The following is a 57,671-nucleotide window of genomic DNA, read 5'->3' on the forward strand; positions in this document are numbered from 1 at the left end:
TGCTCAGCGACAATGCCATCACGTTGCGGGTGCTCTCGGCCGAGGCCGTCGACCGCGGCCCGGTCCCGCTGGCGCCCGACGACACCCGAGTGCTCGGACCCGACATCGAGGTCGTCGACGCCGACCAGTGCGCCGCGGCCGGGTGCGAGCTGGTGCTGGTGCTGGGTGGGGACGGCACCTTTCTGCGGGCTGCTGAGCTCGCCCGCAACGCCGAGATCCCGGTGCTGGGAGTCAACCTCGGCCGCATCGGCTTCCTCGCCGAGGCTGAAGCCGATTCGATCGACACCGTGCTCGAGGCCATCGTCGGACGCGACTACGTCGTCGAAGAGCGGATGACCCTCGACGTCGCGGTACGCGCGCAAGGCCGGCTGCTCGCCCGCGGCTGGGCGCTCAACGAGGCCAGCCTGGAGAAGGCGCCCCGCCTCGGTGTCATGGGCGTGGTCTTGGAGGTCGACGGCCGGCCGGTCTCGTCGTTCGGCTGTGACGGGGTTCTGGTCTCCACACCGACGGGCTCCACGGCCTACGCTTTCTCGGCCGGCGGCCCAGTGCTCTGGCCTGATCTGGAGGCCATCATCGTGGTCCCCAACAACGCCCACGCGTTGTTCGCCCGCCCGATGGTCACCAGCCCCAATGCGCTGATCGCGATCGAGGTCGAAGCCGACGGCCACGACGCCGTGGTGTTCTGCGACGGTCGTCGCGAGATGGTGGTGCCTGCGGGCGGCCGTCTTGAGGTGACACGTTGCGCGACACCGCTGAAGTGGGTGCGTCTGGACAGCGCCCCGTTCACCGATCGTCTGGTGCGCAAGTTCCGCTTGCCGGTCAAAGGGTGGCGCGGACAGTAGTGCTATCCGAGATTCGTATCGAGTCGCTGGGCGCTCTCAGCGCCGCGACCGCGGAGTTCGACCGCGGTTTCACCGTGCTCACCGGGGAAACCGGTGCCGGCAAGACGATGGTCGTCACCGGACTGCATCTGCTCGGCGGTGCGCGCGCCGACGCCACCAAGGTCCGCTCCGGCGCGCCGAGGGCGGTGGTCGAAGGCCGATTCTCCACCACCGACCTCGGCGATGTCGTCGCTCGGGTCGATGAGATCCTGGATGCCTCGGGAGCGGAACGCGACGACGACGGCAGCATTATCGCGGCCCGCTCTGTGAGCCGCGAGGGCCCGTCGCGGGCCTACCTCGGTGGCCGCAGCGTCCCGGCGAAATCATTGAGCGAGTTCACCGGTGAGCTGTTGACCCTGCACGGCCAGAATGACCAGCTGCGGTTGATGCGCCCGGATCACCAACGCGCGGCGCTGGACCGTTACGCCGCGGTGGACTCTCCGCTGGCCCGTTACCGCGCAGCACGGGATGAATGGTTGCAGGCCAAACGTGACCTCGAGGACCGCCGGCGGCGCACTCGGGAGCTGGCCCAGGAAGCCGACCGGCTCCAGTTCGGGCTCAACGAGATCGACGTGCTGGACCCACAACCCGGTGAGGATGTCGACCTGGTCGACGATATCCGTCGACTCTCCGAGCTGGATGCGCTGCGCGACGCAGTACAAACCGCCCGGTCCGCGCTGTCCGGTGACGGTGAGCTCACGGACAGCGTCGATGCACAGTCGGCGGCCAGTGCCGTCGGGCAGGCTCGCACGGCACTGGAGAGCACCGACGACTCGCTGCTCAAAGCGTTGGCCGAGCAGCTCGACGCGGCGCTGGCGGTGCTTGCCGACGTGTCCGGCGAGCTCGGCCATTTCATCTCGGAGTTACCCAGCGATGCCAGTGCATTGGAGACGAAGCTGGCCCGCCAGGCCGAATTGCGGACGCTGACGCGCAAGTACGCCGCCGACATCGACGGTGTGCTGCAGTGGGCCGGCCAAGCTCGCGAGCGGCTCGGCCAGCTCGACGTCTCCGAGGAGACGTTGAGCAGCCTGGAACGCCGCGTCGAGGAGTTGCAGGCCACGGTCGTGACCGCGGCTGTGGAGGTCAGCAAGGCGCGGACAAAAGCGGCGCGCGGACTGTCCAAATCTGTCACCGCAGAGCTGTCGGGGTTGGCGATGTCGGGTGCAAACTTCACCATCACGGTGTCCCCGCTGATCGCACGCGCCGAGGACAGCGCACCGCTGCCGCTGCCCTCAGGAGAAACCGTGCACGCCGGTCGCGACGGTGTCGACATCGTCGAGTTCGGATTCGCCGCGCACCATGGCTCGGACATCCTGCCGCTACACAAGAGTGCCTCCGGCGGTGAACTGTCACGCGTGATGCTGGCCCTGGAGGTGGTGCTGGCTGCGTCGACCGAAGGCACCACGATGGTGTTCGACGAAGTCGACGCCGGGGTGGGCGGGCGTGCCGCGGTGCAGATCGGGCGTCGACTGGCCCGCCTGGCCCGTACCCACCAGGTCATCGTCGTCACGCACCTGCCGCAGGTCGCGGCCTACGCCGATGTGCATCTGGTGATCGAGGGCGTCGAGGCGGCGACCGCCAAGCGCGCCAAGTCCAGCGGCGTGCGTCGGCTCGAGGACAGCGAACGGGTGGCCGAACTGGCACGCATGCTGGCCGGACTGGGGGAGTCCGACAGCGGCCGCGCGCACGCCCGGGAGTTGCTCGACGCCGCGCGATCGGACCGGGACCAGACAACCTGACGCTTGTGACTGGTGTGAAAAGAATGAACTAATGAGGCTGCTGTTACGGCGCGCCTCCGCCAAAATCAGGTGGAACTGATCAGAATCGCGGCATGAAGATGTCAGCGCTGCTCTCCCGTAACGCCAGCACACGGCCGGGCATCACCGGCACTGCCCGAGTGGATCGCGACATCGATCGGCTGCTGCGCCGCATCACCCCCGGCGACATCGTCGTGATCGACGCGATGGATCTGGACCGGATCACCGCCGACGCCCTTGTCGAGGCCAACGTCGCCGGGGTCGTCAACGCCTCGTCGTCGATTTCCGGCCGCTACCCGAATCTGGGTCCTGAGGTACTGGTCGCCAACGGCATCATGCTGGTCGACGAGACCGGTCCGGAAGTCTTCAAGAAGGTCAAGGACGGCGCCCGGATCCGACTCAACGAAGGCGGTGTCTACTCTGGGGACCGCCGACTGGTGCTCGGCACCGAACGCACCGACGCCGACGTGCACGAGTTGATGCAGGAGGCCAAGAGCGGTCTGGTCGCCCATCTGGAGGCGTTCACCGGCAACACCATCGAGTTCATCCGCAGCGAGAGCCCGCTGCTCATCGACGGCATCGGCATCCCCGACGTCGACATCGACCTGAACCGCCGCCATGTGGTGATCGTGGCCGAAGAGTCCAGTGCCGCAGCCGATCTGAAAGCGCTCAAGCCGTTCATCAAGGAGTACCAACCGGTCCTGGTCGGGGTGGGCACCGGTGCCGACGTGCTGCGCAAGGCCGGCTACCGCCCTGCGCTGATCGTCGGTGACCCCGACAAGATCAGCACCGAGGTGCTGCAGTGCGGCGCCCAGGTGGTCCTGCCGGCCGACTCTGACGGACATGCCGCGGGCCTGGAGCGCATCCAGGACCTCGGTGTCGGGGCGATGACCTTCCCCGCTGCCGGGTCGGCGGCGGATCTGGCGCTGCTGTTGTGCGACCACCACGGTGCATCGCTGATCGTCACCGTCGGGCACAGCGCCAGCATCGAAGAGTTCTTCGACCGCACTCGCCAGCGCAGCAACCCGTCGACCTTCCTGACCCGACTGAAGGTCGGGGAGAAGCTCGTCGACTCGAAAGCTGTTGCGACGCTGTACCGCAGCCGTGTCTCCGGTGGGGCGATCGCGCTGCTGGTGCTGGCGATGCTGATCGCGGTGATCGCCGCATTGTGGGTCTCGCGTGCCGATGCCGCCGTCCTGGAATGGATCAGCGGGTACTGGAGCCAGTTCCTGCTGTGGGCGCAAGGCCTGGTCTCGTAGGAGTTCTCCGGTGATCTCGTTGCGCACGCACGCCATCTCGCTGGCCGCGGTCTTCTTGGCTCTGGCCATCGGCGTGGCGCTGGGTTCGGGTCTGCTGTCGAACACTGTGCTCTCGGGTCTGCGTGACGACAAACGCGAGCTGCAGCAGCAGATCGAAACGCTGACCGACGAGCGCAACGCACTCAACGAGAGGCTCAGCGCTGCCGCTGATTTCGATGCGCAGATGGCACCGCGGCTCTTGGCCGGCACCCTACGGGACACATCGGTCGTGCTGTTCCGCACCCCCGACGCCGCTGACGACGACGTCGACGCGATGATGCGCCTGGTCGGACAGGCGGGTGGGACTGTCAGCGGCACCATCGGGTTGACGGCGCAGTTCGTCGAGGCCAATGCCGCCGAGAAGCTGCTGTCGGTGGTGAACTCGCCCATCGTGCCCGCCGGTGCTCAACTGAACACTGCCACCGTCGACCAGGGGTCACAGGCCGGCGATTTGCTCGGGATCACGCTGCTCACCGACCCCGGCCCCGAGGCGCGCCCGGTCGACGAGGCATCCCGGGAGACCGTGCTGACCGCCTTGCGCGACACCGGCTTCATCACCTACCGAGCCGACCGCATCGGCGCCGCCGACACCGCCCTGGTGGTGACCGGCGGGGCGTTGGGCGCCGACGCCGGAAATCAGGGCGCCACCGTGGCCCGGTTCACCGCCGGATTGGCCCAGCACGGCGCCGGCACGGTGTTGGCCGGCCGCGACGGCTCGGCTTCGGGCACCGCCGCGGTCGCCGTGACGCGCTCGGACGCGGCCCTGAACACCGCGTTCAGCACAGTCGACGACATCGACCGCGAATCCGGCCGGATCACCGCTGCGCTGGCGTTGGGTGACCTCGTCGCCGGGGGCAAGCCGGGTCAGTTCGGCGTCGGGCAGGGGGCCTCCGCGGTCACCGTGCCGCAGTAACCACGACGGTCCCGCGCTGCCCTCCGCGTGTCAGCGACGCCCTGTCGAAGTCGGTGTTAGGGTGGGGTTCCGTGGGTCGGCAGGCCCCGACAAGGACGCGGACCAGCGCCGTGCCCAGCAGATAGAAGCCCTGCCCGTCGTCACGGAGGTCGTCTTTGCCCGCGCTACGCAAGCACCCGCAGACCGCCACGAAGCACCTCTTCGTCACCGGTGGCGTGGTGTCATCGCTGGGCAAGGGACTCACGGCGTCGAGCCTCGGTCAGCTGTTGACCGCGCGCGGACTGCAGGTCACCATGCAGAAGCTCGATCCCTATCTCAACGTCGACCCGGGAACGATGAACCCGTTCCAGCATGGCGAGGTCTTCGTCACCGAGGACGGCGCCGAGACCGACCTCGACGTCGGACACTACGAGCGTTTCCTGGACCGCGACCTGTCCGGCTCGGCCAATGTGACGACCGGTCAGGTCTATTCGACGGTCATCGCCAAGGAGCGCCGCGGCGAATACCTCGGCGACACGGTTCAGGTGATCCCGCACATCACCGACGAGATCAAGCGGCGCATCCTGGACATGACCGAACCTGACAGCGAGGGCAACCGGCCCGATGTGGTGATCACCGAGGTGGGTGGCACCGTCGGCGACATCGAGTCGCTGCCCTTCCTGGAGGCCGCCCGACAGGTGCGACACGAGGTCGGCCGGGAGAACTGCTTCTTCCTGCACTGCTCGCTGGTGCCGTTCATGGCCCCGTCCGGCGAGTTGAAGACCAAGCCGACCCAGCATTCGGTGGCGGCGCTGCGCAGCATCGGCATCACCCCCGATGCGCTGATCCTGCGGTGCGACCGCGACGTGCCCGAGCCGTTGAAGAACAAGATCGCGTTGATGTGCGACGTTGACGTCGACGGGGTGATCTCGACCCCCGACGCGCCGTCGATCTACGACATCCCCAGGGTGCTGCACCGCGAAGAACTCGACGCCTACGTGGTGCGCCGCCTGAACCTGCCGTTCCGCGATGTCGACTGGACACAGTGGAACGACTTGCTGCACCGTGTCCACGAGCCGCGCGATACGGTACGAATCGCGTTGGTGGGCAAGTACATCGATCTTTCCGACGCCTACCTCTCGGTCGCCGAGGCGCTGCGTGCCGGCGGGTTCGCCCACCACGCCAGAGTGGAGATGCGCTGGGTGGCCTCCGACGACTGCGAAACCGATGCCGGCGCATCGGCAGCGCTGGCCGACATCGACGGGGTGCTGATCCCCGGCGGGTTCGGCATCCGCGGCATCGAGGGCAAGATCGGCGCCATCCGGTACGCACGGCGCCGAGGGCTCCCACTGCTGGGACTGTGCCTGGGCCTGCAGTGCATCGTGATCGAGGCAGCCCGCTCGGTCGGCCTGGCCGAGGCGAACTCCGCCGAGTTCGACCCGGCCACCCCTGACCCGGTGATCTCGACCATGGCCGACCAGCGCGACGCGGTCGCCGGTGACGCCGACCTCGGGGGCACCATGCGCCTCGGGGCCTATCCCGCTGTCCTGGAACCGGATTCGATCGTGGCCAAAGCCTACGAATCCACCCAGGTGTCCGAGCGGCATCGGCACCGCTACGAGGTCAACAACGCCTATCGTGACCGAATCTCCGAGAGTGGGCTCCGGTTCTCGGGCACCTCACCGGACGGCCACCTCGTCGAGTTCGTCGAGTATCCCGCCGACGTGCATCCCTTCATCGTCGGCACCCAGGCCCATCCCGAGCTCAAGAGCCGGCCCACCCGGCCGCACCCGCTGTTCGTCGCGTTCATCGGTGCTTCGCTGGACTACAAGAACGCCGAGCGATTGCCGGTGGAGATTCCTGAACACACCGATGTTTCCGCCAACGGCGCCGAGCACGCTCTCGAAGAGCTGCCGGCCCGTGGCTGAGGCGCGTCCGGGCAGTCACGACTTCTCCGTCGCCGAAACCGACACGCTCTACGTCGGAAAGATCTTCGCGCTGCGGGCCGACGAGGTGCAGATGCCCGGCGGCGGCACGGCCCGACGGGAGATCGTCGAACACTTCGGGGCGGTGGCCGTCGTCGCGATCGACGACGATGCCAACATCGTGCTGGTATACCAGTACCGTCACGCCTTCGGGCGCCGGCTCTGGGAGCTGCCCGCCGGTCTGCTCGACGTCGGAGGGGAAGCACCGCATCTGACTGCGGCCCGTGAGCTGGCCGAAGAGGCCGGACTGGCCGCCGGGACCTGGCACACCCTGGTCGACCTGGACACGGCCCCGGGCTTCAGCGACGAAAGCGTGCGAGTGTTTCTGGCCACCGATCTCACCGAGGTCGAGCGACCCGGCGCCGATCACGAGGAAGCCGACCTCGAGGTGCGGCGCATCCCGTTGGCCGAGGCCCTCACCATGGTCTTTGCCGGTGAGATCGTCAATTCGATCGCGGTCGCCGGCGTACTGGCCGCCCACGCGATGTCCGGGCCGGACACGCTGCGTCGCGTCGACGCACCCTGGACCGACCGTCCCACGGCCTTCGCCCGGCGGCAGGGACACCGATGACGTCGACGTCGGTACCGCTGGTGCTCGATGCGCAGCTGCAGGGTTACCTCGACCACCTGGCGATCGAGCGCGGGGTGGCAGCCAACACCCTGAGCTCCTATCGCCGTGACCTGCGCCGCTACGCCGAACATCTGAGATCGCGTGGCATCGACGACCTGGCGGTGGTGACCGAGACCGATGTCAGCGACTTCCTGGTGGCGCTGCGCCAGGGCGACCCCGACCACGGGGTGGTGCCGTTGTCGGCGGTCTCGGCGGCGCGGGCGCTGATCGCGGTCCGGGGCCTGCACCGATTCGCCACCGCCGAAGGCATCGCGGCTCTGGACGTGGCGCGCGAGGTCAAACCCCCGACGCCGAGCCGGCGACTCCCGAAGAGCCTGAGCATCGACGAGGTGCTCGCATTGCTCGAGGCCGCCGGCGGGGACAGCGACGCCGACGGGCCGCTGACCCTGCGCAACCGGGCGCTGCTTGAGCTGCTGTACTCGACGGGCGCGCGGATCTCCGAGGCTGTCGGTCTTGATGTCGACGACGTCGACACCCACGCCCGCTCGGTGCTGCTGCGCGGCAAAGGTGGCAAGCAGCGGCTGATCCCGATCGGTCGGCCCGCGGTGGCCGCGCTGGACGCCTACTTGGTGCGCGGCCGCCCCGACCTGGCCCGGCGGGGACGGGGGACGCCGGGAATCTTCCTCAATGCACGCGGCGGCCGGTTGTCTCGGCAGAGTGCGTGGCAGGTCCTCCAGGATGCAGCCCAACGGGCCGGAATCACCGCCACGGTGTCTCCGCACGTGCTGCGCCACTCGTTTGCGACCCATCTGCTCGACGGCGGCGCCGACGTGCGCGTGGTGCAGGAACTGCTTGGTCACGCTTCGGTGACCACGACCCAGATCTACACGATGGTCACGGTCAGCGCGCTGCGCGAGGTGTGGGCCGGCGCACATCCGCGCGCTCGCTAAGACTTGAGGTACTCCGACTCCAGCACCAGATCGGGCAGCACCGACTGGTACTCGACGTGGGTCTTGTGTTCGACGGTGTCAAAGAGCACACCCTGCTGCTCACGCATGAACGCGCGGTAGTCGGGAGCACCGGGGAAACGCACGTTATCGGCGACCACGATCGACCCGCGGTGCAGCCAACCCCGGTCGAGGATGCTGCGCAGATCCGACAGGTAAGCCTTCTTGTCGTGATCGATGAACACCAGGTCGACCCCACCGGGCTCGACGCCGTGGTCCCGCGCCAGGGTGTCGAGGGTGGTGCCGCCGTCGCCGATCGTGCCGACCACGCAGCTGACCCGGTCCTCGACGCCGGCATGGGTCCAGATGCGCCGGGCGACCTCGGCGTTGGCCGGGGAGAACTCCACCGAACAGACCCGGGCACCCGGCGCTGCCCGGGCGATGCGCAGCGCGCTGTACCCGCAGTAGGTGCCCAGCTCCAGCGCCAGCGTCGGCGCAGCGCGCCGGACCGCGGCGTCGAGCAGGGCGCCCTTCTCGTCACCGATGTTGATCAGTACCGCCTGTTGGTAGGCGAACCGGTCGATGGTGGCCAGCACGTCGTCGAGGTCTCCGCGGCCGGCGTGGGTCTCGACGTAGGCCGCACACGCGGCCTCCCGCCCGTCGCCGATCTGACCGGTGCGGATCAGCGAGGGCATGCCCGCTGCCAGACGCAACCACCGCCAGAACGGCACCCTCATGACCTCCAGCGTAGGGGTGTGGGGCCGAGCGAGCACAGCCGTTGAGCACGCGGTGACCGGGATTGGTGGCCTCATTGCGCCGATTGCCTGCGGGTCTGCCTGACCGGCGCGACATCGGCCGTTAAACTTGCGCGGATGTCCGTGACGCGCGAGGGATGCCTGACCAGCGCAGGTCGAGCATGACCGACGACACCGACAGCGTCGAGACACCCGCGGTGCCCGGGTTGACCGGTCGGCTTCCCCGCGAGACTCCCGAACCGCCGGCCCGCACCACACACGGACCGGCCAAGGTCATCGCGATGTGCAACCAGAAGGGCGGGGTCGGCAAGACCACGTCGACGATCAACCTGGGCGCGAGCCTGGCCGAGTACGGCCGCCGGGTGCTGCTCGTCGACCTGGACCCCCAAGGGGCGTTGTCGGCCGGCCTCGGGGTGCCGCACTACGAACTCGACAACACCGTCTACAACCTGCTCGTCGAGCCCCGGGTGTCGATCGACCAGGTGCTGTTGACCACCCGGGTGCCGGGGCTGGATCTGGTGCCCAGCAACATCGACCTGTCGGCCGCCGAGATCCAGTTGGTCAACGAGGTCGGCCGGGAGCAGTCGCTGGCCCGGGCGTTGTACCCGGTGCTCGACCGCTACGACTACGTACTCATCGACTGCCAGCCCTCGCTGGGCCTGCTCACCGTCAACGGTCTGGCGTGCAGCGACGGCGTGATCATCCCCACCGAATGCGAGTACTTCTCTCTGCGCGGGTTGGCGCTGCTGACCGACACCGTCGACAAAGTGCACGACCGGCTGAATCCGAAGCTGGAGATCAGCGGCATTCTGATCACCCGCTACGATCCGCGTACCGTGAACTCCCGCGAAGTGATGGCCCGGGTGGTCGAGCGCTTCGGTGACCTGGTGTTCGACACCGTCGTCACCCGCACGGTGCGTTTTCCCGAGACCAGCGTGGCCGGCGAACCCATCACCACATGGGCGCCGAAATCCGCTGGCGCCCAGGCCTATCGAGCACTGGCGCGCGAGGTCATCCACCGGTTCGGCGCGTGAGCGCAACCGCCACTCCGGAGCAGCCCACCGACGCGACGCCGCAGACCGGCTTTCAGGTCCGGCTGAGCAACTTCGAGGGCCCGTTCGACCTGCTGCTGCAGCTGATCTTCGCCCACCGCATGGACGTGACCGAGGTGGCGCTGCATCAGGTCACCGACGAGTTCATCGCCTACACCAAGCAGATCGGCTCGCAGCTCGGTCTCGACGAGACCACCTCTTTCCTGGTGGTGGCCGCCACGTTGCTGGATCTCAAGGCCGCCCGCCTGCTGCCGGCTGGAGAGGTGCACGACGAGGACGACCTGGCCTTGCTCGAGGTTCGAGACCTGTTGTTCGCGCGGTTGCTGCAATACCGCGCGTTCAAGCATGTCGCGGTGATGTTCGGTGAGCTCGAGGCCGCGGCGTTGCGCAGTTATCCCCGTGCGGTGTCGCTGGAAGACCGCTACTCCGAGCTGCTGCCCGAGGTGATGCTCGGTGTGGATGCCCAGCGGTTCGCCCAGATCGCGGCCGCGGCGTTCACCCCGCGTCCGGTGCCGACGGTGGGCACTGATCATCTGCACCAGGTCGCGGTTTCGGTACCCGAACAGGCCGAGAAGCTGATTGGGTTGCTAGAGCGGCGCGGTATCGGCCAGTGGGCGTCGTTCTCCGAGCTGGTGGCCGACTGCGAGGTGCCGATGGAGATCGTCGGCAGGTTCTTGGCGCTGCTCGAACTGTTCCGGGCGCGGGCGGTAGCATTCGAGCAACCAGAAGCACTTGGTGTGCTCCAGATTTCGTGGACCGGTGAGCGGCCCACCGGCCAACAGTTGGCGACCGCGGACGCGGAATAGAAAAGACCGATGACCGACGAACCCTCAGAACCCGACGACGACGGCGTGTTCGGCGACCTCGGCTCCACGCCAGAACTCGACGATCTCGAGCTGGACAGTGTGCTCGAAGCGTTGTTACTCGTCGTGGACACGCCCGCCTCCGTCGACGCGTTGGCCAGCGCCACCGGCCAGGCTCCCGCGCGCATCGAGGCCCGTATCCAGGCGATGGCTACGGCGTTGGCCGATCGCGACAGCGGGATCGAGCTTCGCGAGGCCGGTGGCGGATGGCGAATGTACACCCGGGCGAAGTACGCACCCTACGTGGAGAAGTTGCTGCTCGACGGTGCGCGTTCGAAGCTGACCCGAGCGGCCCTGGAGACTCTGGCGGTGGTGGCCTACCGGCAACCGGTCACCCGGGCCCGGGTCAGCGCGGTGCGCGGTGTGAATGTCGACGCGGTGATGCGTACTCTGGTCGCGCGCGGCCTGATCACCGAAGCCGGCACCGACACCGACACGGGTGCGGTCACCTTCGCCACTACCGAGTTGTTCCTGGAGCGTCTCGGGTTGACGGCATTGACTGACCTGCCCGATATCGCGCCGTTGCTGCCCGACGTGGACGTGATCGACGATCTCAGCCAAAGTCTGGACGAGGAGCCACGCTTCATGAAGCTCAACGGCGCAGCCGCGGCCGACGCGCCCGCCTCGATCGATGTGGACCAGGACTGACGATGACCGACGGTGAAGGTATACGCCTGCAGAAAGTGTTGTCGCAGGCCGGGATTGCGTCTCGGCGAGTCGCGGAGAAGATGATTCGCGACGGCCGGGTGGAAGTCGACGGCGAGCTGGTCACCGAGTTGGGAACCCGGGTGGATCCGCAGACGTCGGTGATCCGCGTGGACGGGGCGCGGATAGCACTCGACGATTCGCTGGTGTATCTGGCCATCAACAAACCTCGTGGCATGCACTCGACGATGTCGGACGACCGGGGCCGGCCGTGTGTCGGTGACCTGGTCGAACAACGAGTCCGCGGGAACAAGAATCTCTTTCACGTCGGCAGGCTGGATGCCGACACCGAGGGCTTGCTGCTACTGACCAACGACGGTGAGCTCGCGCACCGGTTGATGCACCCCTCGTTCGAGGTACCCAAGACATATCTGGCCACCGTGGCCGGGACGGTGCCGCGCGGACTCGGGCGCACATTGCGCGCGGGGGTCGAGCTGGAGGACGGTCCGGTCACGGTCGACGATTTTGCTGTCGTCGACACGGTGCCCGGTAAGTCGTTGGTGAAAGTGACGTTGCACGAAGGCCGTAAGCACATCGTGCGCCGGTTGCTCGCTGAGGTCGGATATCCGGTGCAGGAGCTGGTCCGCACCGATATCGGTGCGCTCACACTCGGTGACCAGCGCCCGGGCAGCATCCGGGTGTTGACACAGAAGGAAATCGGCGACCTGTACAAGGCGGTAGGACTGTGAACCGAAACCTGGTGGTCGCCATCGACGGACCTGCCGGCACTGGAAAATCAACGGTGGCAAAGGGTTTGGCGAATTCACTGGGGGCGAGTTACCTGGATACCGGTGCGATGTACCGAATCGTGACCCTCGGCGTGCTCCGCGGCGGTGTCGACCTGTCCGACCCTCGAGCGGTGGCCGAGGCAGCTGCGGGTGTCGAGCTGGCGGTCGGACATGATCCGACCCAGGACCGCTGCTATCTGGCCGGGGAGGATGTCTCAGCCGAGATCCGCGGTGATGCCGTCACCACGGCGGTCTCGGCCGTATCGGCGGTTCCGGAGGTGCGCGACCGCCTGGTCGCACTGCAGCGGGAGTTGGCCGGGGCGCAGAACTGTGTGGTGGTCGAGGGCCGCGACATCGGCAGCGTGGTGCTTCCGGATGCTGACGTCAAGATCTTCCTGACCGCCTCGCCGGAGGAACGGGCCCGTCGGCGTAATGCCCAGAACATCAGCAGCGGCCTGCCCGACGACTACGAGACGGTGCTGGCCGACGTCAAGCGCCGCGACCACCTGGATTCGACTCGTCCGGTGTCGCCGCTGCGGGCGGCCGACGACGCGGTGGTCGTCGATACCAGCGAAATGAGCCAATCCGAGGTGATCGCCGCGCTGACCGGGCTGGTGGAACAGAAGGCGGGTGCATCGCGATGAGCAACGACGAGGCCGACGGCACCTGGGTCGATGAACGCGACTGGGAGCTGGGCGCCGAGCAGATCGCCGACGCGGTCGAGGAGGTGTCGGCGCCGCCGCCGGTGGTGGCGGTGGTGGGCCGGCCCAATGTCGGTAAGTCCACACTGGTCAACCGAATCCTGGGGCGGCGCGAAGCCGTCGTGCAGGACGTGCCCGGGGTCACCCGCGACCGGGTGTCCTACGACGCGTCCTGGTCCGGTCAGCGTTTCGTGGTGCAGGACACCGGCGGCTGGGAGCCCGATGCGAAGGGTTTGCAGCAGCTGGTCGCCGAGCAGGCATCGGTGGCGATGCGCACCGCCGACGCGGTCATCTTCGTCGTCGACAACGTCACCGGCGCCACCACCGCCGACGAGGCTGCCGCCAAGATCCTGCAGCGCTCCGGCAAGCCGGTGTTCCTGGCCGCCAACAAGGTCGATAACGAGCGCGGCGAGGCCGATGCCGCCGCGCTGTGGTCGCTGGGGCTGGGGGAGCCCCACCCGATCAGTGCCATGCACGGCCGCGGGGTGGCCGACTTGCTCGACCATGTCGTCGAGGCGCTGCCCACGGTGTCCGAGGTGGGCGCAGGGTCGGGCGGTCCACGCCGGGTCGCGCTGATCGGCAAGCCGAACGTCGGCAAGTCCTCGCTGCTCAACAGGCTGTCCGGGGACCAACGGTCGGTGGTGCACGACGTCGCCGGGACCACGGTGGATCCGGTCGACTCGCTGATCGAGATGGACGGCAAGCTGTGGCGCTTCGTCGACACCGCCGGGCTGCGCCGCAAGGTCGGGCAGGCCAGCGGCCACGAGTTCTACGCCTCAGTGCGCACCCACGGAGCGATCGATTCGGCTGAGGTCGCCATCGTGCTCGTCGATGCGTCGCAGCCGCTGACCGAGCAGGACCAGCGGGTGTTGGGCATGGTGATCGAGGCCGGCCGCGCGCTGGTGCTGGCGTTCAACAAATGGGACCTGGTCGACGAGGACCGTCGCTACCTGCTCGACCGCGAGATCGACCTGCAATTGGCCCAGGTGCAGTGGGCGCCCCGGGTCAACATCTCGGCCAAAACCGGTCGCGCCGTGCAGAAACTGGTCCCGGCACTGGAGACAGCCCTGCAGTCGTGGGACACCCGCATCTCGACCGGCCGACTCAACACGTTCCTCAAGGAGATCGTGGCTGCCACGCCGCCGCCGGTGCGCGGCGGCAAGCAACCGCGCATTCTGTTCGCCACTCAGGCCACCACGCGTCCCCCGACGTTCGTGCTGTTCACCACCGGTTTCCTGGAGGCGGGGTATCGCCGCTTCCTGGAGCGTCGGCTGCGGGAGACATTCGGCTTCGAGGGCAGCCCCATCAAGATCAATGTCCGGGTCCGCGAGAAGCGCGGGTCGCGTTCCCGGTGATTTCGGCGCGCTTTTCGACCGTGACGGTGCATCAGCGCGCCGAAATCGCCCGGGGGCGCCGCCGAAGAACGAGTGCGGCCACGGCGACCACGCCCAGGACAGTGACAAGCCGGTTCACATCCAGCGCAGGTCGCCAGCGAACCTGACCGGAGCTGATGACGTAGGCGCCGACGGGCCGGCCATTGACGGCAAAACCGCCGCCGGATCCCTCGCGGCCGTCCGCCTCGGTACCGGCACCGCCCCCTCCACCGCCGGACACTGCCGCGGCCGGGATGACCGTTGCGCCGTCGCGCTCGACGGCCTCTCCGAACACCCGGCGCGCGGTCATCGAGTCCTTCGCGGTGGTCAGCACTTCGATCGGCTTCATGAGTTACTCCTCGTTGGATGGCAGGTGGACCTCTACCAGCGTGGGACCGGCGCTCCGTGCTGGCTGCGGCCAGAAGCCGTCGATGGCGAGGACTTAGGTCAACGGCGGTGTCGGCGCGCTTTTGCACCCTGAGCGGCGCTGAGCGCGCCGAAATCGCTCGGATAGGGTGCGCGAGTGCCCGTCATCGACATGCTGCTCATCGCGGTCGCGGGCGTAGGGGCCGGCGCCATCAACGCCCTGGTCGGCTCCGGCACCCTGATCACCTTTCCCACCTTGGTCACGCTGGGAATTCCGCCGGTCACCGCGACGATGTCCAACGCCGTCGGACTGGTCGCCGGCGGGGTGTCAGGGACCTGGGGATATCGCCGCGAACTGCGCGGCCAGTGGGACCGCCTGCGCTGGCAGCTGCCGGCATCGATCGTCGGCGCAGGTTTCGGTGCCTGGCTGCTGCTGCATCTGCCGGAGAAGGTGTTCATCCAGGTCGTTCCGGGGCTGCTGGTGGCCGCGCTGATCCTGGTGGTGATCGGGCCCCGCATCCAGAGTTGGGCGCGGCGCCGGGCCGAGGCTGCAGGCCGCAGTCTCGACCATGTGTCGGCGGCGCGGATGACCGCGTTGATCGCCGCGACGTTCGCGGTGGGGGTCTACGGCGGCTACTTCACCGCGGCGCAGGGGATTCTGCTCATCGCCGTGATGGGCGCACTGCTGCCCGAGGACATCCAGCGGATGAACGCCGCGAAGAACCTGCTGTCGCTGGTGGTCAACGTGGTGGCCGCAGTGGCCTACACCGTGGTGGCGTTCGATCGGATCAGCTGGGCGGCTGCCGGGCTGATCGCCATCGGCTCGCTGATCGGCGGATTCCTCGGCGCGCACTACGGTCGGCGGCTGTCACCGACCGTGCTGCGCGCTGTGATCGTCGTGGTGGGACTGATTGGGCTCTTCCGGTTGTTGACCGTGTAGTCTTACCGAGGTTTGAGCATGCAGGAGATGGGACTGTCGATGGTTGATCGCGTGGTGGAGACACCGGCGCCGTCCGACGTGTCCGCGCTGCAGCCGTTCTGGCCCTCCCGGCGTCTGATGGCCTTCGACGAATGGTGTTGTCCGCGTCCCTGACGCGCACCCATCCGTCCACTTGGTCGCCGCGCGGCGACCTGCCTTCCGAGAGGGCCTCCGAAAGCAGCCATGCGTTCGCTTCTCATCTTCGCGCTCGTCGGCGCCGGCGCTCAGCTCGTCGACGGGGCGCTGGGCATGGCCTTCGGCGTCACCGCGACGACGCTGCTGGTGCTCTCCGGCGTCGGCGCCGCTCAAGCCAGCGCCGCGGTGCATCTCGCCGAAGTCGGCACGACGTTCGCCTCGGGGCTGTCGCACTGGAAGTTCAAGAACATCGACTGGACGTTGGTCCTCAAGCTCGGTGCACCCGGTGCAGTCGGAGCGTTCCTCGGCGCCACCGTGCTTTCGGCATTGTCCACCGAGCACGCCGCGCCGCTGATGGCCGCGATCCTGCTGTGCATCGGTACCTATGTGCTGCTGCGCTTTTCGCTACGAACACCGCTGACCTTCGGCACTCGCGGCACCAGCCACAGCGCGAAGTTCCTTGCTCCGCTGGGTCTTTTCGGCGGGTTCATCGACGCATCCGGCGGCGGCGGCTGGGGGCCGGTGACCACGAGCACCTTGCTCTCGCAGGGCAAGACGGCGCCGCGCACGGTCATCGGTTCGGTCAGCGCCTCGGAGTTCCTGGTCGCGGTGTCGGCATCGGTGGGTTTCGCGATCGGGCTGCGCCACGAGTTCCTGGAGAACTGGCCTGTGGTGGTAGGCCTGATGGTCGGCGGGGTCATCGCTGCGCCATTCGCCGCGTGGCTGGTGAGCCGGATCAGCCCGGCCCTGCTGGGCACCGCGGTGGGCGGTCTGATCGTGTTGACCAACAGCCAGAGACTGATGCACTTCTTCGACATCCACTGGCCGTGGTCCACGGCGATCTTCACGCTGATCGTGATCGCCTGGATATCGCTGCTGGTGTACGCGTGGCGGGCCACCCGGGCCCCGAGGTTCGCGCCGGCGGTAGGGGCAGTCACCGAGCCGGAGTCAAAATCGGTCCCGCGCTGATTCCTGTTCCAGGACTGCGTCGAGATCGCTGAGACGGTCCATCGACGACACAGCGCGGCGGGTGCGCATGTTCTTGGCCAGCAGGTCGCGATGGCGGTGGGTGAAGGCCCAGTAGCCGGCGGTGAACGGGCAGGCGTCCTCTCCGAGGCGCTTCTTGGGGTCGAAGGCGCAACCACCGCAGTGGTCGCTCATCTTGTTGATGTAGGCCCCGCCGGAGGTATAGGGCTTGGTGGCCAGCAGCCCGCCGTCGGCGTGCTGACTCATCCCGACGACGTTGGTCGGCATGACCCAGCGGAACCCGTCGACGTAGGCGGTGGCGAACCATTCGGTGAGTTGGTCGGGCCGGTAACCGCGCTGCAGCGCATGGCTGCCCAGGATCATCAGACGTTGGATGTGGTGGGTCCAGCCGCGGTCACGAACGCCCTGAAGCGCGTGGCGCAGGCACGCGGCGGTGACCGCGTCGGCGTCGAGGTCGGCCCACCACGTCGGCAGCGGGGCACGAGCGTTGAGCTCGTTGTGCTCCTGGTAGTCCGGGCCGAAATGCCAGTACAAGTGCCACATGTATTCGCGCCAGCCCAGGATCTGACGGATGAAGCCCTCCACGGCCGCCAACGGCGCCGAGCCCTCGCGGTAGGCCCGCTCGGCGGCGTCGACCGCATCGAGGGGATGCAGCACCCCGAAGTTGAGCGGCACCGACAACAGTGAGTGCGCCATGGCCCAGTCCTGGCCCATCATCGCGTCCTCGTAGCGGCCGAAGGCGGGCAGCCGGTGCTCGATGAAGCGCTTCAGCGCCCGCTTGGCCTCGGCCGGAGTGATGGCGAACAGCCGCGGACCATCGGCACCCACGCTGTCGAGGTTCATCCGATCCAGATCGCGCCGGACCCGGGCGTCGATGTCGTCTTCACGGGGTCGGTAGGGATCGGCGACCTCGAGGGTGGACTGCCTCTTCGGTGGTGGTTCGCGGTTGTCCTCGTCGAAGTTCCACCGGTTGCCGACGGGTTCGGCGCCGTCCATCAGCACACCGAAGCGGCGGCGCTGCTCGCGGTAGAAATCCTCCATCCGGAACCGGGTGCGGTTGCCTGCCCATTCGGCGAATTCGGCGCGCGGCAGCGCGAATGTGGGGGTGGGCAGAACCTCGGCGACCAGGCCCTGCTTCTTGAGCCGGTGGACGAATCTCTCCGCAGCGTGTGAGGTGGGCTCGTGTACCAGCACTGGACGGCCGAACCGTTGCAGCGCCTCGGAGTAGGTGTCGGCGGCGATCCGGGTGGCGCGCTCACCCAGGTCGTGCTCGGCGTGGCGCAGCGCCGAGAGCACGAGATGCAGCTTCTGGCGGTGGTAACGACGCTTCTTCAGCGCTGAGGTCGATTCGATGAGCAGCACCTCGCGGTGGGCGTGCTCACCGCCGTACACGGCCGGGCCGAGTTGATCAGCGAACAGCCACAGCGGGGTGTCGTCGCCTGCCACCACCCCGAGAGTAGGCGCGGCCACAGACACGCGATGGCGGTTGGGATCTGCGACGGGGGCTGGGGTAGGCTTTCGACCGCCTACCGGCGATCCCGGAGGCACCGCGGGCTGTGGCGCAGCTTGGTAGCGCACTTGACTGGGGGTCAAGTGGTCGCAGGTTCAAATCCTGTCAGCCCGACTTAGAGAACCCGCTCTGACCAGCGTCAGAGCGGGTTTTGCGTTGCTGCGGGCTCGCCGTGCGTTTCCGTCATTCGGCCAAGAGTGGTCAACGTCGGAGGGCTCGTCGGCAGACCGGTTGACCGCTTGACCGAAAACAGTCAAATGGTCAACGATGGAACCATGGCCACCTGCACTCCGCTCGTTGTCCACCGCGGTGGATGCGCCGTCCACGGCTGGGTCCACGGCGATCAGTCCGCACCGCTGGTGGTCATGGCACACGGGGCCGGCATGGATCACCGGATGTTCGATCCCCAACTCACGCCGCTGCTCGATGCCGGCTACCGCGTGCTCACGATGGATCTCCGGGGCCACGGCAGCTCGCAGCCCATCGGGCAGCTACCGCTGACCATCGACGACCTCGCCGATGACGTTCTCGGGCTGGCCGACCAGGCGGCGGCCCCGCGCTTTGCGATCGTGGGCCAGTCAATGGGCGGATTCGTCGCCCAGCGGCTCGCGGCGCAGCACCCAGAGCGGGTCGCCGCCGTGATCATCATCGGAACGAACTGCGCAACCGAAACCCTGTCCCGATGGGAGGACTGGGGGTTACGCAGTTCTGTGGGTTTGATTCGGTTCTGGCCGTGGGGCGACCTGCGTCGGCGTTCCGCACGAGTTACGGCAATCACACCGCAAATCCGCGCATACGCCTATGAGGCCATGAGCGCCCTCACCAAGGCCGACTTCGTGGAGGTGTGGAAGGCCGTCGCGGGAGCGATCCAGCCCGAGCCAGGGCATCAATCGAAGCACCCGTTGCTGCTGACCCACGGAGACCAGGACCGCACCGGGACCGTGGCGAAGTCGGTGGCGAACTGGGCCAGTCGCGAACCGTCCGCTCGATATGACGTCATTCCCGACGCCGGCCACAATGCCAATCAGGACAACCCGGTCTACTTCAACGATCTACTGATGACTTTTCTGGAGGAGCACTATCCCGTTGGGGCTCCGGAATGACGCGACGGAGCACTCGCCGGCGTACCGCGGTAATGGATGCGACGGTGTCCGTCATCCTGCACTCGGGGATTCGGCGGACATCGATCGAGCAGATCGCGCACACCGCACGGATATCCAAGGGTGCGGTGTACTTGGAGTTCCCCACCAAGGAGGCGCTTCTTGAAGCCGTGGTGCGCCGGGAGTACCGCGACTACCTCGACGACGCCCTCGCTCTCGTGACCGCCGATCCAGACGGCGGGCGGCTGTCGAACATCTATCGCCACTCCATTGCGGCCCTGGTGAACCGCCCGTTCATGGTGGCGCTCTACACCGACGAGGGGCAGATACTCGCCGGGCTTCTTAAGGGGCCCGATCACTACCGTCCCCGAATGTTGTTGGGAGCCGACTTCTTAGCCGAACTTGCCGACGCCAAGCTGCTTCGCGCGGACCTCGATCCTGCCATGGTCAGCCATCTCTTGGGCATGCTGTCGCTCGGTCCGCTCCTGACCGAGCCGCTGCTGCGAGACAGCTCCACCCCACCTATCGACGTGACATTCCGGCTGCTTGCTGATCTTGTGATCCCCGGTCTCGAACCGCCGACCGGTGGCGATCCGCAGCGTGGGGCAGACGCCTTCCGACGACTCGTGGCGGGAATGCATCGAGTCCTCGAATCGGATTCCGCGGTACCGGGATCACCGGTCTAGCCTGGCTCGATCGTCAGCCACCGTGCCAGACCCTCCTCGAGGGTCGCCGACATGCCCGACCGCACTGCCGCGGCATGCACGGCCGCCGACACCGGCGATTCGGGCGCCCGCGCCAGGGTGATCACTCCGACCGTAGGACCGTCCCGGTTGTCGGACATCGGACGCACGGCCATGCCGTCGGGCACGCCGAATGCATGTAACCAGGCATGTGACGCGATGGTCGCGAACTCGGAATTGAGCAGATGGGCGAAGATGGCGCCGACTGTATCGGCCTCGACCACCGGCGCGAAGTCGACCCCGGCGGCAGCCATGTGAGCATTGATGATTCGTCGATTGCGCATCTCCGGAGTCAGCGCACACAGCGGCAGGGTGGCTGCTGCTGCCCACGAGATGCTGACGTCTGACATCACCGGACTACTCTGCGGAGCCAGCAGCACATAATGCTCCCGATACAGCGCGGTTTGCCGGCATCCCGGTGGTGACTCATCGTCGAGATAGGTCAGACCGGCATCTATCTCGAAATCAGCGAGCCGCCGGGCGATCTCTCGAGACGACAGCGCTTCCACCCGGATCGATGCGGACGGGTGCTGGCGCAGCAATTCGGCGCTGAGCAAGGGACTGGCCGGGATGGAGGTGGGGATCGCGGCGATCCGCGCGGTCATCGTCAGGCCGCCGCGCATGCGCTCCACGTCGGCCAGCAACTCGTCGCGCTCGGCCAGGATGCGGTGCGCCCAGGTCAGGATGCGCGCGCCCTCGTCGGTGAAACCTTCAAAGCGACGGCCGCGCAACACCACCGGGACGCCGAGATCGTGCTCCAGCTTGCGGATGGCCACCGACAGGGTGGGCTGGCTGACATGACAGGCCGCCGCCGCGCGACCGAAGTGGCGTTCCCGGGCCAGCGCGACGAGGTACTCCAGTGCGACGAGGTGCACTTCAGCGGACATCGGTCACCGTCTTGATAGCCACAGGCTATCGAAGCATGGAGATTCGTCATCATCAAAACGGTTGTCGGCACCCTTAGGACGGACCTACGGTCGACGTACACCGACCTGTAGGAAGTCCGCCGTGCCTCGCCGAAACAACGACACCACGTTCGAGTTCGACGAGGACGACGTTGTCGTCACCCCCCAGAAAGATCGTGCCGCCGGGGTGCCCGCGGTCTTGGTCTCGCTGCAGCGCAGTTGGGAGCAGATGGGTGCCCTGCGGACAGCCCAGACGCTGCTGCGGCTCAACCAACGCGATGGCTTCGACTGTCCCGGATGCGCCTGGCCCGAAACTCCCGGACACCGCAAGCACGCCGAGTTCTGTGAGAACGGTGCCAAAGCGGTCGCCGAGGAGGCCACCCGCCGGCGGGTCGGCCCTGACTTCTTCGAGAAGCACTCTGTGGCTGACTTGTCGGGCCGCACGGAGTACTGGCTGGGTCAGCAAGGTCGCCTCACTCACCCGATGGTGTTGCGACCCGGTGCGACCCACTACGAGCCGATCAGCTGGGAATCGGCCTTCGACCTGATCGTCACCCACCTGCGCACCCTGGACACCCCCGACGCCGCTGCGTTCTACACCTCGGGCCGCACCTCCAACGAAGCAGCCTTCCTCTATCAACTGCTGATCCGCAGTTTCGGCACCAACAACATGCCCGACTGCTCGAACATGTGCCACGAGTCCTCAGGCACCGCGTTGACCGAGAGCATCGGCATCGGCAAAGGCTCGGTCTCGGTGCCCGACCTCGAGCACGCCGATCTGATCCTCATCGCGGGTCAGAATCCCGGGACCAACCATCCACGAATGCTGTCGGTGCTGGAGAAGGCAAAAGCCAACGGCGCCAAGATCATAGCGATCAACCCACTGCCCGAGGCCGGTCTGCTGCGCTTCAAGGACCCCCAGAAGGTGCACGGTATCGTCGGTTCCGGGGTCGCCATCGCCGACGAATTCCTGCAGATTCGCATCGGGGGAGACCAGGCGCTGTTCCAGGGGCTGGCCAAGCTGCTGATCGAGGCCGACGATCGCCAACCGGGCACCGTGCTCGACCACGGCTTTATCGAGGAACATTGTGCCGGCTTCGACGACTATGCCGCCCACATCCGCACTGTGGACCTGGAAACCGTCGAGGCCGCAACCGGATTGCCGCGCCGGCAGATCGAGGACACGGCGGCGGCGTTGATCTCCTCGAACAGGACGATCGTCTGCTGGGCCATGGGCCTGACGCAACACACCCACGGGGTGGCCACCATCCAGGACGCCACCAGCCTGTTGCTGCTGCGCGGCATGATGGGAAAGCCCGGCGCTGGGGTGTGTCCGGTGCGTGGACACTCCAACGTGCAGGGCGATCGGACGATGGGCATCTGGGAACAACCACCGGAATCCTTCCTGGCCGCGTTGGACACCGAGTTCGGCATCCGCAGCCCGCGAAACCACGGTTATGACTCGGTGCAGACCATCCGGGCGATGCGCGACGGACGGGTGCGGGTCTTCATGGCCATGGGTGGCAACTTCGTCTCCGCGACACCGGATACCGAGGTCACAGAGGCCGCGCTGCGCCGATGCGCACTGACAGTCCAGGTGTCGACGAAGCTCAACCGTTCGCATCTGGTGACCGGCAGTACCGCACTGATCCTGCCGTCACTGGGACGCACCGATCGCGACGTCGTGAATGGGCGTAAACAGGTTGTCACCGTAGAGGATTCGATGTCGGTATTGCATCTGTCCCGGGGATCTCTCAAGCCGCCGGGCCCGCAGGTGTGTAGCGAGGTCGCCATTGTGTGCGGATTGGCCCGCGCGCTGTTCGGTCCGGAGCATCCGGTGCCGTGGTCGGAGTTCGCCACCGATTACGATCGGATCCGGGACGCGATCGCGCGAGTGGTGCCCGGTTTCGCGGACTTCAACACCCGGGTCCGCCAACCCGACGGATTTGTGCTGCCGCATCCTCCGCGCGACGAACGGCGTTTCGCCACCCGGACCGGCAAGGCCAACTTCGTGGTCAACGAGCTGCATTGGCTGCCGGTGCCGGACGGCCGACTGATCCTGCAAACCATGCGCAGTCACGACCAGTACAACACCACGATCTACGGCCTCGACGACCGCTACCGAGGCGTCAAGGGAGGTCGGCGGGTCGTCTTCTGCCATCCCGACGACATCACCGCGGCCGGCTTCGTCGCCGGGGACCGGGTCGACCTGGTCTCGGTGTGGCCCCGCCCGGACGGGACGGTCGAAGAGCGCACCGCCGAGGACTTCCGGCTGGTTGCCTACCCGACACCCCGCGGCAACGCGGCTGCCTACTATCCCGAAACCAATCCCTTGATCCCGCTGGACCATGTGGCGCGAGGATCCAACACCCCGGTGTCCAAAGCCGTCACCATCCGGCTGCAGCAACGGCCCTGATCGGCAGCCTCGGCTGTCGGGTCACCAAAAACGCGATTTTTACGGAATCCTTGATTTCCGGAACTAGCTAGTTCAGCATTTAGCCATGGGATCGATTCCGCTGGCCGCGGACTCACCGACGCAATCCAACGAGCGCCGGCGGGGCCGGCCGCGCGACGATCGACTCGACGCAGCCATCGTGTCCGCGGCAATCAAGGAAGTCGCCGCCAAGGGTTGGTCCGGCGCGACGATCGAGGGCATCGCGCTACGCGCCGGCGTCGGCCGCGGTTCGATCTACCGGCGCTGGCCCAGCAAGACCGAGTTGTTTCAATACGCGGCCACGTCGATCACCCGTCCGGCCGCCGAGGTGGACAGCGGCTCATTCGTCGACGATCTCTTCGCTGCGGTCCTGCCCGTCGCAGAGATGCTCACCGACCCCGAACTCGCCGCGCTGCTGCCGGCGCTGCTCGCCGAAGCGGCCACAGACACAGCAATCCGTCAGACACTGCACACCTTTGCCGCACAGTCTCGCCAGCACGCAGTCGACGCGGTCGAGCGTGCTCGTACCCGCGGCGACATCCCGCAGGCCACCGATGCACACGCACTTGTCGACATGCTCGTCGGAGGGTTGGTCTACCGGCGGCTGCTGCGCGGTGAGCCCACCGACGCGTCGGCGGTGCGGGCTCTGATCCACCAGGCCCTGGAGAGCGTCTCACCGCCAGCACACACGCAGGAGGAACTGTGACCGGACTTGTCGACGTCGATCTCACCGACCCCGAGCTCTATATCCACGGCTTTCCCCACGACCTGTTCACCGAACTGCGTCGACGCGGCGCAGTACACCGGCACGCCGCCGTCGAGGGCCGCCCGGCCATCCCGGCGATCCCGTTCTGGTCGATCGTCACCCATCCCGAGGTTCAGCAGGCCAACCGGGACTGGCAGACCTTCGCCGCCGCGGGCGGGCCGATGATGGGAGCAGACCCGCTCCTCAACGCCGGGCGGGTGCTGGTGTCGCTGGATCCACCCGAGCAGGCCGAACTGCGCCGCACCATCACCTCCGAGTTCACCCCCCGCATGATCGGCAAGCTGGAGGAGCTGATCGCGACGCGAACTCGCCATATCCTCGCCCAGGCCGCCGATGGCACCTGTGACTTCGTCGCAGACGTCGCCTATCAGGTGCCGATGCATCTGATCGCCGACATCGTGGGCATTCCCGAGTCCGACCGCAGCTGGGTGTTCGAGCGAACGGACCTGCTGCTGCGGACCGGCAACCCGTACAACGGCTACAGCCCCGAAGAGCAACTCGCCGTGCAGGCCGAACTGTTCGAGTACGCACAACGTCTGACCGCCGAGAAACGCGCGAACCCGACCGACGACGTATGGACGAAGCTCGCCGCGCAACTCGACGGCTTCGAACTCGAGATGTTCTTCCTCATCCTGGCGATCGCGGGCAGCGAAACCACCCGAAACGCGCTGACACAGGGCCTGGTCGCGCTGCTGGACAATCCTGACCAACTCGACGAGCTGAGATCGAACCCGGGACTGATCTCCAGTACCGCCGACGAGGCCCTCCGATGGTCGACCCCGGTGCTGTTCTTCGGCCGTTCGGCCACCCGTGATGTGACCGTGGGCGGCCAGGACATCAAGGCCGGCGATCGGGTCCTGTTCTGGTATCCGTCAGCGAATCGGGACGAGAACGTCTTCGACGATCCGTTTCGGTTCGATATCCGTCGATCACCCAACCCACACGTGTCTTTCGGCGGGGGTGGCGTGCACTACTGTCTCGGCGCCAACCTCGCCCGCAAGGAGATCGAGGTCGTGTTCGGGGCCATTGCGGCCGGCTACGACATCGAACTTGCCGGGCCCCCGGTATGGGCGGGCGGCGGGCCGGTGCACAACGTCGGCATCGGAATCGACTCCTTGCCGGTGCGAATCACCGCGCGCGGCTGAGGGCGCTCACCCGCACTGTTCGGAGTCGTCACAGCCACAGGCCGTGTCCACGGTCGAGACCAGCGCCGACGTCGGCGCGCAACAGCTCTGGCCGCGCCAGGCCTGCCGCCCCTCCCGAACAGCCGCCCCGGCGATCACCAACGCCGCGACCGGATCGGCCCACGACCACCCCAGCAGGCTGTTCAGCAGCAGCCCGACCAGAAGCACTGCCGACAGATAGGCGCACAGCAGGGTCTGCTTGGAATCAGCCACCGCCGAAAGGGATCCCAGTTCACGGCCCGTGCGCCGCTGTGCCAGCGACAGCGCCGGCATCACGACGAGGCTCACCGCCGCCAGGCCGATCCCGAGAGCGGAGTGCTGCGCTTCGCCGAAGCCGAACAGCGACCGCACCGAGTCCACGGTGACATAGGCGGCCAACGCGAAGAACGCGACCGCGATGACGCGCAGGGTTGCGCGCTCCCGGCGCTCCGGGTCGGCAGCCGAGAACTGCCACGCCACCGCGACCGCCGAGGACACCTCGACCAGTGAATCCAGACCGAACCCGATCAGCGCCGACGACGACACCCTGGCGCCCTCGGTCAGCGCCACGACAGCCTCGATGACGTTGTAGGTGATCGTTGCCGCGACGAACCACCGGATCCGTCTCATCAGCACCGCACGGCGGGCCGGCGACTGTGCCGTCATCAACAGCAACCAGCCTCCGCGCAGCATGCCGGGTCGACGTCGAGCACCAGTCCGACGAGATCGTCCAGAGCCCGACGGATGCGGTCATCGGCCAGTTCGTAGCGTGCCCTCCGTCCTTCGGGAACCGCGACCACCAACCCGCAACCACGTAGGCAGGCAAGATGATTCGACACCAGTTGGCGGGAGATGCCGATCTGCTCGGCCAACTCGGCCGGGTAGGCCGGGCCGGTACGCAGTGTCAGCATGATCCGCGTGCGGGTGGAGTCGGACAACGCGTGGCCGAACCGGGCCAGAGCGCCTTGTTCGACGAGTGTGCTCATGGCATGACGGTACATCAATCCCTGTATTCAGAAAATCGTGTACTGACTGCTCGCTAGTGCGCAGATGTCTACGCACTTCGGCGAATCGGCCTGTTGCCTCGCCGGACGGCGTAATTTACGCCCTAGCAGGTACCTGTCACCAGCGTCAGGTCGCGCCCCGCGCACCGACCGATCAGCGAAGGGGATCGAGATGGGTCAGGCAAAATTCATCGGTCGCATCGGAGTGCTGGCGGTGACATTGGGCGTCGGCGCTGCGCTGGGCAGCATGCCTGCTGTCGCCTACGCCGACCCGGGCACCTCGTCCTCGACGTCTTCATCGTCACCCCGGTCGTCTTCGGAGCCGTCGCAGCAACGCGCACGTGTATCGACTGGTCAGCGTGCCGAAAACGAGCATGCCGAGCGGCGGCGCGACCGTCGAGACAGCGACACCGAGGCACCGGCATCGCCACGCCGCGCCGCCCAAGCGCGCGTCCACGAGACGTCAGACGACGCCGCCGAGGCCAGCAATGTCGATGCGCGGGCGCGCAAGCAGGGACGAGACAAGGTTGCGGCGGACGCGCCTGCTGTCCCATCCGTCGGGCAATCCTTGGTGACCAACAACGCGACAGCGCCGGAATCCGCCGCTGAGCCGACGGCGATGGCAGATTCGACCACCCAAACCGTCGCGGCAGTGACGACCTCAACCACCGCGCGGCCCGTGCAGCGGCGCGCTCCGAGGTCGGCGCCGACCCGTGAACGAACAACCCTGGCCGGCGCCCTGTCAGGTCTGGTGTCCGCACTACTGAGCCCCGCCGCTGCCCCCGGCAAGGGCGTACCGATGCACGCGCCGGTGATGCTGGCCGCGATGGGCGCCGTGCGCGACGAGCTGGAGCGCAACGCGCAGCGCAGGCTGGGCAGTGTCGTTCCGCAGCAAGCCAATGTGCTGGCCATCGACGACTCGCCGAATGTCTTGCTGATCGGCGTCGACGGAGCGAACCTGAGCCGGATCCTGACCAACCCGGCGATGGTCAACTTCTTCGACCTGATGGCCGGCAGCACCACCGCGGCGTCCAGCATCGTCGGACACACGACCATCTCCAACCCGTCGTGGACCTCAGTTCTGACCGGAGTGTGGGGTGAGCGCACCGGCGTCATCAACAATGTCTTCACTCCCTGGACCTACAACAAGTGGCCGAGGGTCTTCACGCTGATCGAGAGCCAGAACCCGGCGGTGCAGACGACCTCCATCGCCAACTGGAACGTCATCTCCGCCATCGCCGATGCCGGCACCGTGGGTGCCGACCTGGTCATCAACATCAATCAGGTGCCCGGAGACACCAATTGGCTACTGACCGACGACGCGGTCGGACAGGCCACCGCAGCCGCGATCCTCGGTGCTGACCCGGATGTCCCGAACTTCGTCTTCAGCTACTTCGTCGGCGTCGACGAGAACGGACACCTGTACGGCGGCGCTTCGGAGCAGTACCGGCTGGCGCTGGAGAACTTCGACCGCAACCTCGGCGACATCCTCGACGCCATCGCCACGTCGGGCCAGGACTGGACGATCCTGATGGTCACCGACCACGGCCATCAACCCCAGGTCGGGTTCGGCCATGGCTTCCAGTCACCCGATGAGACCTCGACATTCGTCCTGGCCTACAACCCGCTGCTCTTCACCTCCGGTGCGATGAACCTGCAGTACCAGATCGCCGACGTCACCCCGACCGTCCTGGCGTTGTTGAATCTCGGCACCGCCGGCGATTTCGACGGCCAATCGCTGCTCGACCGCGGTGGCACCGTTGTTCCGGTGGGTGCTGACCCCGACGCCGCGCTGCGTCAGGCACTGCTCGATGCCATCGACAATTACGGCTATCCCGACATCGGCACCCAGATCGCGCTGGGCGCACGGACCATCTTCGGCGCGATCCCGTACTACGTCCAGCAACTGACCAGCACCGCCACCTCAGGTCTGCAGGCGATCGCCGACATGGAGATCTTCCTGGTCAGCCTGCTGGCCAAGGTCGCGATCACCCCGGTCCAGCTGCTCGGCGACGTGCTCTACATCGCCACCAACATCGTCGCGCAGATCGTCGCCCGGTTGACCGGGGTGACCGGCGCGAGCATCTTCCCGCTGTGGCCGCCGGCCCCACCACCGACCGAGTTCACCTCGCCGTCCGACATGCGAGTGGCAGCAATCTGCGCGTCCCGGTCCACGGCCGTGCTGCTGTGCGGGCCCGCCGGCGTGGCCGCGTAACCGGCTAACGCTGCATCGAGGAGATGTAATAGGTCTCTTTGCCGGTCGGGTAGCCACCGCCGTCGGTGCTGATATGCACGTGGTCGAAGTGATTCAGCGTCTCCGAGCCGTAGTCCGCGGTCCAGCTCGGAGCACCGATGCCCGGGTAGTAGCCCTGTCGCCAGATCACATGCAGCACGCCCCACCGCTTCGCATTGGCCAGCGCGAAGCCCGCGATCTGGTTACCCAGCTCAATGCCCTCATCGCTGTGATGGTTGGGGATCATCACGTCGATGGCCAGCCCATTGGGATGCCATGGCAACGGATCCTGCCGGTATCCGCCGATCGTCGTGATCTCGGGAAACATCATGCTGATCGCCCGCGCCGCCCAGATGGTCTTGACCTGCAACCCGCCCTCATGGCCCACGCCCTGAGGCAGCGCGAACTCGAACACCCGGGCGTCGACCGGCGCGCTGGCGGCCAATAATTCGGCTTCGGTCGGCACCGGTACGGTGGGGGGCCGCGGCGCCGGATCGAACGCTTTCGACGGGACTGCCGACGGCTCCGGGGCAGGCGGAGGCGCCGCGGTCTGGGCGAAGATCATGCCTGCCGAGGCCACCAGGGACACGGCAATGGCCAACCACCGGCCACGGCCGTTAGCTAACACATTCCTGCCCACCACAGCACCATAAACGGCGCCTGCAGGGCATTGGCGGCTTTTGCCACACCACCGTGTGGCGCGTCCGGACCCGAGGGGTCTCACCAGGGTCCACACCGTGCGCGCCTACGATGACGAGGTGCGTCTGGGACTGTCCACACCGGTCGTGGTGCAGGTTCCCGGCGTCGCCTCGCCCTGGGAAGCCGACGCGGGTCCCGAGGAACTGCGTCGGGTCGCCACCACCGCCGATGAGCTCGGCTACGAGTTCCTGACCTGCTCCGAACATGTCGCGATCCCCGTCGACGAGGCCCCGGCGCGAGGCGACGTGTACTGGGATCCGTTGTCCACCCTGGGGTTTCTTGCCGCGCACACCCGGCGGATCAAGCTCACCACCGCAGTGGTGGTGCTGGGCTACCACCACCCGCTTGAGATCGTCAAACGCTACGGCACGCTGGACCGACTCAGTGCCGGGCGACTGATCCTGGGCGTCGGAATCGGTTCCCTCGCAGCTGAATTCGACCTCATCGGAGCGCAGTGGGACCAGCGAGCCGCGCGTGCCGACGACGCACTTCGCGCATTGCGTGCGTCGCTGTCGAGCCCGAAGCCCGAGTATCACGGGCCGCATTACTCCTTCGGCGGGATGTCTGTGCGGCCGTTCGCGAGCGCTGCGCGGGTGCCGATCTGGGTGGGCGGCAGAACCACCCAGTCTCTGCGCCGGGCGATAGCGCTTGCCGACGGTTGGCTGCCGTTCGCGCTGCCGGTCCGGCAAGTGCGGGAGATGCTGGCCGCCGCGGATCCGCCGGCAGGGTTCGACGTCGTCCTGCCCACCGGCGCGCTCGACCCGGCGGCACGTGGCCCGGACGTCCGGAATCGACTCGAGACGCTGCGCGAGGCGGGCGCCACCGCGGTGTCGTGCACCCTGACTGCACGCTCGCTGGAGCATTACCTCGAGCAGCTCGGGTTGCTGCGCGACATCGCCGACACCCTCTGACCGTCACACAGAAGGGTTGTGCCCGCGCGACCGCGCCGTGACGGCCGCGAAGCCCGAGCTGACCCACCGGGGGTCCGGGCATGTTCGGTAGTCTGCGCCAGAAGGGTCACAGCTCTTCGAACTGACGCCAGACCTACGCCGGGAGACAGCACATGAGCGCTGAGCAGCCGACCATCATCTACACGCTGACCGACGAGGCGCCACTGCTGGCGACGTTTGCGTTCTTGCCGGTGGTCCGCACCTTCGCCTCCGCGGCCGGCATCGACGTCAAGTCCACCGACATCTCGGTGGCAGCGCGCATCCTCGCCGAGTTCAGCGATCGGCTGACCGAAGAGCAGAAGGTGCCCGACAACCTCGCCGAGCTCGGCGAGCTGACCCAGCTGCCCGAGACCAACATCATCAAACTTCCCAACATCAGCGCCTCGGTTCCGCAGCTTCTGGCCGCGATCAAGGAGCTCAAGGCCAAGGGCTACGACCTGCCCGACTACCCCGGCGAACCACAGAACGACGACGAGAAGCAGATCAAGGAGCGCTACGCGAAAGTGCTCGGCAGTGCGGTCAATCCCGTTCTCCGCCAGGGCAATTCAGATCGCCGTGCACCCAAGGCGGTCAAGGAGTACGCCCGCAAGCACCCGCACAGCATGGGGGAGTGGTCGCAGGCGTCGCGTACCCATGTGGCGACCATGAAGCACGGCGACTTCTACCATGGCGAGAAATCGATGACCATCGACAAAGACCGCAAGGTCAAGATGGTCTTGACCACCAAGAGCGGCCAGACCCAGGTACTCAAGCCCGAGGTGGCTCTCGAAGACGGCGACGTCATCGACAGCATGTTCATGAGCAAGAAGGCGTTGTGCGACTTCTACGAGGAGGAGATGCAGGACGCCTACAAGACCGGGGTCATGTTCTCACTGCACGTCAAGGCGACGATGATGAAGGTCAGCCACCCCATCGTGTTCGGCCATGCGGTCAAGGTGTTCTACAAGGACGCGTTCGCCAAGCACCAGAAGCTGTTCGACGATCTCGGCGTCAACGTCAACAACGGCATGAGCGATCTGTACGACAAGATCGCCTCGCTACCGGCGTCGCAGCGTGACGAGATCATCGAGGACCTCCACCGTTGCCACGAGACCCGGCCCGAATTGGCGATGGTCGATTCAGCGCGCGGTATCACCAACTTCCACTCGCCCAGCGACGTGATCGTCGACGCGTCGATGCCGGCGATGATCCGGCTCGGCGGCAAGATGTACGGCGCCGACGGCCGCACCAAGGACACCAAGGCGGTCAATCCGGAATCCACGTTCTCCCGGATCTACCAGGAGATCATCAACTTCTGTAAGACCCACGGCCAGTTCGATCCGACGACGATGGGCACCGTTCCCAACGTCGGGCTGATGGCGATGAAGGCCGAAGAGTACGGCTCCCACGACAAGACGTTCGAGATCCCCGAGGACGGCGTGGCCGACATCGTCGACATCGACACCGGCGAGGTGCTGCTGAGCCAGAACGTCGAGACCGGCGACATCTGGCGTATGCCCATCGTCAAGGACGCCGCGATCCGGGACTGGGTCAAGCTGGCCGTGACGCGGGCCCGCGCCTCGGGTATGCCGGCCGTGTTCTGGCTCGACACCGAGCGTCCCCACGAAGTCGAGCTGCGCAAGAAGGTCAAGGCCTACCTGTCCGACCATGACACCGAAGGTCTGCAGATCCAGATCATGCCGCAGGTCTGGGCGATGCGATACACAATCGAGCGGGTCATCCGCGGGCAGGACACCATCGCGGTGACCGGCAACATCCTGCGTGACTACCTGACCGACCTGTTCCCGATCCTCGAGCTCGGCACCAGCGCCAAGATGCTGTCCATCGTGCCTCTGATGGCCGGCGGCGGCATGTACGAGACCGGCGCGGGCGGGTCCGCCCCCAAACACGTAAGCCAGCTGCTCGAAGAGAACCACCTGCGGTGGGATTCGCTGGGCGAGTTCCTCGCGCTGGGCGCGAGCTTCGAGGACATGGGCCGCAAGTCGGGTAACAAGAAGGCCGAGCTGCTGGGCAAGACCCTCGACGCCGCAATCGGCAAGTTGCTCGACAACAACAAGAGCCCGTCGCGTAAGGCCGGCGAGCTGGACAACCGCGGCAGCCAGTTCTACCTGAGTTTGTACTGGGCGCAGGAGCTGGCCCAGCAGAGTGAGGACGGCGAACTCGCCGAGTACTTCACCCCGTTGGCGAAGGCGCTGGCCGACAACGAAGAGACAATCATCGCCGAGCTCAACGAGGTGCAGGGGGAGTCCGTCGACATCGGCGGCTACTACTACCCGGACCGGGAGAAGACGACCGCGGTGATGCGTCCCAGCAAGACCTTCAACGAGACGCTGGAGCGGGCCGGCGGTTAGCGCGGGTCAGCTATCGGTTGCACTTCGCGGTGCCGAGCATCGTGATTTCGCTATCGGCCCGGTGCGGGGAGGTGACATGAGTAACATCCGCCCCACACGTACCGATAAACAGCCATCACTGGTAGTCGACTAGGGGTAGCTATGCGGGTAATGGGCTTGTCACTGACCGCCACGAGCGCGGTCTGGGTGCTTCTCGACACCAGTACCGGCACCGTCCTGGCCGAGGAAGTCGTCGCTGTCACCTCGCTCGACGAGGTAGCCAAAGCGGCTGCGCAAAGTGTTCAGGCCTTCGCCGCGCAAACCGACCATCGCATCGACAGCGTGCACCTGGCCTGGACGCCTGACGGCCGCCAGCACGGCATCCGGCTGCGGACCAAGTTGCGCCTCTACGGGTTCGACGCGATCGAGACGATCACTCCGGAGCAGGCCCGCGAAGCGCGCAATCGCACCGCCCGCCACATCGCCCCGCATCTGGCCATGGCCTACGGCGCAGCCCGAGCTGCGCGCGCCGACGACACCGGCTCTGCGCTGCATCGGCTCGCGGCATTGGTGCCGCACCGCACCGCGCCATCCGGTTCGGCACGCGAGAGCACACGCGCCCGGCTGGACACCGCCCGCACTGCGATGTCCGGCCTGGTCGACGCCACGCGCGTCTCCCTGCAGTCGGCGGCCACCCGCGTTCCGCTGCGAATCGCGGCTGCGATCGGCGTCACCGCTGTCGTCGGTGTCGCCCTCTATGCACTCGTCGGCCCCACATCTGGACCCGCACCCGGGCCTGCTCCGGCCAGCGCGGTCGCCGAGCCGAGCACCTCGGCTCCCGAACCGTCGCGTGACAAGGGCCCGGTTGCGCCCGCACCGCAGCCGGTCCCGGCGGTGGCCGCCCAGCCCGAGGTGGCGACTCCGCGCGAGTCCGTCACGGCGGCCGAGGTGGTGCGATCCCCGACTGCTCAGACCGTGCCCGACGCCCCCGCTGCACGCCAACCGGCCTCGGTGCCGGTCACCTCGACGGTCGAGGAGGCCACTGCCACCGAGTCGGCGCCGCAGATATCCCCGGCATCGGAGATGGTGACCGCTCCAGCGGCGGTCACCACGCCCGCTCCGGCCGAGGCGGCCACGATCGGTGCTGAGCAACCACATCTGAACCACCCCGCACCGGTGGCCGGGCCTGTGGCGGTACCGGAGCCGGTCCCGCCTGCCGCGCCGGTCCCGCCTGCAGCACCCGAACCACCGCCGGGACCGCTGAACATGTTCCTGGGCGCGCTGCCCTGAGGCCGAGTCGCGGCCTCAGCGTCCCAGCGGCACCGAGATCAACCGGCTTCGCGCAGCCTTGAGCGAGTCGGGCAGTACCCACGCCACGGTGCCCATCAGCTTCGAGCTCAGTGAGCCGGGGTGTACCGAACCGCCGACGCGGGCCAGCTCCTCGGGAAGATCGTTGATCGCATCGTCTTTAGGCGGCGACGACGTCGTAGCCGTTCGAGGCGAGGATGCGCGCCAACTCCCGACCGATCCCGCTCGACGCGCAGGTGACAAGGGCCAACTGTGCAGCTGTCATGGCCGCCGCATACCCGGCCGGATTGCGCGAAAACTTTGACGCGGCGGCGGGCCCGGATGGTGGTAACGGGCGTCGCAACAGCAGTCGAAACACGGGTCGACGAATTTCGGGAAAAACTTGATTCCGTCCAGAAAACCGGACAAGATCGAGAAGATGGCCGAAGATTCCGACTATGCGGACGCACTGCGGTCGGCCGCCCTGCGCGTCACCCGCCCGCGAATGGCGGTGCTGCAGGCAGTCGAACAGCACCCGCATGCTGACACTGAGCTCATCATCCGGGCCGCACGCGGTGTGCTGCCCGACATCTCCCGTCAAACGGTCTACGACGCGCTCAACGCGTTGGCAGCGACCGGATTGGTGCGACGGATACAGCCGGCAGGATCAGTGGCCCGGTATGAAACCCGGGTCGCCGACAATCACCACCACGTGGTGTGTCGGTCCTGCGGGGTGATCGCCGACGTAGATTGCGCAGTCGGCGACACCCCGTGCCTGACGGCCTCAGACGAACTCGGCTTCGACATCGACGAGGCAGAGGTCATCTACTGGGGGCTCTGCCCCCGATGCACGGCATCTCAGAAGTCCCGATCACATCCGTGATCAACAGCCCCATCATTTACCGAATGAATGGATCAGGAAGGGAACACAGTGTCATCTGATACCTCCGATGCTCGGCCCCCGCACGCTGACAGCAAGACTGCCAGCAGCAGCGAGAGCGAGAACCCGGCGATCGACTCGCCGAAGCCGAAGTCGCACGCTCCGCTGACCAACCGGGATTGGTGGCCCGAACAGGTCGATGTGTCGGTGCTGCACAAGCAGAACGAGAAGGGCAACCCGCTCGGTGTCGACTTCGACTACGCCGCGGAGTTCGCCAAGCTCGATGTCGAGGCGTTCAAACGCGATGTCTTCGAGGTCGTCACGACCTCCCAGGACTGGTGGCCGGCCGACTACGGCAGCTACGCGGGCCTGTTCATCCGGATGAGCTGGCACGCCGCCGGCACCTACCGCATCTTCGACGGTCGCGGCGGCGCAGGGCAGGGCGCGCAGCGCTTCGCCCCGCTCAACAGCTGGCCCGACAACGCGAACCTGGACAAGGCGCGCCGGCTGTTGTGGCCGGTCAAGCAGAAGTACGGCAACAAGATCTCCTGGGCCGACCTGATTGCCTACGCGGGCAACGCCGCGCTCGAAGCGTCCGGCTTCAAGACCGCCGGTTTCGCCTTCGGTCGCGAGGACATCTGGGAGCCCGAAGAGATGCTGTGGGGTCAGGAGGACACCTGGCTGGGCACCGACAAGCGCTACGACGGCACCAACGATTCCGACCGCAAGTTGGCCGAGCCGTTCGGCGCCACCACCATGGGGCTGATCTACGTCAACCCCGAAGGCCCGGAAGGGAAGCCGGACCCACTGGCCGCCGCCCACGATATCCGCGAGACCTTCGGCCGGATGGCGATGAACGACGAGGAGACCGCGGCTCTGATCGTCGGCGGCCACACTCTGGGCAAGACCCACGGTGCCGGTCCCGACGAGGGGATGGGTCCCGAGCCCGAGGGTGCGCCGATCGAGGACCAGGGACTGGGCTGGAAGTGCCCCTTCGGTTCCGGCAAGGCCGGTGACACCATCACCAGCGGTCTGGAGGTCGTCTGGACCGACAAGCCCACCCAGTGGAGCAACCGCTACCTGGAGATCCTGTACGGCAACGAGTGGGAGCTGACCAAGAGCCCCACCGGCGCGTGGCAGTTCGAGGCCAAGAACGCCGAGGCGACCATCCCGGACCCGTTCGGCGGCCCGCCGCGCAAACCCACGATGCTGGTCACCGATGTCTCGATGCGCGAGGACCCGATCTACGGCAAGATCACCCGGCGCTGGCTCGACCATCCCGAAGAGATGGACGCGGCCTTCGCCAGCGCCTGGTTCAAGCTGATGCACCGCGACATGGGGCCGATCAGCCGCTACCTCGGGCCCTGGATTCCCGAGCCGAAGCTGTGGCAAGACCCGGTACCGGCGGTCGATCACGAGCTGATCGACGAGTCCGACATCGCGGCACTGAAGACCAAGCTGCTCGACTCCGGCCTGACGGTGCAACAGCTGATCAAGACGGCGTGGGCGTCGGCCGGCAGTTTCCGCGGCACGGACAAGCGCGGCGGTGCCAACGGCGCTCGGATCCGGCTGCAACCGCAGAAGGACTGGGAGGCCAACGAGCCGACCGAGCTGGCCAAGGTGCTTCCGGTGCTCGAGCGGGTGCAACAGGAGTTCAACGCGTCGGCCTCCGGCGGCAAGAAGGTGTCGCTGGCCGACATCATCGTGCTGGGCGGTTCCGCGGCCGTGGAGAAGGCTGCCCGCGACGCCGGCTACGCGATCGACGTGCACTTCGCACCGGGACGAACCGACGCCACCCAGGACAACACCGATGTGGAGTCGTTTGCGGTGCTCGAACCGCGTGCCGACGGTTTCCGTAACTTCGTCCGGCCGGGGGAGAAGGCCCCGCTGGAGCAGTTGCTGGTCGAGCGGGCCTACATGCTCGACCTGACCGCGCCGGAGCTCGCCGCGCTGCTCGGTGGTCTGCGAGTGCTCAACGTCAACCACGGTGGCACCAAGCACGGTGTCTTCACCGAGACTCCGGGGGCGTTGAGCAACGACTTCTTCGTCAACCTGCTCGACATGCGCACGGAGTGGAAGCCGTCGGAAGCCACCGAGAACGTCTACGAGGGTCGCGACCGGGTCACCGGTGAGACCCGGTGGACGGCAACGGCCAACGACCTGGTGTTCGGCTCGAACTCGGTGCTGCGCGGCATCGCCGAGGTCTACGCGCAGGACGACAGCAAGGGCAAGTTCGTCGAGGACTTCGTCGCTGCCTGGGTCAAGGTAATGAACAACGACCGGTTCGACTTGCGGTGATCGGCAAGTCTTACAGGTAGCTTTCGGGTCCGACGAGCGCCCACACCGTCTTTCCGTCTGCCATCGGGTGAGAACCCCAGGCGCGGCTCAGCGCCGCGACGATGGCCAGACCGGAGACGGTGTGGGCGCCGCGCTCTGGGTCCTCATGGCGCACGGCCGGCCGCGGACTGGTGTCGCGGACCGCCACGGTGACCGTGCTGTCGGTGGCTTCCAGCTGGAGCGTCGGGGCACTCGTGGTGTGCTCCAACACGTTCTCGATGAGGATTGTGGCCAATGTCTGCGCGGTGATCCCGGCATCATTGCGATCCCAGGTCTGCAGCCACTGCGAGATGAGTTGACGCCCCTGGCGCAGGCTGCTGAGCATCGGCGGCAGCTGGGCCCGGGCACGCCGCCGGATGCTTCGTCGGGCGACCACAAGCTCGGATTCGCCCGGTGATCGTGGATAGACCGGGACATAGCGTTGGATCGCCGTGCGGGTGATCGCGGCCCGGCGTAAGGGATCGGTGCAGACCAGCACGACGGGGACGTCGGGCCAGGTACTGACGTGCCACCGCGCGCTGGTGAACACCGTCCACGCCGAAGTGGTGGGCACACACAGCCTGCTCACGTCGACCTCGACCACTGCGGGTTCCTCGAGGGCGGCCTTGACCACACTGTCGCGCACATGTAGGTAGGTCACGCTGTCCAGGGTTCCATCGAGCACCAGACGGATCCGGTCCGCCGAATGGCGGGTCGCCACCGACACCGCTGACTCCTCGAACATCGGGTGCTCAGACATCGTGCGCGGGCGAGTCTGTTTCCGATGTGGCCAGTCTTTCCCGCAACACTGCCTGGGCCTTATCGGTCTCCTCGGCGAGGGCGATATAGCGGTTGCGCAGAATCTCTGTCGTCGCCTTGGCCGCCAGCTGGTGGGCCAGTCGGGACTTCTCGTGCAGGCTGCGCACCGCCACCCACAGGGCGCGCTGGACCTCGTCGTCGCACGCTGACAACAGAGAGTCGCCGGTCCAGGCATGGCCCACCTGACAGCGGAAGCGGCCGTCTCCGACTTCGTGGAGCGAGCCGTTGCAGTCCGGACAGGTGAAACCCGAAGGTGGCCCGAGAGATTCGGCGCCGATGTCGGCGGAGAACCGGTCGGCCATCGCGATGCGGTTCTCCAACTCCAGGTACCCGTCGGGCGGGCGGGGCATCCGGTCGGGGCGACGAGCGCACAGCTTGCCGACGAGGGGACCCATTTCGTGCGCTGTGGCGGTCTGATCAACAACACCTGCCTGCAGGGCGTGGGTCGGCATGGCCGAAAACATTGCGTCGGAGGGCGTCTGGCACAGGGTGATGCCACCGCGCGCGCGGATCGCCGCCAGACCGAGGACGCCGTCGTCGAGCACACCGGACATCACGACGCCGATCGCTGAGGGGCCGAACGCGACCGCCACGGATCGGAACATCGCGTTCAACGCCGGGCGGTGGCCATTCTCGGTCGGCCCGTCGGACAGCACGATCTGGTGGTCATGTGTCAGCAGGTGACGTCCGGGCACCGCGACATAGATTCGACCGGCCAGCAACGCGGCGCCATGCTCGGCAGCAACGGCGCTCATCGCGCTGTGGCGATCGATGATCTGGGCGAGGACGCTGGGTCCTGCTGCGGGCAGGTGCAGGGCCATCAACACGGCGTAGGGCAGGTCGGCGGGAAGGCCGGCGGCGACTTTGCACAGCGCTTCGACGCCACCCGCCGATCCGCCGACAGCTATCACGCCGTCGGCACGACGAAGCGAGCCAGTAATCATCCGTGCCCGGCTACCCGTTTCTCCATTCGGTAAGCAATACCTCTGGTCCAGACGTCAGATATCCGAAATACGAAAAACTTCAGACACGATGCGAAGCATCTGGACGTCGGCGTTTGCCGATCGCCCGAAATGGACTCCCAGCTCTACGGGTTCGACAGCCGATCCCGCAGAAAGGGTTACATGAAACTAGCTTTGGTTGGGGATCTGTCCGGAGCAACGTACGACCTCGCCGCACTGGCCGCCACGTTGACCCGACGCGGACATGAGGTCCGAATCTTCACCACGGCGGTTCCCGACCCCCCCATGTCCACGTCCGAATGCGATGTCGTCGCGATACCCGTCGACCCGACCGCTGACTCCCGGGAAGAGTCACTGATGCCGATGATCGGTGATGTGGGGCGCTTCCTGGTGCAGGCCTGGCGCGACGACCGCCCCGTCGTCGTGCACTGCGCCGGCTGGGCGTACGGGCTGGCCGGTCAGTTGGCTGCCAAGAAGACCACGGTGCCCACCGTGCAGGGATTTCACGGCCTGTCGACCACCACAGCGCGCCATGCTGGGGAGGACCCCGGCGACCGCCCCAAGATCGAAGCCCTACTCGCCAAGAACGCCACCGCGGTGACCACCGCATGCACCGACGACAAGCTCGAAGTGATCCGGATGGGGTGCCCGCGGGCACGGGTGTCGGTGTTACCCGCGGGCATCGAAGTCGGGGAAGTCGGTATGGAGGCGCCGAGCGCTACCGAGGGCACCAACCGCCACCGAATCGTTTCGCTGACCCACGATCTGGCCGCGCATCACGGTCTGGACCAGCTGATCCGGGTGTTGCCATCGCTGCCGTCCGCCGATCTGATCATCGCCACCACGGCGCAGTCCGGTGAGACCGAGCTGAATCGGTTACATCGCATGATCGAGCGCGCCGGTGTCAGCGCACGTGTCCGGGTGTCGACCGCTGTCGCCGAGTCCGAACTCAGCGTGCTGCTGCGGGCCGGCGACGTCGTCGTCTGCCCGTCGGCGTACGACCCGCACGCGAGCCTAGCCCTGCGGGCGATGGCCTCGGGAGCTGCGGTGGTGGCGGTCGAGGCCGGCGGGTCCCGGGACGCGATCGTCGCCGACGTCACCGGGCTCCTCGTCCCACCGGACAATGCCGAAGCACTGGTCGGTGCGCTGCGTTCGGTACTGCGGCAGACCGTCCTGCGCCAGGGCATGGGGCTGGCCGGGCGTGCCCGGGTGCGGTCGCGCTATTGCTGGGACCGCATCGCCACCGATGCCGAGGTGATCTATCAAACCGCCGCGCAGCGGGCCGGCAATTCGCTTGCCCGGTAACTCGCGAGCGGTCTGTGGCCAGTGACCGGGGCAGGCAGACGGTGCCATCTGGCATTCTCGGCGAATGGACCGCGGTAAGTACGCAGACATCGGCAGCGAGACTGACGGCGGGGCCGACAGCGAGGCCGAAGCCTTCGAATCCCTGCTCCGGTACCTTCGCGATGCCCGAGGATTCGATTTCACCGGGTACAAGCGCACCTCGCTGATGCGACGGGTGCGCCACCGCATGGAGCAGGCCGGCCAGTCGACGTTCGAGGAGTATCTCGACACGCTGCAGGCCTCCGCGGACGAGTTCTCGACGCTGTTCAACACCATTTTGATCAATGTCACCAGCTTCTTCCGCGACACCCCGGCGTGGGACTTCCTGCGCGACGAGGTGGTCCCGACGCTGCTGGCCGAGCGCGGCCCCACCGACCCGATCCGGGTGTGGAGCGCCGGCTGCGCGTCCGGCCAGGAGGCCTACACGCTGGCGATGATCCTGGCCGAGGCGATGGGTCCCGATGACTTCCGCCAGCGTGTCAAGATCTACGCCACCGATGTGGACGAGGAGGCCCTCGCCGAGGCTCGCACCGCATCCTATGACGCCAAGGCAGTCGAGTCCGTTCGCCCCGAGCTGCTCGACCGGTACTTCGAATCGGTCAACGGCAAGTACCTGTTTCGCACCGACCTACGGCGAGCAGTCATCTTCGGCCGCAACGATCTGGTCAAGGATGCCCCGATCTCTCGGGTCGACCTGCTGGTGTGTCGCAACACGCTGATGTACCTCAACGCCGACACCCAACGCAGCGTGCTGGGCCGGCTGCATTTCGCGCTCGCGCCGCGCGGCGTGCTGTTCCTCGGCCACGCCGAGATGTTGTTGAGTCACACCGACCGATTCACCCCGCTGAACCTGAAGTACCGGTTCTTCCGCAAGGTGGCCACCAGCCCGGTCACCGTCGACCGTCTGGCAGCCGCTGAGACGACCGAGCGCCACGGTGAGGTCTCGGGGATGGACACCATCCGCGACCTGGCATTCCGGGCCGGCCCGGTCGCCCAGATCGTGGTCACCGGGGAGGACACCGTGGCCATGATCAATCACCAGGCCGAGGTGACGTTCGGTCTGTCGGCACGCGACATCGGCCGGTTACTACGCGATCTCGATGTGTCGTACCGGCCGGTGGAGTTGCGCAACTATCTCGAGCAGGCAAAGGTCGAGCGCCGCTCGGCACGTATCCAGGACGTGCAATGGCAGCGTCCGGGCTTCGACCCGGTGTGGTTCGAGATCCACGTCAACCCCCTCGTCGACGTTGAGAACGGCCTGCTCGGAATCTCGATCGTGTTCTTCGACGTCACGGCCACCCGTGCGCTGGTCGACAAGGTGGTGGACACCAACCGTCAACTCGAGACCGCCTACGAGGAACTGCAGTCGACCAACGAAGAACTCGAAACCACCAACGAGGAGCTGCAGTCCACGGTCGAAGAGCTCGAGACCACCAACGAGGAACTGCAGTCGACCAACGAAGAGCTCGAGACCATGAACGAGGAGTTGCAGTCCACCAACGACGAGCTGCACACGATCAACGACGCGTTGCGTGAACGCAGCCTCGAGCTGGAAGAGGCCACGGCGTTCATGGAGTCGATCACCAGCTCGATCAGGCTGGGGTTGGTGGTGGTGGACCGTCAGATGCGCGTGGTGGTGTGGAATCGCGGATGTGAAGAACTGTGGGGTCTGCGCCGCGAAGAGGCGCTGGGAATCCCGCTGCCCAATCTGGACATCGGGTTACCCACCGACGCGGTCAAGCCACTGATAGGCCGCGTCTTCGTCGACGCGGACCTGGCCGAGGAAACGACCGTCGACGCGGTCAACCGCCGCGGCCGAACAGCTCGAATACGAGTGCAGTGCACAGCATTTCGTGCAGCCGATGATTCCGTCAACGGCGCCATGCTGTTGATGGAGGTGGTGGGCTGACCCGCCGGCATCCACCAAACGAAGCGTAGGCCAGATTGCGAAGATTTCGTCCGCAGCGCGTGTCACACTGATCGTCGACAAAGGCTAGCAGACAACATATTTCGTGAAGGCACCGCTGCACGGTGACGCCGAGCGCGCCGAATCGTCTCGGCGGGGTCTGCCGGAGCGGGTATCCGGTTGCGATGACGCAGCACGACGGTAACCGAACGTCCACCGGAGAACCGGACCATACCTGGCTGCGAATCGCGTTCGTGCGACTGCATGAGCTTCCCGTCGACTCGGCGGAACGGAGCCGTTTGCGCGACCGCATCGTCGAAGAGTGCCTGCCGCTGGCCGAACGTATCGCACGCCGCTACGACCGTCGCGGAGAAGCCCATGACGACCTCGTCCAGGTGGCGCGGGTCGGCCTGATGAATGCGGTTAACCGCTTCGACCCGTGCGCCGGCACCGAGTTCCTGTCCTACGCGATTCCCACCATGCTCGGTGAGGTCAAACGGTACTTCCGGGACTTCAGCTGGTCGGTGAACGTGCCGCGTCGACTCAAAGACATCTACCCGTCGCTGGCACCACTGACCAACGACCTCACCCACCGGTTGGGGCGCGCACCAACCGCCGGGGAGCTGGCCAGGGCCTTGGGCGTGGAGCAGGCGGACATCGTTGCCACGCTGACCGCTGCAGCAGGTTTCAAGGCACGGTCGATCGACGAGCAGGCGTCCCGCGAGGACGTCGGCACGCCGGCGCTGATCGACCGGCTCGGCGGCTGCGATCCCGACATGGATTTCGTCGAGGACCGCGATGCGCTGCGCGCTCAGTTGGAGTTGCTGCCGGAACGCGAGTACCGCATCGTCATCATGCGCTTTTTCGAGTCGCTCACTCAGTCCGAGATCGCCACGCGTATGGGCATCTCCCAGATGCACGTCTCGCGCCTGCTCGCCCAGTCGCTGCGCAGGCTGCGCGACGGCATGGTGGAGCGGGCCGACAGCGATGTCGCCTGACAGGTCTACGTGCGCTTGCGCCGTCGCAGCAGTCCCCGCGCCGGGGGCACCTGCGAGGTCATGATCGCGCCGGTGCGGTCCCACACCCGATGCAGTCCCAGTGCGGCGATAAGTTCGGCGCTGAACGACGTCGACGCGTCATCTGCGGTGAGCACACCGGGCCCGTCGGAGCTGATGTCGATGGTCGCGAGCAGCGCGCGTCCGTCTCCCCAGGCGCCCAACGGCTTGCAGTGCCGGTACATCTCGTGCAGCAGCACCGCGAGCCTGATGTCGACGCGGTTGGGCGCGCGGTCGGCGATCACCACAGCATCGAACTCGATCGAGCGCGCAGTGGCGAACGTGCGGTCTACTGTCACGGTTCGGCGGCCGGATGTGAGCTGTCCGCCGACCGGCGCCAGCACCATCGCCTGGGCCCCGACCTTGTCCAGCGCCTTGGCCAGCTTCGCCAGACCGGCCAGGTCGGACGAATTGTCGGCAACGACTGCGACTTTGCGGCCCGCCACCGGGCCGGGTGTGGTGACCACCTGCGACAGCGCGGGGGATCGGAACACCTTTGCCGGTGGGTTGCCTTTCGGGGCAGGCAATCCCAGACCTTCTGCCACCTTGGCGCACAACTCGGAATCGACATTGGCCAGCACCTGCAGCTGACGTTCCTTGATGGCCTGGTCGTAGCACTTACCCAGTTCGAACGTGAACGCCTCGACGATGTGGGTCTGCTCGACGTCGGTCAGCGACCGGTAGAACATGGCCGGCTGGGTGTAGTGGTCGTCGAACGACGCCGGTTTGCCGCGCACCACCTCGCCCTGCACCGGACGCGCGGTGGGCACGTAGGCGCCCTCGCGCTCGTCGGCGAGAACCGGCTCGCCCCCGTCGATGCTGTTGGGCCGGTATGGGGCCTGGCCGGCGTGCACCGCCGTCTGATGCATGCCGTCGCGGAACATGTCGTTGACTGGACAGTGTGGTCGGTTGATGGGCAGCTGCGTGAAGTTCGGTCCGCCCAGCCGCAGCAGCTGAGTGTCGAGGTAGGAGAACAGTCGTGCCTGCATCAGCGGGTCGTTGGTGACCTCGATGCCCGGCACCAGATTGCCGGTGTGGAAGGCCACCTGTTCGGTCTCGGCGAAGAAGTTGGTCGGGTTGCGGTTGAGGGCCAACTTGCCGATCAGCTGGACCGGCACCACTTCCTCGGGCACGATCTTGGTCGGGTCCAGCAGGTCGATGCCGTCGTAGGAGTCGGTGCCGTCGTCGGGCATCACCTGCACTCCGAGTTCGTACTCCAACGGTGCGCCGGAGTCGATACCGTCGGCCATGTCACGCCGGTGGAAGTCGGGATCGCATCCGGCGGCGATCTGGGCCTCCTCCCAGACCTGGGAATGCACCCCGGCCAACGGCTTCCAGTGGAACTTGACCAGGCTGGTCCGGCCCTTGGCGTCGACCAGCCGGAAGGTGTGCACGCCGAACCCCTCCATGGTCCGGAACGACCGCGGGATCCCGCGGTCGCTCATGTTCCACAGCACATGGTGGGTGGCCTCGGTATGCAGCGAGACGAAATCCCAGAACGTGTCGTGGGCCGACTGGGCCTGGGGGATCTCCAGGTCGGGATGCGGTTTGGCGGCATGGATGACGTCGGGGAACTTGATGCCGTCCTGGATGAAAAAGACCGGAATGTTGTTACCGACCAGGTCGAATGTGCCCTCGTCGGTGTAGAACTTCACCGCAAAACCCCGGGTGTCACGAACCGTGTCGGCTGATCCCCGCGAGCCGAGAACCGTAGAGAATCGGCAGAACACCGCGGTCTGTTTGCCCTTGGCGGCCAGGAACGCCGCTTTGGTGAACTTCGCGGCGTTACCGTAAGCCTCGAAGATCCCGTGGGCGGCCGAACCGCGGGCGTGGACCACGCGCTCCGGGATCCGCTCGTGGTCGAAGTGGGTGATCTTCTCGCGCAGGTGGAAGTCCTCCATCAGCGTCGGACCGCGTACGCCGGCCTTGAGTGAGTGATCGGTGTCAGGGATTCGTACACCGTGCGCAGTGGTCAGATGGCGACCTTGCTGGCTACGCGGATCCTCCTGCGATGCAGGTCCTTTCACAGATCCGGTGGCACTGACGACGGTTGGTGCGGACTGCTTGGGTCGGCGGGCGGCGGGCATCGGGCCTCCATGGGCTGGGGTCTACTTACGGCGCATGGTCGTACCCGGCGCCACTGCCAATAAACGCCGAACCGCGGATTGGGTCGTGTCCGGCCCGGGGTGTCGGAGCAATTGGGTAGGGTCCTGCGCGTGAATTCGAGCACTGCCCTGAGCATTCCGTCCGCTGCGGTCAAGAGCGTGACCGTCCGCCTCGCCGAGGAGCTGGAGGTGGCAGAACGGCAGGTCGCAGCCGCGGTGCGACTGCTCGACGAGGGGGCGACGGTGCCGTTCATCGCTCGATACCGCAAGGAGGTCACCGGCAGCCTCGACGACGGTCAGTTGCGCCTGCTCGCGGAGCGGCTCGGGTATCTGCGTGAGCTCGACGACCGTCGCGCCTCGGTGCTGGGCTCGATCGCCGAACAAGGCAAGCTGACCGACGAGCTCGCCGCCGCGCTGGCCGCGGCCGACACCAAGGCCCGCGTCGAGGACATCTACCTGCCCTACAAACCCAAGCGGCGGACCAAGGCGCAGATCGCCCGGGAAGCGGGGCTGCAGCCGCTGGCAGACCAACTGCTCGGCGACCCGACGGTGCGGCCAGAGACCGCCGCCGCGGCGTTCGTCACCGCCGACGTCGCCGACCCCGCTGCAGCGCTGGAGGGCGCACGTCACATCCTGGTCGAACGCGCTGCCGAGGACGCCGAGCTGGTCGGTGCGCTTCGAGAGCGGTTGTGGGAGCATGGCTCGGTCCGCACCCGCCCGGCCCCCGACGCGATGGCCACCGCCCCCGCTGCGCAGAAGTTCCGTGACTACTTCGAGTTCTCCGAGCCTCTGGCGCAGATGCCGTCGCACCGCGTGTTGGCGGTACTGCGCGGGGAGAAGGAGCAGGTGCTCGCATTGACCGTCGATGCGGGCACCGACGAGCAGTACCAGGTGATGATCGCCCAGGCATTGGGCATCGACCTGGCCCGCGACGCGGCCGCCACACCATGGTTGGCGGCCACGGTCGGGTTCGCGTGGCGCACGCGGTTGTCGGTGTCGGCGGCGGTGGACGCGCGGGTCCGGTTGAAGATGCGCGCCGAGCATGACGCGGTCGCCGTATTCGCTCGCAATCTCAAAGACCTGCTGCTGGCGCCGCCGGCAGGCAACCGCACCACACTGGGCCTGGACCCGGGCTTTCGGACCGGCGTCAAGGTCGCCGTCGTGGACGGCACCGGCAAGGTGCTCGAGACCGCGACCATCTACCCGCACCAGCCGCACAAGCAATGGGAGGCCGCCAAGTCGGTGCTCTCCGGCCTGGTGACCCGCCACGCAGTGGAACTCATCGCCGTCGGCAACGGCACGGCCTCGCGGGAGACCGACGCGCTGGCCGCCGAGCTGATCGCCGACGTCCGGGCCGCCGGCGCGGGTGCGCCGACCAAGGCGATGGTCAGCGAGGCCGGCGCGTCGGTGTATTCGGCATCGGCCTACGCCGCCCACGAGCTGGCCGGGCTCGACGTGACGTTGCGCGGAGCCGTCTCGATCGCCCGGCGACTCCAGGACCCGCTGGCCGAGCTGGTCAAGATCGAGCCGAAGTCCATCGGCGTGGGTCAGTATCAGCACGACGTGGCCCCGACGACCCTGGCGCGCAGTCTGGGCGCAGTGGTCGAGGACGCTGTGCATGCCGTTGGGGTCGATCTCAACACGGCTTCGGTGCCGCTGTTGGCTCGGGTTTCGGGTATCAGCGAGTCTCTGGCGGAAGCCATCGTGGCGCACCGCGACAGGACCGGACGATTCACCAGCCGCCGCGCGCTGCTCGACGTGCCGCGCCTGGGGCCCAAGGCTTTCGAGCAGTGCGCGGGTTTCCTGCGGATCCGCGACGGGCAGGATCCACTCGACGGATCCGGTGTGCATCCTGAGTCCTATCCGGTGGTACGCCGGATCCTCGACCGCGCCGGGGTCACACTGGGCGAGATCATCGGCAACCAGCGGCTGCTGCGTGGTCTGCGGCCGACCGAGTTCGCCGACGAGCGCTTCGGTGTCCCCACCGTCACCGACATCCTGGCCGAACTCGAGAAGCCCGGCCGCGATCCGCGTCCGGCGTTCACCACCGCCACCTTCGCCGACGGTGTCGAGAAGGTCGCCGACCTGAAAGTGGGAATGGTGCTCGAGGGAGTGGTCACCAACGTGGCCGCCTTCGGCGCGTTTGTCGATATCGGCGTCCACCAGGACGGTCTGGTGCACGTCTCGGCGATGTCTGACCGCTACATCTCCGACCCGCATGAAGTGGTGCGCTCGGGTCAGGTGATCCGCGTCAAGGTCGTCAGCGTCGACGTCGAACGACAACGTATCGGCCTGAGTCTGCGCCTCAACGACGACGCCGCTGCCGCCCCGAAGAACCGAGACCGCCAACGCGACGGGGGCGGCAATTCGGGCCGGCGCCGGCCCGCGGAGAAGCGAAACAACCCGAAGAACAACAACTCTCAGCGGGATGACAAAGGTCGCGGAAGGCAGAACAACGGTCCGAGCGGCTCGATGGCTCAGGCCTTGCGCGAGGCGGGTTTCGGGCGGTGATCGCCGCGGCGCGCCGGCACCCGATCGCGCTCACCTGCGCGGTCGCGGTCCTCGCCGTCGCTCTGGTCGCCGGATGCACCCGCACGGTGGACAGCCCGCTCGCCCGGCCGGAGACGGTGGCCGCGCCCATCTCCACACTGCAGGTGCACGACCTGCTCAGCCCGGAAGTCCAAGACGGAGAAGGCAACCTGTTCGTCTCGGTCGACCCCGACCGCTGCAGCGGGCTGGCCCGAGAGGTCGATCCCCCGTTCCTGGCGACGCTACGGCCGATGGCCTCCGCCGGCGGGCACTGGACCACCCCCGACGCAGCGGTCTACGTCGAAGAGATGGTCGCGGTCTACCGCTACGATTTCGATTCCGGTGCAGCGCTGGAGAACGTGCGCGACACCATCCAGGCGTGCCGCGACACACCGCTGTCGGTCACCACGATGCGGGGCCGAACCTACGTCTTCCGCGCGGAACCGGGCGCAGCGGAGCCCCCCGCGGACAGTGTGCTGTGGTCGCTGCGGGCCGCGGACTGGAACTGCGACAATGCGTTCGTCGCCGCCCACAACGCGGCAATCGAGATCACCGCGTGCGGTGCCGCGGCGGGCTTCGATGCGGCGCCATTGGCCACCGACGCCCGCTTCCGCATCGAAGCGCTGGCCAACACCACCGCTTGAGGCCGACCTATCGCAGCTCTTCCTCGGCGGCGGCCAGTGCCGCGAATTCTTCGTCGGGGGAGTTGGCCACCAGGTGGTGGCGGCTGTAGATGCCGAAGTAGGCCATGAACAACCCGAACACGACCAGACAGCAGAACGCGGCCACCGGGTTGACGAGGAACGTCGCGATGACCGCGAATACCGCGATGACCAAGGCGAATCCGGTGGTGACCACGCCGCCCGGGGTGCGGTACGGGCGCGGCATCTCGGGTGCTCGCACGCGCAGCACGATATGGCTGACCATCATCAGCACATAACTCAACGCCGCCCCGAACACCGCCATGTTGAGCAGCAGGTCGCCCTGCCCCGTCAGCGACAAGCCGAACCCGATGACTCCGGGGATCACCAGGGCCAGCGTCGGTGCCTTACGACGGTTGGTCACCGACAGCGCCGGGGGCAGGTAACCCGCGCGCGACAGCGCGAACAACTGGCGCGAGTAGGCGTAGATGATCGAGAAGAAGCTCGCGATCAGACCGGCCAACCCGATGTAGTTGACGACCCTGGCCCAGGTGCCGTCGCCGAGGGCTTCGACCAACGGATTACCGGACTCCGACATCGCCGCCGCACCTCCGGCGCCGGTGGCCAACACCAGCACCGTCACACAGGTCACCAGCAGGACCGCGATGCCAGCGATGATGCCGCGGGGGACGTTGCGCCTCGGGTCAGCGGCTTCTTCGGCCGCCAGCGGCACCCCCTCAATGGCCAAGAAGAACCAGATGGCGAACGGCAGAGCGGCCCACACACCGAGCAGGCCGAACGGCAGCAGAGGCGAGGCCCCGGCGGCGTCGGTGACCGCGATATCGGTGAGGTTGGCCGAGTCGAACTGCCCGGCTGCGGCGAAGGCGAAGACCACCAGGCCGATCAGCGCGATCGCGGTGATGACGAACATGACTTTGAGCGCTTCGCCCACGCCGGCCAGATGGATACCGACGAAGATCACGTAGGCGGCCAGATAGACCCACCAGCCGTCTTCGATGCCGAAGAGCCCCAACGACTCGACATAGGCCCCGATGAACGTGGCGATCGCCGCCGGCGCGATCGCGTACTCGATCAGGATTGCCGTGCCGGTGGCGAAACCGCCCCACGGTCCCAGGGCGCGACGGGCGAAGGTGTACCCGCCGCCAGCGGCTGGTAGTGCCGAGGACAGCTCGGCCATCCCGAGAACCAAGGCCAGGTACATGCAGGCGATGATCGCGGCCGCGATCGCCAGGCCCCCGAAACCGCCTTCGGCCAAGCCGAAGTTCCATCCGGAGTAGTCGCCTGAGATGACGTAGCCGACGCCGAGCGCGGCCAGCAGCAGCCAACCCGCGCTGCCGGATTTGAGCTGACGCTTCTCCAGGTAGGCGGCCGACTCGCGATGCGCTTCGAAGCTGTGGGCCTTATGGTCGTGGCGACGGTCGGTACTCATGACATACGACTCCGTTCGACGGTGTAGCTGCACACTACGGAACGGTGGGGTTCGTGGTGTCTGTAACGGCGCGTCTGCTGTACCCGATACATCGCACACACACTGCTCGGATGACGGAAGGACCCGCCCGTGGGCGTAGTGATGGGGCTGTCGCTGACCTCCGATGAGGTGGTGTGGGCGCTCATCGACGCCGCGGACGACCATGGGTGTCGTCTGCTTGACCACGACGCGCTGGCCGTAACCGACCTCGGCGACACAGCGGTAAAGGCCGCGCGCAGCGCCTTGGCGCTCGCAACCGCCGACGGCGTCGACATCGACGTCGTCCGGGTCGTCGTCGGGCCCGGCGATGTCCCCGATGAGATCCCCGACGATGTCGTTGTCCGGTTGCGGTCCATGGGTTTTCGCAGCGCCGAGGTAGTGGGCCCCCCAGGTGCCCTCGATGCTTTGCAGAGTTTCACCCCCTGCCTGCGCGCGGCCATCGGCGCGGCGGCGTACCCGTCCCGGCGTGCGTGCGCCACTCCGGCTTCGGCCGCCCCGACCCGTGCTCGGCGAAGCCTGGTGGCCGGCGTGCTGGGCGCAGCCGCGGCCGCGGTGCTCTCGGTACTGTTCGTGACCAACGGCTCGATGCCGCAGAACGCCCATGCGACCCCCGCGGTCGAGGCGACTGCGGCGGCAACCGAGTCGGGATGGATCAGTGTCCCGGTGGCGTCGACCACGGGCGCCCAGGTGACCCGCAAGGTCGTCACCGCGCCGCCGCTGCAGTCGGCCCCGGCCTCGGTGGCATACGACTCGGCCCCGGCCTCGGTGGCATATGACTCGGCCCCGGCCTCGGTGGCATATGACTCGGCCCCGGCCTCGGTGCCTGCTGCCGTAGCTCCGCTGCCGGAGGCGGCCGCTGCGGTCGCCCCGGCACCTGAGTTGACGGCTGCGGTGGCCCCGGTGTCGGAGGCCCCCACCGCTGCGACGTCGCAGCCGCACCTCGACAGCACCGCGCCGCTAGCCGGTCCGCCACCCGCAGTGCCCGCGGACCCGGCAGCGCCGACCGCAGCGCTGGAGATGACAGATCTGTCGAACGTGTTCACTGCGCTGCCCTGAGCGCTTACGGTCATGGGGTGACAGCCGCACCCCAGCTGGCCACCTCGGCCGGCGACGTCGTCGAATCCGCCCGTCAGATGCGTGAACTGGTGGCCACCCAGGCCGCCGAGTCCGAGCGCATCAGGACCTTGACACCCGAGGTCGTCGATGCGATGTGGTCGACCGGCCTGATGACGGCCTTCAACCCGGTGGCCGCCGGCGGCGTCGAACCATCGTTCGCCGAGATGATCGAGACGTGGATCGAGATGGCATGGCAAGACGGGTCTTTCGGCTGGATAGGGATCGCCAATCTGCCGTCCTCGTTCGCTGCGGCCTGTTACCTGCCTGATGAAGGCTTCACCGAGGTGTTCAGTGCGAACGCAAACCATGTGACGATGGGCGGCCAATTCTTCCCCAACGGGCAGGGCGCTGCCGTCGAGGGCGGATACCGGCTCAACGGGTCGTGGAGCTTCGGGTCCGGGACCGGCCATGCCGAGTACGTTGCGGCGGGCTTTTTCCCGATGGACGACGGGCAGATGCGCTGGGTCAGTGAGGGCGTGCCCGATATGCAGGTCGCCGTGGTGCCCCGCAGTGAGGTGACGTTCAACGACGGCTGGCACGTGCAGGGGCTCAAGGGAACCGGCTCCTACGACTACGCGATCGAGGACGTCTTCGTCCCGCACAGTCGCACGTTTGCGCTGTTCACCCGTGCACCTCACCGGGGCGGTTCACCGGCCACCAGGATGGGCATGATGCCGGTGACCGCAGCCGGACACGCGGCCTGGGCGCTTGGCGTGGCCAAGAGCATGCTCGACGATGTGAGTGAGCTCGCCGCGACCAAGTATCGGATGAGCGACATGGCTGCGCTGGCCACCCGCCCGACGTTCCAGAAGGGACTGGCCCATCATGTCGCGGCGTGGCGTGCCGCGCGGCTGCTGGTGCTCGACGCGTTCGGCGCTGCCGAGGCGTGCGTGGCCGGTGGCGACGACCTGACCCCGACGATGCGGGCCGATATGCGGGTGGCCGCGGTGTTCGCCACCGACACCGCCCGTCAGTGCGCGGAGTGGGCTCACCTGGTGGCGGGTACCAGTGCCATTCGGGAAGGCACCCGCCTCGAGCGGGCGTTCCGTGATCTCTACACGGGCACCCAACATGCGTTCATCAGCGAGAAAGTCGCAATCGACGCGGCGCAGGTGTGGCTGGGGATCGTCGAGGATCAGTTCGGGCTCTGAGATAGCAGCGTCGGGCCGTCGACCACCTCGGCCAGGAAACGCCGGCTGGCCAGCAGATAACACCCGATGGCAGCCAGATGCATCACCGGCACCACACACAGCAACGCCCGTCCCAGTGACATGACGCCCATGCTGTCCTTGAGAGCGTCGCTGATCATGCCGACCACCAGCGGTCCGATCGAGCCGAGGATGGCGCTGAAGAAAAGGAACACCGCCGAGGCCGTTGCCCGCTGCTCCGGCGGTACCAGCCGTTGGATCGCCGCGATCGACGGCGCCATGTACGCCGTGCCCACCACATAGCTCAGCGCGATGAACAGCACGGCGGCAGCATGGTTACCGACCAGAAACCCCAGCATCGAGAACGGCAACAGCGACGCGGTCATCACCGAAACCAGCCACAGCAGCCAGCGCGGGTCGCGGGCGCTCAGCCGGTCGGCGATGCGGCCGACGACCAACAGCCCGAGAATCCCGGTCGCGCCGGTGGCCAGGCCGTAGTACAGGCCGACATCACCGAGCGGCATGCCGTGGGCGCGCATCAGGAATGCCGGGGCGAATGTCGTCAGCGCATACCCGGCCACCGAGATGCACGCCGCGCCGAACACGATCGCCAGATAGCTGGGCTTGCGCAGGATCTCCCACCAGCTCCCGGAAACCGGTGCCGCGGCGGTGTATTCGGTCCGCGGCGACTGGCGCCGTCCGACGACGACGAGTACCACCGGCACGAACGCGACACTCAGGGCGCCCATGATGAGGAAGGCCGCGCGCCAACCCAGGGCCTGGGCCAGCAGGCCGCCGGCGATCAGGCTGGCGGCGCTGGCCAGTGGGATGGCCAGGGTGATCACCGCCAGCGGTGCCGCGCGCCGCTCCGGCGCGAAATTGCGTGCGACGTAGGCGTGGGCGGCCGGCGTGGACCCGGCCTCACCGATGGCGACCCCCACCCGGGTCAGCGCCAGCTGGAATCCGGATTGCACCGCGCCGCCGAGCATCGTCATCAGACCCCACAGCGACAGACACCCGGACACCACCAGCCCGTAGGCACCGCGGTCAGAGATGCGCGCGATCGGGATGCCGACGATCGCATAGACCGCGAGGAAGCCGAATCCGTTGATCACCCCGATTGCGGTGTCTGACAGCGACAAGTCCTGCCGGATCGGCTCGGCGAGCACCGCGGGCAGGAATCTGTCGGCATAGTTCAGGGTCCCGACGACGGCGAGGACCGACACCGCGGCCCACGCTCGCCGCGGGGTGTGGGTCTGGTCGGTCAGGACAGGTGGCGGTGCCGTCATCACTGATCTCCTCACCCGCAGGGCATTACAGACGGCCATCAGAATGTCATGCGGCGCCGGAGCAATGGGTTCAAACCCGTCGGTTGGACGGGTGACCCCCAACCCCGTGCGAGCGGCGCGTCCAGTGGTTAACTATGCTAACCACCTGACGCCGGATCAACTGAAGGTGAGCCGATGACCTTGACCAAGAACGCATTGTCCGCCGTCGCCGCGGCCGCGCTGACGACCGGGTTCCTGCTCGGGGGCGCAGTGTCGGCAAGCGCGCAACCGGCACCGCCGCCACCTCCGCCGGTGTTGGGCGAGCAACCCCCGCATTGGGCCCCACCCAAACCCGCTGAGGTGTGGATCGGCCAGCCCGTGGTGTGGAACTCGGCCTGGGGCGGACGCTGGGGCGTGTGGATCAACGGAGGGTGGATCTCGCTGACGTCTAATCCGGTCACCGGGGGAGGCTGAACAACCGCAGCACCGATGTAGATCCGTGACGTGTCTAGCTGGGCTATACAATCGCTGCGGAGACCCGACCGCACGACGAAGCAGGAGAAATCATGACCGGACTGACCAGTCGCGTCGCCCGCGCGGGTCTGGGGATCCTCGGAGCCGCAGTCATGACCCTGGGCCTGGCCGGTCCGGCGATGGCGGATTCCACCGATGACTATCCGATCCCGCGTCGGATCATCCACACCCAGTGCGATGTCGAGCAGTACATGGCGGCGGCGCGCGACACCAGCCCGATCTACTTCGAGCGCTACATGATGGATCGCAGCAACCGGCCCGCCGACGTCCAACAGGCCGCGTTCGATCGGATCCACTGGTTCTTCTCGCTGGATCCGGTGGGCCGGCGCCAGTACTCGGAGAACACCGCCACCAACGTCTTCTACGAGCAGGTGGCCACTCGCTGGGGTAACTGGGCGAAGCTGTTTTTCAACAACAAGGGTGTGGTGGCCCATGCCACCGACGTCTGCATGAACTACCCGCGAGGCGACATGTCTGTGTGGGACTGGCCGGTCGCGCGCTGAGCGCTCGCGCGCAAGTCGGCTACCGCGCCTGATCCAGAATCGGCAGTGTCGCCGGGCAGTACGTCCGCAGACCTGCGGCGAGGAACTGCCACGCCTGCTCGGTCGTCGAGCCCCGCTGCAGCTGATTGTGCACGAAGTGGGCGGCTTCGAACGCGTCGGCATCCACACCGGTGGCGATCCGCTTGCAGGAAATCTTGCCGATCCAGGCGTTGTAGTCCTTCTGCCCGTAGATGCCGTAGGTGTTCAGCTCATTGGTGAAGGCGGTGTCGGGGTCGGCTGCCGCCGGTGCGGCCAAGACCAGCCCCGCCGCCGGTGCGCCGAACAGCACGCTGGCGGCGACCGCCGCACCACCGATCAGTGCACGCTTCATACCTTCACTCCTTCAGACGGATCCGATTGCAGTCCAGGGGGTTTCGGCCACGGTGACGGCACCGGCCGGGTGCGCACCCGCTGCGGCCACCAGAACCACGGACCCAACAGCGCCGCGATCGACGGTGTCATGAACGCTCGGACCACCAAGGTGTCGAACAGCAGACCCAATCCGATGGTGGTGCCGACCTGGGCGATGACGGTCAGCTCGCTGATCGCCATCGACATCATGGTAAGCGCGAACACCAGCCCGGCGGCGGTTACCACCGAGCCGCTCCCGCCCATCGCCCGGATGATGCCGGTACGCAGGCCGGCATGGATCTCCTCCTTGAGCCGGGAGACCAGCAGCAAGTTGTAGTCGGCGCCGACACCGAGCAACACGATCACCGCCATCGCGAACACCATCCAGTGCAGCTCGATGCCCAGAATGTGCTGCCACACCAGGATTGACAGACCGAACGAGGCGCCCAACGACATGGCCACGGTGCCGACGATGACCGCCGCTGCGACGATGGCGCGGGTCAGGATGAGCATGATGATGAAGATCAGCCCCAGCGCCGATATTCCGGCGATGAGCAGGTCGTAGTTGTTGCCGTCCTGCATGTCTTTGAACGTCGCCGCAGTGCCACCGAGGTAGATCTTGGACCCCTCCAACGGGGTGCCCTTCACCGCTTCTTTGGCCGCGGTCTTGATCCCGTCGATCTTGGCCACACCCTCCGGGCTGAGCGGGTCTCCCTCGTGGGAGATGATGAACCGCACCGCATGGCCGTCGGGGGACAGGAACTGCTCGAGCCCGCGCTGAAAGTCCTTGTTGTCGAAGATCTCCGGCGGGAGATAGAACGAGTCGTCGTTCATCGCGTCGTCGAATGCCTGGCCCATGGCGTCGGCGCCGTCGGACATCGCCGCCATCTGATCCTGCATGCCCTTTTGCGACTGATACATCGTCAGCATCATCGTGCGCATGGTCTTCATGGTCTGGATCATCTCGGGCATCAACGCCACCATCTGCGGCATCAACGCATCCAGCCGCTGCATATCGGGCAGCAGCGCTTTGATGTCGTCGGTCATCAGGTTGATGCCGTCAAGTGTGTCGAACACCGACCGCATCGCCCAACAGACCGGGATGTTGAAACAGTGTGGTTCCCAGTAGAAGTAGTTGCGGATGGGCCGGAAGAAGTCGTCGAAGTTGGCGATGCTGTCGCGGAGGTCTTCGATGTTGCCGACCATGCCCTCCATCTTCGTCACCATGTCGTGGGTGATTTCCGACATCTCCTGGGTCAGGCTCGACATCTTCTCCATCGTCGCGATGGTGGTGGCCATCTCGTCGGCCTGTACCAGCATGTCGGCCATCCGGTCCTGCATGTACTTCTCGTTGAGCCGCTGCGTGGTGCCCTGCATGCTCATCTGGAACGGAATCGAGGTGTGCTTGATGGGCTTACCGTCGGGCCGGGTGATGGCCTGTACCCGGGCGATGCCTTCCACTCGGAACAGCGCCTTGGCGATCTTGTCGATCACCAGGAAGTCCGCGGAGTTGCGCAGGTCGTGGTCGCTCTCGATCATCAGCAACTCGGGGTTCATCCGGGCCTGGTCGAAATGCTCGTCGGCCACGGCGTAACCCTCGTTGGCCGGTAGGTCGGCGGGCAGGTAGTCGCGGTCGTTGTAGTTGGTCTGGTATCCCGGCAGGGCCAACAGACCGACCAGGGCCAGCGCGATGGTCGCGACCAGGATGGGGCCCGGCCAGCGCACCACTGCCGCGCCGACCTTGCGCCAACCGCGGATGCGCATCGCGCGCTTGGGCTCCAGGATGTTGCCGAACCGGGTGACGACGCTGATCACCGCAACCATCAGGACCACGCCGGCCAACATCACCACCGTCATCCCGATGGCAAGCGGGACACCGAGGGTCTGGAAGTAGGGCAGGCGGGTGAAGCTCAGGCAGAACGTCGCACCGGCGATGGTCAGACCCGAGCCCAGCACCACGTGCGCGGTGCCGTGGAACATCGTGTAGTAGGCGGTCTCTTTGTCCTCGCCGTTGGTACGGGCCTCCTGATAGCGGCCCGTCAGGAAGATCGCGTAGTCGGTCGCCGCGGCGATGGCCAGCGTCACCAACAGGTTCGTCGCGAACGTCGAGAGCCCGATGATCTCGTGGTAGCCGAGGAACGCCACCACGCCGCGCGCGGTGGTCAGGGACAACACCACCATCACCAACGTGATGAGCACCGTCACGATCGAGCGGTAGACCAGCATCAGCATCACGAAGATGACCGCGAAGGTCACCATTTCGATGGTGCGGACGCTGCGATCACCGGCGATGTGCTGGTCGGCGGCCAGCGCAGCGGGACCGGTGACGTAGGCCCGCACTCCCGGCGGCGGCTCCAGGCCCGCGACGATGTCCTGGACGGCTTCGACGGATTGGTTGGCCAGCGCCTCACCTTGGTTGCCGGCGAGCTTGACCTGCACGTAGGCGGCCTTGCCGTCGTTGCTCTGGGATCCCGATGCGGTCAGCGGGTCGCTCCAGAAGTCCTGCACCGACTGCACATGGGTGGTGTCGGCCTCAAGCCGCTCGACCAGCTCGTCGTACCAGGCGT

At 66.9% G+C, this 57,671-nt stretch carries 51 protein-coding genes and 1 tRNA gene (2 of these 52 only partly in view); 37 read left to right on the top strand and 15 right to left on the bottom strand.

The window, feature by feature from the left end; translation table 11 throughout:
- From KXD98_RS13260 to xerD, 7 genes are all read left to right on the top strand, one after another.
- Positions 1 to 842, top strand: partial view of an NAD kinase gene (locus tag KXD98_RS13260; RefSeq protein WP_260764866.1) — the 3' portion only. It extends 82 nt beyond the left edge of the window; only the last 842 of its 924 coding nucleotides appear in the window; its start codon lies off the left edge, out of view; it ends in the stop codon at positions 840 to 842.
- Entirely contained in the window at positions 842 to 2,620 is a 1,779-nt protein-coding gene (recN, locus tag KXD98_RS13265) for a DNA repair protein RecN (protein ID WP_260765182.1), read from the top strand. Before KXD98_RS13260 ends, recN begins: the two co-directional genes overlap by 1 nt.
- A 92-nt stretch (positions 2,621 to 2,712) precedes the next feature.
- Complete coding sequence (gene steA, locus KXD98_RS13270) at positions 2,713 to 3,897, top strand: putative cytokinetic ring protein SteA (protein WP_260764868.1); 1,185 nt, start codon at positions 2,713 to 2,715, stop codon at positions 3,895 to 3,897.
- A gap of 10 nt (positions 3,898 to 3,907) precedes the next feature.
- Positions 3,908 to 4,849 (top strand): copper transporter, encoded by a 942-nt coding sequence (locus KXD98_RS13275; protein WP_260764870.1) that lies wholly within the window; start codon positions 3,908 to 3,910, stop codon positions 4,847 to 4,849.
- A 155-nt stretch (positions 4,850 to 5,004) separates the two neighbouring features.
- Entirely contained in the window at positions 5,005 to 6,756 is a 1,752-nt protein-coding gene (locus tag KXD98_RS13280) for a CTP synthase (protein WP_260764871.1), read from the top strand.
- Complete coding sequence (locus KXD98_RS13285) at positions 6,749 to 7,384, top strand: NUDIX hydrolase (protein ID WP_260764873.1); 636 nt, start codon at positions 6,749 to 6,751, stop codon at positions 7,382 to 7,384. The genes KXD98_RS13280 and KXD98_RS13285 overlap by 8 nt, the downstream gene beginning before the upstream one ends.
- Positions 7,381 to 8,334 (top strand): site-specific tyrosine recombinase XerD, encoded by a 954-nt coding sequence (gene xerD / locus KXD98_RS13290; RefSeq protein WP_260764874.1) that lies wholly within the window; start codon positions 7,381 to 7,383, stop codon positions 8,332 to 8,334. Before KXD98_RS13285 ends, xerD begins: the two co-directional genes overlap by 4 nt.
- On the opposite strand, the gene KXD98_RS13295 is transcribed toward xerD, so the two are convergent.
- A complete protein-coding gene (locus KXD98_RS13295) occupies positions 8,331 to 9,068 on the bottom strand; it encodes an O-methyltransferase (RefSeq protein ID WP_260764875.1) in 738 nt (245 codons plus the stop codon). The two genes, xerD and KXD98_RS13295, sit on opposite strands and share 4 nt — an antisense overlap.
- A 179-nt stretch (positions 9,069 to 9,247) precedes the next feature.
- Between KXD98_RS13295 and KXD98_RS13300 the strand changes: the two genes are divergently transcribed.
- From KXD98_RS13300 to der, 6 genes are read left to right on the top strand one after another with little or no spacing between them, the layout of a single operon-like run.
- Positions 9,248 to 10,120, top strand: a complete 873-nt coding sequence (locus tag KXD98_RS13300; protein ID WP_260764879.1) for a ParA family protein — start codon at positions 9,248 to 9,250, stop codon at positions 10,118 to 10,120.
- Positions 10,117 to 10,944 carry a segregation/condensation protein A gene (locus tag KXD98_RS13305; RefSeq protein ID WP_260764881.1) on the top strand — a complete coding sequence of 276 codons (828 nt, stop codon included), beginning with the start codon at positions 10,117 to 10,119 and terminating at the stop codon, positions 10,942 to 10,944. Before KXD98_RS13300 ends, KXD98_RS13305 begins: the two co-directional genes overlap by 4 nt.
- Before the next feature lie 9 nt (positions 10,945 to 10,953).
- Positions 10,954 to 11,649 carry an SMC-Scp complex subunit ScpB gene (gene scpB, locus KXD98_RS13310; RefSeq protein WP_260764883.1) on the top strand — a complete coding sequence of 232 codons (696 nt, stop codon included), beginning with the start codon at positions 10,954 to 10,956 and terminating at the stop codon, positions 11,647 to 11,649.
- Positions 11,650 to 11,651: 2 nt separating this feature from the next.
- A complete protein-coding gene (locus tag KXD98_RS13315; protein ID WP_260764888.1) occupies positions 11,652 to 12,395 on the top strand; it encodes a pseudouridine synthase in 744 nt (247 codons plus the stop codon).
- Positions 12,392 to 13,078 (top strand): (d)CMP kinase, encoded by a 687-nt coding sequence (gene cmk / locus KXD98_RS13320; protein ID WP_260764890.1) that lies wholly within the window; start codon positions 12,392 to 12,394, stop codon positions 13,076 to 13,078. Before KXD98_RS13315 ends, cmk begins: the two co-directional genes overlap by 4 nt.
- On the top strand, positions 13,075 to 14,490 hold the full coding sequence (gene der / locus KXD98_RS13325; protein WP_260764892.1) for a ribosome biogenesis GTPase Der: 1,416 nt from the start codon (positions 13,075 to 13,077) through the stop codon (positions 14,488 to 14,490). Before cmk ends, der begins: the two co-directional genes overlap by 4 nt.
- A 31-nt stretch (positions 14,491 to 14,521) precedes the next feature.
- On the opposite strand, the gene KXD98_RS13330 is transcribed toward der, so the two are convergent.
- A complete protein-coding gene (locus KXD98_RS13330; RefSeq protein WP_260764893.1) occupies positions 14,522 to 14,857 on the bottom strand; it encodes a spore germination protein GerW family protein in 336 nt (111 codons plus the stop codon).
- A gap of 189 nt (positions 14,858 to 15,046) precedes the next feature.
- On the opposite strand from KXD98_RS13330, the gene KXD98_RS13335 reads away from it, so the two are divergent.
- The 3 genes from KXD98_RS13335 to KXD98_RS13345 all read left to right on the top strand — a co-directional run bounded on the left by KXD98_RS13335 (position 15,047) and on the right by KXD98_RS13345 (position 16,957).
- Positions 15,047 to 15,814, top strand: coding sequence for a sulfite exporter TauE/SafE family protein (locus KXD98_RS13335; RefSeq protein WP_260765183.1), 768 nt, complete (start codon positions 15,047 to 15,049; stop codon positions 15,812 to 15,814).
- 18 nt (positions 15,815 to 15,832) lie between these two features.
- A complete protein-coding gene (locus tag KXD98_RS13340) occupies positions 15,833 to 15,967 on the top strand; it encodes a hypothetical protein (protein WP_260764894.1) in 135 nt (44 codons plus the stop codon).
- Positions 15,968 to 16,036: 69 nt separating this feature from the next.
- Positions 16,037 to 16,957, top strand: a complete 921-nt coding sequence (locus KXD98_RS13345) for a sulfite exporter TauE/SafE family protein (protein WP_260764895.1) — start codon at positions 16,037 to 16,039, stop codon at positions 16,955 to 16,957.
- Here KXD98_RS13345 and KXD98_RS13350 read toward each other — a convergent pair.
- Positions 16,937 to 18,421, bottom strand: a complete 1,485-nt coding sequence (locus KXD98_RS13350) for a cryptochrome/photolyase family protein (protein ID WP_260764897.1) — start codon at positions 18,419 to 18,421, stop codon at positions 16,937 to 16,939. The two genes, KXD98_RS13345 and KXD98_RS13350, sit on opposite strands and share 21 nt — an antisense overlap.
- A 104-nt stretch (positions 18,422 to 18,525) precedes the next feature.
- Here KXD98_RS13350 and KXD98_RS13355 point away from each other — a divergent pair.
- The 3 genes from KXD98_RS13355 to KXD98_RS13365 all read left to right on the top strand — a co-directional run bounded on the left by KXD98_RS13355 (position 18,526) and on the right by KXD98_RS13365 (position 20,271).
- Positions 18,526 to 18,599 (top strand) — tRNA-Pro (locus tag KXD98_RS13355).
- A 161-nt stretch (positions 18,600 to 18,760) separates the two neighbouring features.
- Positions 18,761 to 19,588 carry an alpha/beta fold hydrolase gene (locus KXD98_RS13360; protein ID WP_260764898.1) on the top strand — a complete coding sequence of 276 codons (828 nt, stop codon included), beginning with the start codon at positions 18,761 to 18,763 and terminating at the stop codon, positions 19,586 to 19,588.
- Between the two features lie 44 nt (positions 19,589 to 19,632).
- Positions 19,633 to 20,271, top strand: coding sequence for a TetR/AcrR family transcriptional regulator (locus KXD98_RS13365; RefSeq protein WP_260764900.1), 639 nt, complete (start codon positions 19,633 to 19,635; stop codon positions 20,269 to 20,271).
- Here the strand turns inward: KXD98_RS13365 and KXD98_RS13370 are convergent.
- On the bottom strand, positions 20,268 to 21,215 hold the full coding sequence (locus KXD98_RS13370; protein ID WP_260764902.1) for a LysR family transcriptional regulator: 948 nt from the start codon (positions 21,213 to 21,215) through the stop codon (positions 20,268 to 20,270). The two genes, KXD98_RS13365 and KXD98_RS13370, sit on opposite strands and share 4 nt — an antisense overlap.
- 121 nt (positions 21,216 to 21,336) lie before the next feature.
- Between KXD98_RS13370 and KXD98_RS13375 the strand changes: the two genes are divergently transcribed.
- From KXD98_RS13375 to KXD98_RS13385, 3 genes are all read left to right on the top strand, one after another.
- Positions 21,337 to 23,649, top strand: a complete 2,313-nt coding sequence (locus KXD98_RS13375) for an FdhF/YdeP family oxidoreductase (protein ID WP_260764903.1) — start codon at positions 21,337 to 21,339, stop codon at positions 23,647 to 23,649.
- A gap of 85 nt (positions 23,650 to 23,734) precedes the next feature.
- Positions 23,735 to 24,373 (top strand): TetR/AcrR family transcriptional regulator, encoded by a 639-nt coding sequence (locus KXD98_RS13380; RefSeq protein ID WP_260764904.1) that lies wholly within the window; start codon positions 23,735 to 23,737, stop codon positions 24,371 to 24,373.
- The gene (locus tag KXD98_RS13385; protein ID WP_260764905.1) at positions 24,370 to 25,578 is read left to right on the top strand and encodes a cytochrome P450; all 1,209 of its coding nucleotides are present in this window, start codon (positions 24,370 to 24,372) and stop codon (positions 25,576 to 25,578) included. The genes KXD98_RS13380 and KXD98_RS13385 overlap by 4 nt, the downstream gene beginning before the upstream one ends.
- 6 nt (positions 25,579 to 25,584) lie before the next feature.
- Here KXD98_RS13385 and KXD98_RS13390 read toward each other — a convergent pair whose 3' ends face one another.
- Together KXD98_RS13390 and KXD98_RS13395 are read right to left on the bottom strand one after the other, a co-directional pair.
- Complete coding sequence (locus tag KXD98_RS13390; RefSeq protein ID WP_260764907.1) at positions 25,585 to 26,262, bottom strand: cation transporter; 678 nt, start codon at positions 26,260 to 26,262, stop codon at positions 25,585 to 25,587.
- Positions 26,262 to 26,582, bottom strand: a complete 321-nt coding sequence (locus KXD98_RS13395; protein ID WP_260764908.1) for a helix-turn-helix transcriptional regulator — start codon at positions 26,580 to 26,582, stop codon at positions 26,262 to 26,264. Before KXD98_RS13395 ends, KXD98_RS13390 begins: the two co-directional genes overlap by 1 nt.
- A gap of 190 nt (positions 26,583 to 26,772) precedes the next feature.
- On the opposite strand from KXD98_RS13395, the gene KXD98_RS13400 reads away from it, so the two are divergent.
- Complete coding sequence (locus KXD98_RS13400) at positions 26,773 to 28,815, top strand: alkaline phosphatase family protein (protein WP_260764909.1); 2,043 nt, start codon at positions 26,773 to 26,775, stop codon at positions 28,813 to 28,815.
- 4 nt (positions 28,816 to 28,819) lie between these two features.
- On the opposite strand, the gene KXD98_RS13405 is transcribed toward KXD98_RS13400, so the two are convergent.
- Positions 28,820 to 29,473 (bottom strand): glycoside hydrolase, encoded by a 654-nt coding sequence (locus KXD98_RS13405; protein ID WP_260764910.1) that lies wholly within the window; start codon positions 29,471 to 29,473, stop codon positions 28,820 to 28,822.
- Between the two features lie 118 nt (positions 29,474 to 29,591).
- Here KXD98_RS13405 and KXD98_RS13410 point away from each other — a divergent pair, with 118 nt between their 5' ends.
- The 3 genes from KXD98_RS13410 to KXD98_RS13420 all read left to right on the top strand — a co-directional run bounded on the left by KXD98_RS13410 (position 29,592) and on the right by KXD98_RS13420 (position 34,102).
- Positions 29,592 to 30,443: a TIGR03619 family F420-dependent LLM class oxidoreductase gene (locus KXD98_RS13410; RefSeq protein WP_260765184.1), complete on the top strand. Its 852-nt coding sequence runs from the start codon at positions 29,592 to 29,594 to the stop codon at positions 30,441 to 30,443.
- Positions 30,444 to 30,595: 152 nt separating this feature from the next.
- Positions 30,596 to 32,833, top strand: a complete 2,238-nt coding sequence (locus KXD98_RS13415; protein WP_260764911.1) for an NADP-dependent isocitrate dehydrogenase — start codon at positions 30,596 to 30,598, stop codon at positions 32,831 to 32,833.
- A gap of 150 nt (positions 32,834 to 32,983) precedes the next feature.
- Positions 32,984 to 34,102 (top strand): hypothetical protein, encoded by a 1,119-nt coding sequence (locus KXD98_RS13420; RefSeq protein ID WP_260764912.1) that lies wholly within the window; start codon positions 32,984 to 32,986, stop codon positions 34,100 to 34,102.
- A 15-nt stretch (positions 34,103 to 34,117) separates the two neighbouring features.
- On the opposite strand, the gene KXD98_RS13425 is transcribed toward KXD98_RS13420, so the two are convergent.
- On the bottom strand, positions 34,118 to 34,363 hold the full coding sequence (locus tag KXD98_RS13425; protein ID WP_260764913.1) for a hypothetical protein: 246 nt from the start codon (positions 34,361 to 34,363) through the stop codon (positions 34,118 to 34,120).
- Positions 34,364 to 34,538: 175 nt separating this feature from the next.
- Between KXD98_RS13425 and KXD98_RS13430 the strand changes: the two genes are divergently transcribed.
- Positions 34,539 to 34,982: a Fur family transcriptional regulator gene (locus KXD98_RS13430; RefSeq protein ID WP_260764914.1), complete on the top strand. Its 444-nt coding sequence runs from the start codon at positions 34,539 to 34,541 to the stop codon at positions 34,980 to 34,982.
- A gap of 48 nt (positions 34,983 to 35,030) precedes the next feature.
- Positions 35,031 to 37,277 carry a catalase/peroxidase HPI gene (katG, locus tag KXD98_RS13435; protein WP_260764918.1) on the top strand — a complete coding sequence of 749 codons (2,247 nt, stop codon included), beginning with the start codon at positions 35,031 to 35,033 and terminating at the stop codon, positions 37,275 to 37,277.
- Between the two features lie 10 nt (positions 37,278 to 37,287).
- Here katG and KXD98_RS13440 read toward each other — a convergent pair whose 3' ends face one another.
- Both KXD98_RS13440 and KXD98_RS13445 read right to left on the bottom strand, forming a co-directional pair.
- Positions 37,288 to 38,055 carry a sulfate transporter gene (locus KXD98_RS13440; RefSeq protein ID WP_260764919.1) on the bottom strand — a complete coding sequence of 256 codons (768 nt, stop codon included), beginning with the start codon at positions 38,053 to 38,055 and terminating at the stop codon, positions 37,288 to 37,290.
- Complete coding sequence (locus KXD98_RS13445) at positions 38,048 to 39,058, bottom strand: chemotaxis protein CheB (RefSeq protein ID WP_260764920.1); 1,011 nt, start codon at positions 39,056 to 39,058, stop codon at positions 38,048 to 38,050. The genes KXD98_RS13440 and KXD98_RS13445 overlap by 8 nt, the downstream gene beginning before the upstream one ends.
- Before the next feature lie 180 nt (positions 39,059 to 39,238).
- On the opposite strand from KXD98_RS13445, the gene KXD98_RS13450 reads away from it, so the two are divergent.
- The 3 genes from KXD98_RS13450 to KXD98_RS13460 all read left to right on the top strand — a co-directional run bounded on the left by KXD98_RS13450 (position 39,239) and on the right by KXD98_RS13460 (position 43,324).
- Complete coding sequence (locus tag KXD98_RS13450) at positions 39,239 to 40,381, top strand: glycosyltransferase (protein ID WP_260764921.1); 1,143 nt, start codon at positions 39,239 to 39,241, stop codon at positions 40,379 to 40,381.
- Positions 40,382 to 40,445: 64 nt separating this feature from the next.
- Positions 40,446 to 42,329, top strand: a complete 1,884-nt coding sequence (locus tag KXD98_RS13455; protein WP_260764922.1) for a CheR family methyltransferase — start codon at positions 40,446 to 40,448, stop codon at positions 42,327 to 42,329.
- Positions 42,330 to 42,511: 182 nt separating this feature from the next.
- The gene (locus KXD98_RS13460) at positions 42,512 to 43,324 is read left to right on the top strand and encodes a SigB/SigF/SigG family RNA polymerase sigma factor (RefSeq protein ID WP_260764924.1); all 813 of its coding nucleotides are present in this window, start codon (positions 42,512 to 42,514) and stop codon (positions 43,322 to 43,324) included.
- 5 nt (positions 43,325 to 43,329) lie between these two features.
- On the opposite strand, the gene KXD98_RS13465 is transcribed toward KXD98_RS13460, so the two are convergent.
- A complete protein-coding gene (locus KXD98_RS13465) occupies positions 43,330 to 45,468 on the bottom strand; it encodes a catalase (protein WP_260764925.1) in 2,139 nt (712 codons plus the stop codon).
- 129 nt (positions 45,469 to 45,597) lie between these two features.
- Between KXD98_RS13465 and KXD98_RS13470 the strand changes: the two genes are divergently transcribed.
- Both KXD98_RS13470 and KXD98_RS13475 read left to right on the top strand, forming a co-directional pair.
- Entirely contained in the window at positions 45,598 to 47,997 is a 2,400-nt protein-coding gene (locus KXD98_RS13470) for a Tex family protein (protein ID WP_396883069.1), read from the top strand.
- Complete coding sequence (locus KXD98_RS13475) at positions 47,994 to 48,659, top strand: sensor domain-containing protein (RefSeq protein WP_260764926.1); 666 nt, start codon at positions 47,994 to 47,996, stop codon at positions 48,657 to 48,659. Before KXD98_RS13470 ends, KXD98_RS13475 begins: the two co-directional genes overlap by 4 nt.
- A gap of 7 nt (positions 48,660 to 48,666) precedes the next feature.
- Here the strand turns inward: KXD98_RS13475 and eat are convergent, their stop codons facing one another.
- Positions 48,667 to 50,106: an ethanolamine permease gene (gene eat, locus KXD98_RS13480; RefSeq protein ID WP_260764927.1), complete on the bottom strand. Its 1,440-nt coding sequence runs from the start codon at positions 50,104 to 50,106 to the stop codon at positions 48,667 to 48,669.
- A 129-nt stretch (positions 50,107 to 50,235) separates the two neighbouring features.
- Between eat and KXD98_RS13485 the strand changes: the two genes are divergently transcribed.
- Positions 50,236 to 51,201 (top strand): hypothetical protein, encoded by a 966-nt coding sequence (locus KXD98_RS13485; RefSeq protein WP_260758870.1) that lies wholly within the window; start codon positions 50,236 to 50,238, stop codon positions 51,199 to 51,201.
- A 77-nt stretch (positions 51,202 to 51,278) separates the two neighbouring features.
- Complete coding sequence (locus KXD98_RS13490) at positions 51,279 to 52,412, top strand: acyl-CoA dehydrogenase family protein (RefSeq protein ID WP_260765186.1); 1,134 nt, start codon at positions 51,279 to 51,281, stop codon at positions 52,410 to 52,412.
- On the opposite strand, the gene KXD98_RS13495 is transcribed toward KXD98_RS13490, so the two are convergent.
- The gene (locus KXD98_RS13495; protein ID WP_260758871.1) at positions 52,397 to 53,698 is read right to left on the bottom strand and encodes an MFS transporter; all 1,302 of its coding nucleotides are present in this window, start codon (positions 53,696 to 53,698) and stop codon (positions 52,397 to 52,399) included. The two genes, KXD98_RS13490 and KXD98_RS13495, sit on opposite strands and share 16 nt — an antisense overlap.
- A gap of 174 nt (positions 53,699 to 53,872) precedes the next feature.
- Here KXD98_RS13495 and KXD98_RS13500 point away from each other — a divergent pair, with 174 nt between their 5' ends.
- Both KXD98_RS13500 and KXD98_RS13505 read left to right on the top strand, forming a co-directional pair.
- Positions 53,873 to 54,151: a hypothetical protein gene (locus tag KXD98_RS13500; protein ID WP_260758872.1), complete on the top strand. Its 279-nt coding sequence runs from the start codon at positions 53,873 to 53,875 to the stop codon at positions 54,149 to 54,151.
- A gap of 92 nt (positions 54,152 to 54,243) precedes the next feature.
- A complete protein-coding gene (locus KXD98_RS13505; protein ID WP_260758874.1) occupies positions 54,244 to 54,714 on the top strand; it encodes a DUF5078 domain-containing protein in 471 nt (156 codons plus the stop codon).
- A 19-nt stretch (positions 54,715 to 54,733) separates the two neighbouring features.
- On the opposite strand, the gene KXD98_RS13510 is transcribed toward KXD98_RS13505, so the two are convergent.
- Positions 54,734 to 55,084, bottom strand: coding sequence for a DUF732 domain-containing protein (locus KXD98_RS13510; RefSeq protein ID WP_260758876.1), 351 nt, complete (start codon positions 55,082 to 55,084; stop codon positions 54,734 to 54,736).
- Positions 55,081 to 57,671: the 3' portion of an RND family transporter gene (locus KXD98_RS13515; protein WP_260758879.1), read on the bottom strand. Its footprint extends 316 nt past the window's final position; 2,591 of the gene's 2,907 nt are visible here — the last part of the coding sequence; the start codon falls outside the window, past its right edge — the gene reads right to left on this strand; its stop codon occupies positions 55,081 to 55,083. Before KXD98_RS13515 ends, KXD98_RS13510 begins: the two co-directional genes overlap by 4 nt.

This window comes from Mycobacterium sp. SMC-4 (genome assembly GCF_025263265.1).
GTDB lineage: Bacteria > Actinomycetota > Actinomycetes > Mycobacteriales > Mycobacteriaceae > Mycobacterium.

Bases quoted from the DNA above. Each gene is read 5' to 3' on its own strand.
- steA (WP_260764868.1), top strand. From the start codon at position 2,713: ATGAAGATGTCAGCGCTGCTCTCCCGTAACGCCAGCACACGGCCGGGC.
- xerD (WP_260764874.1), top strand. From the start codon at position 7,381: ATGACGTCGACGTCGGTACCGCTGGTGCTCGATGCGCAGCTGCAGGGT.
- KXD98_RS13295 (WP_260764875.1), bottom strand. From the start codon at position 9,068: ATGAGGGTGCCGTTCTGGCGGTGGTTGCGTCTGGCAGCGGGCATGCCC.
- KXD98_RS13300 (WP_260764879.1), top strand. From the start codon at position 9,248: ATGACCGACGACACCGACAGCGTCGAGACACCCGCGGTGCCCGGGTTG.
- scpB (WP_260764883.1), top strand. From the start codon at position 10,954: ATGACCGACGAACCCTCAGAACCCGACGACGACGGCGTGTTCGGCGAC.
- KXD98_RS13315 (WP_260764888.1), top strand. From the start codon at position 11,652: ATGACCGACGGTGAAGGTATACGCCTGCAGAAAGTGTTGTCGCAGGCC.
- der (WP_260764892.1), top strand. From the start codon at position 13,075: ATGAGCAACGACGAGGCCGACGGCACCTGGGTCGATGAACGCGACTGG.
- KXD98_RS13330 (WP_260764893.1), bottom strand. From the start codon at position 14,857: ATGAAGCCGATCGAAGTGCTGACCACCGCGAAGGACTCGATGACCGCG.
- KXD98_RS13335 (WP_260765183.1), top strand. From the start codon at position 15,047: ATGCTGCTCATCGCGGTCGCGGGCGTAGGGGCCGGCGCCATCAACGCC.
- KXD98_RS13340 (WP_260764894.1), top strand. From the start codon at position 15,833: ATGCAGGAGATGGGACTGTCGATGGTTGATCGCGTGGTGGAGACACCG.
- KXD98_RS13345 (WP_260764895.1), top strand. From the start codon at position 16,037: ATGCGTTCGCTTCTCATCTTCGCGCTCGTCGGCGCCGGCGCTCAGCTC.
- KXD98_RS13360 (WP_260764898.1), top strand. From the start codon at position 18,761: ATGGCCACCTGCACTCCGCTCGTTGTCCACCGCGGTGGATGCGCCGTC.
- KXD98_RS13370 (WP_260764902.1), bottom strand. From the start codon at position 21,215: ATGTCCGCTGAAGTGCACCTCGTCGCACTGGAGTACCTCGTCGCGCTG.
- KXD98_RS13380 (WP_260764904.1), top strand. From the start codon at position 23,735: ATGGGATCGATTCCGCTGGCCGCGGACTCACCGACGCAATCCAACGAG.
- KXD98_RS13390 (WP_260764907.1), bottom strand. From the start codon at position 26,262: ATGACGGCACAGTCGCCGGCCCGCCGTGCGGTGCTGATGAGACGGATC.
- KXD98_RS13395 (WP_260764908.1), bottom strand. From the start codon at position 26,582: ATGAGCACACTCGTCGAACAAGGCGCTCTGGCCCGGTTCGGCCACGCG.
- KXD98_RS13400 (WP_260764909.1), top strand. From the start codon at position 26,773: ATGGGTCAGGCAAAATTCATCGGTCGCATCGGAGTGCTGGCGGTGACA.
- KXD98_RS13415 (WP_260764911.1), top strand. From the start codon at position 30,596: ATGAGCGCTGAGCAGCCGACCATCATCTACACGCTGACCGACGAGGCG.
- KXD98_RS13420 (WP_260764912.1), top strand. From the start codon at position 32,984: ATGGGCTTGTCACTGACCGCCACGAGCGCGGTCTGGGTGCTTCTCGAC.
- KXD98_RS13430 (WP_260764914.1), top strand. From the start codon at position 34,539: ATGGCCGAAGATTCCGACTATGCGGACGCACTGCGGTCGGCCGCCCTG.
- KXD98_RS13440 (WP_260764919.1), bottom strand. From the start codon at position 38,055: ATGTCTGAGCACCCGATGTTCGAGGAGTCAGCGGTGTCGGTGGCGACC.
- KXD98_RS13445 (WP_260764920.1), bottom strand. From the start codon at position 39,058: ATGATTACTGGCTCGCTTCGTCGTGCCGACGGCGTGATAGCTGTCGGC.
- KXD98_RS13450 (WP_260764921.1), top strand. From the start codon at position 39,239: ATGAAACTAGCTTTGGTTGGGGATCTGTCCGGAGCAACGTACGACCTC.
- KXD98_RS13455 (WP_260764922.1), top strand. From the start codon at position 40,446: ATGGACCGCGGTAAGTACGCAGACATCGGCAGCGAGACTGACGGCGGG.
- KXD98_RS13460 (WP_260764924.1), top strand. From the start codon at position 42,512: ATGACGCAGCACGACGGTAACCGAACGTCCACCGGAGAACCGGACCAT.
- KXD98_RS13465 (WP_260764925.1), bottom strand. From the start codon at position 45,468: ATGCCCGCCGCCCGCCGACCCAAGCAGTCCGCACCAACCGTCGTCAGT.
- eat (WP_260764927.1), bottom strand. From the start codon at position 50,106: ATGAGTACCGACCGTCGCCACGACCATAAGGCCCACAGCTTCGAAGCG.
- KXD98_RS13490 (WP_260765186.1), top strand. From the start codon at position 51,279: ATGCGTGAACTGGTGGCCACCCAGGCCGCCGAGTCCGAGCGCATCAGG.
- KXD98_RS13495 (WP_260758871.1), bottom strand. From the start codon at position 53,698: ATGACGGCACCGCCACCTGTCCTGACCGACCAGACCCACACCCCGCGG.
- KXD98_RS13500 (WP_260758872.1), top strand. From the start codon at position 53,873: ATGACCTTGACCAAGAACGCATTGTCCGCCGTCGCCGCGGCCGCGCTG.
- KXD98_RS13505 (WP_260758874.1), top strand. From the start codon at position 54,244: ATGACCGGACTGACCAGTCGCGTCGCCCGCGCGGGTCTGGGGATCCTC.
- KXD98_RS13510 (WP_260758876.1), bottom strand. From the start codon at position 55,084: ATGAAGCGTGCACTGATCGGTGGTGCGGCGGTCGCCGCCAGCGTGCTG.